We start from the raw sequence: 47,855 nt of genomic DNA, 5'->3' as shown, positions 1-47,855 counted from the left end.
TGAACTCCATCGAATCTCGCAAATCCGAAGGAATCATAACCTGTTGAAATCACCCACCTCTTTTTGAGGCAGCCTCTTAGGGTGCTCCTTGCGAAGAAGTGTCGCGAAATCGGAATCCGAACACGACTTATCGGGCGCACCGATGTGTTTCGACTGAAGGACGAAATGGCCGGAGAACGGGGAGGACTTGCTCGGAAACGAATTGGCCGTGCCATGAAATTTTCCGTCGCGGCCACCATCTTTTCCCTTGGCGAAGGGCGACACACCGTCTCCGAGCCAGCGCACGCAAATACGAACGACGAGTTTCTCGAACTCGTCTTCGTTCAGCTCGTGTAAGCGGTAGTCGCGTGGCAGCATGAGCTTAGCAATGCAAACAAAAGTTGAAAAATACGATAACGGTTCTGGACTAGCCGAGGACGGACAGCTTTGCAATGCGGCTTCCGACGCATATCCTGTGTAGCTGCAGACGATCCCTCTTGGCCTCTAGCCATCCTCCTCCCTCTCGGGCTCTTCAGCTGTATCCAGTTCCCTCGCTACCCCGTTCCGACTGAGCAGCCCTGCATCCTCCAGCGCCTCAATGTCGGGCAGATCGCGCAGCGTCTGCATGCCGAAGGCCGTCAAAAAATGCTTTGTCGTTTCATAGGTATAGGGCGCGCCGGGTGTCGGGCTGCGCGGGCCGGAGGCGAGGAAATTGGCATTGCGCAGGGCGGCGATCGTGTCGCGGCTAACCTCCTTGCCGAAAATCTTCGACAGGTCGCCCCGGGTGATCGGCTGGAAATACGCGATCGCCATCAGCACCATGGCCTCGAAGTCGGACAGCGCCGGCGCCGCACTCCGCGTCGATGCCTGCGACGCCCGGATCGAGCCGGCGAAACGCGAACGCGTTCGGTGCTGACAGCCGCCGGCGACGAAGACGATCTCATAGGGGCGGTCCCGGAGTTCTTCCTGCAGGTCGTCGATCAAGAGGTCGATGCTGCAGTCCTTGCCGACGACACGCGCCAGCGTCTCGCGGCCGACCGGCTCTGCCGCGGCAAAGATCACCGCCTCGACGCGCAGCATCCATTCGCGCCAGCGCAGCTCCGGCGGCAATTCCACCAGCTCCCGATCGAAGAGATGTTCATCTCCCGCGTTCGCTTGCCCAGTGCGCCATTTGCCACGCGGTGGTTTGACTCCCTCCGGCTCAGCCATCGTCACAGTCCAAAAATCCGGAACGCGCTGCGGCCTGACAGTTCGCGCACGGCGCCAACGCCCTCCAGCCTGTCGAATAGCCGGGTTGCCGCCCAGCGCGAGAGATTGCTGCCGGGCGCGGAGGCGGCCACCGCGTCCTCATCGAGCAAGGCCTGGATGACGGCCCCGGCGCCTTTCGTGCGCACCTTTGGCGCGGCGACACGCAGCGTCTCGGCGCGCCGCGCGATCTCGCCGGCGCTGCGCAGGGCCGCGCCCGTTGCCTCGGTGAGGGCCAAGCAGACGGCTCGGGCAAAGGCCGGCTCGCCCGGGCGCACGCGGCCCCTGCCCCCAAGCGTCTTGAAGGCCGGTCCATAGCGCTCGGCCATCAGCAGCGGCACGGCACAATCCCATTTCAGCTGCGCGGCGATCAGCAGATCGGCCAGCGCCCAGGCGAGCGGCTCGGCATCCGGGCGCGCAGCATAGATGGCGCTCACCAGGTCCGCCGCGGCAAGCGGCGCGGGACGGCCGGATTGTAACGCGTCGTCAGCAAGGTCGACGGCCGCGGCCAACCGATCGTCCCAAGCCAGGCCCAACAGATCGGCAAGCTCAGCCACCGCCTTCGACGAGAAGGCGGGTTTTCGTGCGGAAAACCTTTTGGTGGCCAAAAACACCCTTCCGGCCGGGCCGGGATCGTCACCAGCGGCCGTCAACAGGACGGCATCGCGCAACGCCGACTCGTCCTCGCTGCGCCCCATCAGCCGGACGGCGACAGCGGCACATTTGAGGGCCTGACGAGACCGCCAGCAGCCGGCCCAAACGGGCGCGGTGCAGACAAGATCGTCCAGCGATTTCAATGCGATCCCGGCGGCGAAGGCAGCAGCAAGATCGTCCGGAGCGCGGCCACACGGCAGGGTCCAGCCGGGCAAGGCGGCCGGGAATACCGGCGAGGCGACGAGAGGGGTGACGGGCGAATCCATGGCCGCCATCCTATAATCGGTGCGCGGTTTATTCTATAGATTGCGACATAAACCGCACGGCTTGTCTTTCCTATATAATGATGGATAAGATTGCCTTATCGGTCATTCTATCAAATTTAAGGCAGATACGGCAAAATCGGTGTTGAAGCTTCCCTCGCAGCTGCCGATGTTAAACATCGGCTCGCCCATATAACGTTAATCGGCCGACTGGAGAAAGAAGTATTTCTCAAGCCGAGAGCCGAGTGCGGCTCATGCAAAGATCGCCGTTGCGCCAAGGACGAAGGCTATTGCGGTGCCGAGCGCGCATCCGACGACCGTCTTGCTTCTCGCCAGGGCGGCCGTGCAAAGCAGCGTATAATAGGTCAGGTTCAGGCTGGCCCAGAGGGCGATATCCACCGGAGGCCACGGCGTCGTGAAGGCCAAGGTGGCGGGCGGGATCTGGGTTAGCAGGTTGCTCGCCAGGACGCAGAAGGCGACCTCCCGTCGGTGCGCCATGATATGGGCATCAAGCGTGTCCGTCTCCGTGGCCTTCGGGAAAACCTGCGTGGCAGCAAAGTAGTAAAGCAGTGCGACGAGAGTTACGGCGAACGCTACCGGATAGCTGATTTCGGGGAGCTGACGGTATGCCCAGGCATTCATCCAGAACGTAATCAGATCGACAAGAAGAAGGATCCCGAACAAGGGCGCAACGAAACCAAGCTTGCGGGTGTGGCGTTCGTCATAGGCCCGCGAGAAGCCTGATACCACTTCGGCGACCGCAAAGCCGAGCAACAGTCCGTAGAAACCGAACATGAAACCGAAAGCGTCGCTCATTCAATGTTCCCCGGTGGCCTGGAAAAGTCGTGTTGGCGCCCTCTAAGGGCATTCTGAAACAGTTTTGCCATGCTGCTAGGCCATATGCTTGTCTTGCTACCTGACAAAGAAGCCCCTCCTCCAGGTGATCCTTGCGAGAGCAAGGCAATTCCGTTGAACTGGCCTCCGCTCGGCCACTCTAGAAGCGGGCGCGAAGCCCCATCTGGAACGACATGGTTCTCAACGAGGCACCGGCGGCATTCCTGTAGAGGGTTGCGGTTCCGCTCGCTGTTTCCGTCGAATTCAAGTCCCCCTTCCTGCGAAAAAAGTTCTCGAAATTGCCAGCGATATAGAAGGACGCCGTATCCGTGAGCTGATAATCGACTGCGACATTGAGCATCAGGACCGGCGCCACCTTCATATCACCGAAGAATCGGGTCCCGGTCAGCCAGTGATCATCCTGATCGTTGATGCCTGTCGTCAGGCCACCCTTGATACTACCCGCAAGGGTCAGACGGTCGAAGCGTGTTGAACCGTCGATTCCGACAAAGACTGTCGGGATTTCTTGTTTGTAGGAAATGGCGTTTACGTCTGCGGGAAGGTCGCCAATGTCGTTGCGCAGACCACCGTCGCTGTAGATATACGAACCGCCAAAGGCTTCCCAGCGGACCTCGGTATACTTGAAACCGCCGCCAAGGCTGACATTGGTGCTTTCATCCGCGAAGATATCCCGGCCGAATTCGAGCGTACCGCTGAAATAGTAGTCGAGACGGGTATCAGGGTGAACGGAACGATCACTCCAACCGTCCATGCTCTGGTCAATGGCAAAGCCCGGGACCCAGTCGTAATCGACCATGTGGCCGTCACCGCCAAAACCAAGGTCTACCCTCCCCTTGACGTGCCAATTTCCCTCAAGTTCAGCCCCGGTAGCTGCCGTATAGACCACCACTCCGTCCGTATCCCAGTCCAGCTGGCTGGCCTTGTCGTTCCCGAGATAGACATATTCACGCGCTTCGATCGACATGAGGCCGACCCCCCCGGACAGCCAGAAGGTTCCGTCTGTAGCGCGGGCGATCAGATCGTTGGCTCGTGCACTGGATATGCCGAACACCAGGGCAATCAAGGCGTATTGAAGTGTTTGAATTTTCATCAACGATCCCTCCGGCATGTCCGGTCTACTACTGGCGACAGACGAATTCTTTCTCAACGACTTCGTCTCACGAACCTTAAGAAGACGAAGCAGCGTTGCAGATTTGCACAGGATTTTCGGCGCCACCCTCTCGAACAGAGGCGATACTTGTCATGCTCTCAGCCTTTCATCGGCGGTATTTGCCTTGAGCGCCGCCATGACCATTGGGCCAAGACCGAACTCGCCGCGTGCCGCCTTTTTCGTCAAGTCTCGAAGATAACCCCCGGCAGAGTTGATGTGCTCTGCTCGCTCAAGGATACAGGCCATGGCGATAGCTGCATTTTCCGCCCCCATCACCTGACATGCCGCTTGATAGGCAGATGGGCTGACGCCCAGCATGGAGCGAACGACGACTGCTGCCGCCATCAGATCCCGCCAATGGGCTATCCGGCCGGTCGGGGTGTAGTCGGCCAGTTGGGGGCAGGCCTTTAGCACCAATGCCAAAGGAAACGTCCTCAACGGCTCGGCAGACCGTTGCGGTTTGCGCGCTGTGATTTCGTCCAGCTCTTTTCCAAAGCGTGGTTCAAGTTCATGAGTAGAGTCAGGATCTGAATTCTGTATGTGGCATCCATTATGGATATCATTGGCGTCTATATTTCCTACATTTAGCTGTATTTCCAACCGGTTGACGATTTCCTCGCGAAGTTTTTCCATCTTGTCGAGAACGGCTTGGATCTGTTCATGGCGAGGCGAGCGTGGAAGGCTTGCTACGAGCCCGAGGAAGATGTTCTCCATTGTGGCCCAATCGCCATCGGCCCCCTCCTCCATGGCAGCCGATATGAGCTTGCGGATGTCGCGCCGGCAAAGCGTCAGCGCCTCCCTGGTGCGCTTGAACCGGAGACGTTCTGCGGCGACCCGTTGAGCATAGGCAGCGAGCTCGGCGGTGCGCGCGAGCAGGGGCGCAAGGCTGAAACCGAACGCGGCTTCGATCTCCCCTCCTCTGCCCCTGTGGGCGTAGCGTTTGCCATTTGGGCTGTCCCGGCGCTCGATCAAGCCGGCATCAACGAGCGCGGAAAGATGCCGGCGTAGCGTCGTCCCCGCGATTCCATGGGCACGGATGGATAGCTGGGCGTTTGACGGGAACACCACCAGTCCGCTTCCCTCATTGGAGAGGGCAGAACCCGGATAGAAGCTGAGCAATGCATGGAGCACGGCTAGCGACCGGTCCTGGAGGTCGAAGATATCCTTCGCCTCGCAGACGTCCCGGAAGATTTTCCACTTGTCAGCCGTCTTGTTCGGGCTGCATTCGGCTGTCGCAAGCTGGTTTTTCACCAGGGCAAGCGTCATCGACCGCCGCCCGAACGGCGTCGTCACATGTCCACTCTGCATTTCCTTCACCTTTCTACAGGCAAAAGGAAACCGCTCGCCAAAACGGCGCCAAAAACTCTTGACTGTGATTCGTGGAAATGCGATTCTCAGGATGCTACTACTGAGGAGGGCTTCCACGACGGCAACGTTTGGGGGCCTTTTCCTTTTGTGCTGGTCTCTCCTTTTCGACCGTTTTGGTCTGGTTGCTCCTTCCGCGCCCTCTTACGAAGGGTCGGAAAATTCTCCGTATTCATGCATCAGCGCCGGCATTCGTTTGGCCAACCAATGCGCAAATGCCTTCTCCTTTTTGGGGATCGTGAGCGTCATTCCCGACGCTGCATTCTTCATCCGGCCAAAAACCCGTGCGCCAAGGGTGAAATCGATCGTTTCGTCCGCTTCCACCACATCAGGCGTCACCGGCATGCTGCTTGCAGCACGCATCGCCTGGGCAATTCGCTCTAGGTTGTCCGCCTTGCGGAACTCGGGAGCCCGAACCACCTTCCGTACGGCTTCAAGCCGTCCCGGTTCCTTCAGAAGCTCCGCAAACGCCGTCCATTTTGGACGGCCAACACCCCTTGCCCTGCCGATTGCAAGGATGACATCGTCCGGTACAACGGCTGTAACCCGGAAGAGATGGGATACAGCCGCTTCGGAAAGACCCAAGATTGGGCATATCGCTCGATGCGAGAGACCGGCGCCTTTCAGCTGGACGGCCCACATCGCCTGCTCGATCCAGGTGAGGTTCTCGCGCACGCCATTTTCGAGGGACTGTTCCTCGATCAGCTGGCGATCGGTCAGATCACGCACATAGGCCTTTATCTTGATCGTCTCCGGTCGTTCGGCATCTCCCATGATCGCTTTGATTGCCGCCCATCGACGATATCCGTAGGCCAGCTGATACTGGCCGGGCTTTGTCGGATGTGGCCGGACAAGAACCGGTATCTTCTGACCTTCGCTGGCGATCGATATCTTGAGAGCCTCAAGCGCCTGATCGGCATCCTCGTCATTGTCGAAGCGATCCTTGAACGGGGACCGCTCAACCTTGTCGGGGTCGAGCGAGATGATGCTGTCCTCGGTCAATTGGGTGAGGACCCGGCCGACATTGGAAATGACGGGCGACGAATGTCGGCGGGATGGCAACATCTTCTCCTGCGCGTCCGACGCCGGTACCGCATCTCCGCGGTTTTCGGCATCGGTCATTCGTTGAAGAATGCTCTTCTTCATGCGCTACGCCCCCATACCTTTTGGACCAGACCGAGGATTTCGAAGTTCACGCGGTCAGCGCTCTCGATGGCGCGCTTGAGCGCCTCGCGACCCACCTCCCCCGCCTCGAGTTCGTACAGTGTTTTCTTGGCAACTGCCGCGCCGGCGATTGCGGTCGATTCCAATGCTTCGGCGACAAGCACATCGTCCCCGAACAGCCTGCGCATCACGCCGGACATGTATTTCTGTGGCCCGTCGTTGGGGTTCACACGGGTCAGCAGGAAGCGGAAGAAGTCATGCTCGAACCGTGCACCGAACTGCCCGAGAACTTCGGAGAGATCGGAGATCATGATGAGGAACTGGTTGCAGGACGCCACATCGAGCATGGCAGGATGAACGGTGATGATCAGTGAGGTGGCTGCATAGAGGGCCGCAAGCGTTGAATAGCCCAATGATGGCGGCGTATCGAGAATGACGATGTCGTAGCGATTTTCGACATGCGAGAGGGCATTGCTCATGCGCTCGAAAAAGAGGCCAAGATCATCACGGTTCCGCGAGGTTAGGTAGGACGGTGTGTCAAACTCAAAATCCATGAGCTCGAGGTTGCCCGGGACGAGATCGACACCCGGGAAATAGGTCGGGCGGATGACATCGGCCAGCGAACGGCGCTCGTTGTCATATCGAATGGCGGCGTAGGCCGTTTCGTTTTCACCCAGATCAAATTCGGGCTGGATACCGAAGAGTGCGGTCATCGATGCCTGGGGGTCCAGATCGATGCATAGGACCCGATAGCCCTGAAGACCCAGGAAGTGCGCCAAGTGGATCGACGTGGTGGTCTTCGAGCTGCCGCCCTTGAAATTCGCAGTGGCGATGACTTGCAGCTTTTCCCCGTTGCGCCGCTGGGGAAGAAGTTCCTCGGCCTCATCCGGACGAAGTGCGGCGAGAAACGTGCGGAGCTCCTTCACCTGTTCCACGGTGTAGGTCCGCCTGTTGTTTTCGGCTCTTTCCGGCTGGGGCCCCTTTCCTTCGATCGTCAGCTGTCGGAGAGTGCTCTCCGGAACTTTGAGAAGGCGAGCGAGGTCGGTGGTTGAGAATGTCCGCGCGAAGGTCTTTCTTGCCGTTGGAAAATAGGCGGTCTCGCGCATATCATGCAGTTCGGCCGAAAGCTTTGCTGTATAGCCCTCGATCTTCGATGCGGTATCTCTGACGTTGTGAGAAGCCGAGTGAAGCATTCAATCCTCTTGACGGTTGTGGGCGCTGTGCGGACCCATTTCCGTCACGATAGGCAGAGACTTGCCGATTCTACAAGGCGTTTTTCCTTAACGAGACGTTAGTGTTCCGGTTCGGAGCTCAAGCTTTACAGTTGTAAAGTCCGCCGTGCCGGGCAGAGGACTTTACAATTGTAAAGTTCCAATTTGCCTGATCGCCGCCGGCGTCGGGAATGTGAAGGCTGCGAGGGAGAAGTGATGCGTGGGGTATATCATCGACCGTGTCAGTGCGGGTGGTCGGTTGGTGGCGGTTTATTGGCCGTTCGAGTGCTGCTGTCGGTCGCTAGAGGAGTACCGCGCAGAGCGTGCGGGAAGGGATGCCCGCTCCGTCGCCTGACCCGGATTGATGGAGTGCGATCCGAGTGGGTGCGCTGGCTATAGGGGCCAGGCAACCGTAGTTCAACGCGTTCTGTCGCGCCTCCGCCAGGGGTGGTAGCCTAGGTGGAGCCCTGCGGGAGGTCGCGCCCCACGAATATGCGGGGCATTTCCTTCAGTCGATAGCGCGCCCGATGCGTGCGGCGACGCGCCATGGAATGGATCCGGCGCTTGGCGGCAGGAGATGTGGTCCTTGCACATTCAAACGCGCCGACCAGCCGCCTCGAGATCATTCCCCGAGGGCGGTCCGGTGGAGTTAGGCTATGGCGCATTTGAGAATGCCGGCGATCGTCGGCTCCAAGAGCCGGCTTGTGGCCCAGTTTTTCGCGGACTACTGCGCCGCCAGCGTCTCAAAGGCGACCTTCATTCGTTCGCCGGCCTTCGCGGGAAGCTTGACCGATTTTGCGGTGTCGAGATTGGCGGATCCGTCGCCCACGCGAATGAGGGCGACCATGCCCATGCTGTAGTGAGGCGAGCACTTGATGCCGTAGTAGCCGGGCTCGGCGACCGTCAGTACATACTCTTCGTTGACTTTGCTCCTGAAGGGTTTGACGCCTTCGGGAAGCATGCCTTTGATACCTTCGACATTGTGGCTCTTGTCGGAGGGGATGAAGCGAACCGTGTCGCCTGGCTCTGCAGCGATGGCGGCGGGCTCGAAAACCATGGCGCCACTCTCGCCCTTGTTCAGCATCTTGACTGCATGCTCTGCGGCTTGGGCTGCGCCGCCTGCAAGAACCATCAGGGCCGTCATGGCCAAAAGTCTCGTCATTACATCCTCCTCCAGATCGGATGGAGGGATGTCCCATGGTGTGGGTAGTGTCGCAATGCGACCTTGGTGCCGGATCAGCCGGCAAGCACGAAGGCTTCCAGCGCATCGGCAGCAATCGGCTTGTACATGATCTCGATGCCGGCAGCTTCTGCTGCCAGCCGCGTTTGCGGCTTGCGATCGGCCGTCAGGATGCGGGTAGGGCGCGCACCATGTTGGGCGTGCAAAGCCTCTACCGTCTCGATGCCGGTAAGCGCGCCATCGAGTTGCTGGTCGATGAGGTAGAGGTCGGGCACGATGCCGATTTCGTCGAGCAGCGAAAGCGCCTCCTCGCCACTGGCCGCCTCCAGCACGCTGACCCCGCGCCGTTCCAGGAGCAGGGCAATGGCCCTGCGCAAACCCACATCGTTTTCGACGAGAAGTGCGATCCGGTCGCTGTTGTCGCCGGGTTCTTCCGGTATGACAGGCGTTGCTTCGCGGTAGATGGGGTTAGCCCGGGATGCCATGCGGGCGAGGTCGACGGAAAAACAGGTGCCGCGACCGGGTGTGGAGCGCAGATCAAGGCGGTGGCCGAGAAGAGCGCAAGCCCTCTCCACGATGGCGAGGCCAAGCCCCATGCCTTCGGAGGCTGAGGCTGATCCCTGAACCCTGTGGAATTCACGAAAGATCGCCTGCTGCTGGTCCGCCGCGATGCCCGGTCCCGTATCGTGGACCTCGACACGCACATGACCGTTCACACGACGCGGGCCAACGAGGATGCGGCCGCTCGCGGTGTACCGTATCGCATTGCTGATCAGATTCTGCAGGATGCGGCGTAGATACGTCGGGTCGCTCGAAACCGTAAGACCACAAGGCAGGATATCGAGCCTCAGTCCCTTGCGGGCCGCGATCGGGGCGAATTCATCTGTAAGCTGCCGGAGGAGCAGGGAGAGGGGAACCGGCCCTATATCGACCGCCGTCCCGCCAGCCTCCAGCCGGGAGATATCGAGCAGGGCGCCCAGAATACCCTCTACGCTGACGAGGGCGTTGTGCGCTTTTTCGAGTGTCCCACGCATCGGGGTCGCTTCCGCGTCATCCCTTGCGGCGGCAACGAAAAGCTTCGCGGCGGAAAGCGGCTGCAGGAGGTCATGGCTTGCCGCGGCGACGAAGCGCACGCGGGCTGAGTTGGCACGCTCGGCTTCGGCAAGGGCGGCCGCAAGGTCGCCGGTGCGCGCTGCCACGCGCGCTTCCAACGAGTTGTTGGCGCGGATCATGGCGTGGATGGCGAGCCGCTCGCGCGTGACATCGGCAAAGGACATGACAAAGCCGCGCCCTGGCACTTCCTGCGCGAAGACATCGAGGATGATGCCGGAGGCATGAGTGATCTCAAAGGATAGAGGCCCGCGCGGTAGCCGGCCATCGATCCACTGACGCAAGGTGTCACCGGAAAAACCATCGCCAAGGGTGATGGCGTCGCCGATGTAGTCTGCCAGCAGCTCGAAGGGTATTCCTCGGCGTAGGAGGCGTGGCGGAATGTCGAACAGCTGCGCGACCCGGCTGTTCCATCCCACCAGTCGGCGGTTGGCGTCGAAAATGCCGACACCCTGATTTATGTGCTCCAGCGTGGCCCGGATCATACGGGCCTGGTCATCGAGCAGCTTGCCACGTTCGGAGCGCTCCATGCGGATCAGGTCAGTAATGTCGGTCTGGAGAATGACAGTGCCGCCATCGGCTGTTCGTTGCTCGCTGACCTGAAGCCAACGGTCACCACTAAGCCCGACATTGAAGACCTGCCGTGCCCGGTGCAGGCGCATGCGCTCGGCTACCCAGGATTTGGGCGTCACGCCGCGGGGGAGGGCGAGGTATGTGGAGCGGCTGGCGGTTTCCACATAGTCGGCAAAGGTAATGCCGGGGGCAAGTTTCTCGTGAATGTCCACGAGGTCTCGACAGAAGCGGGAATTGCAGAGCACGAGCACTTCAGCCGGATCGAAGAGCGCAAACCCTTCCTCGATGGCCTCGATCGCCTGGGACAGGTCACGGCGCGCGCGCTCCGTGGCGCTGTTGGCCTCGTTGAGCAGTTTCAGCGTCGCTTCGAGATCCCGCGTACGTTGACGAACCCTTTCTTCGAGCATGGCCGCACGCCGGAACTGCTCGAAGGCGGCGCCACGGTCGCCGGTATTCTGCTCGACATGACGCATCAGCGCGTCAGCGATGATGAGCATTTTCTCGAGGTTGCGGCTATCGCCATCGGCCGGATCAAACAGGCCGTCGGAAATCCGGGTGCTCATGGGCCGCCTTCCGAAACGACGGTACCGGGTGGGTAGAAGGCGAAGCCGGTCATCGTATGGTTGATGTGCATGGGGCCGATCTGCTCACCATAGGTGGAAAAGCCGATGACGCCGTGCTGGCGCAGAAGTTCGGAGACAGGACCTGTCATCTGCCGCTCCTGTGCCTCGATGCGCCGCAGAATGCAGTCGAAGGCGAGAACTGCGACGGGATCGGCCGGATCCTTCAACGCCTGCAGCTCTGTTGAAAGATGCCCTACCAGATCGTGCGGCTCGGCGATGGTAAGCACCATGCCCTCGTCGATCGCTGAGAAGAACAGCAGCTCGCCGGATGGCAGTACCCGCTGAATGGCGCGGACGTGGTGACGGTCTCCCATCCGCACGGTCAGCGGATGAATGGCAAAGGTGAGGGTGTTGACGCTCTCCGGCTCCATGCCGATCAGGCGGGCATATTCCCGTACCGCCGGCTCGCCATTGATACACCGCACGATGCGGGCTGCGGGATTTGCCTCGGTTACGACCATCCGTCGCTCCGTCGGCTTGATGTGATCCATCTTGAACGGGCGCAACGGACAGTCGCCACGGATCACCGAGATGACCGCAGCATTGGGGAGAAGCCGCTCGCCCTCAAAGACGAGCGTTTCCCGGAAATGGACGCCGTCTCCCGCCGAACCGCCGATCAAAGGCATCGCACCCGTAGCGGCGGCGAGTGCGGAGGCAAGTTCGTCTTCGCGCGCTGAAAGCCCGTCGACGAGGAGGAGGGCGAACTCTTGTGCCAAATGGCCGTGATCGCGGGCAAGGGTCTGGCGGATGTGTAGCAGAGTATCGGACAGCGTGTCGGCGGCAAGCGTGGAGAGGTTCTGGATCAAAAATGTTTCGGCAGCGAAATGATTTGCGCGAAACCCGACTGCGACAATGCTCTCCTCCTCATAGCCCGCCCCGGAAATTTCTCCGGCCGTGGTGCAGCCGGCGATCCTGGCACCCGGCCAAGCTCTGGCGCTCTCCGAAACGACGGCCGCGACATCCGCTTCGGGTGAAACAAAGAGCAGGACAAGCGCAAACGGGCCGGGGCCAAGACCCGCAGCCAGGCGCGCAACCGGACAGCTCTCATGCGCCGATACGAGCGCACGGGTAACGAAGTGTTCATCCACGGGCGATGGCCTCCTCCGCCGTTCCCCCGTCTCTATCTTAAGCATCCGCCGCGGGGCCGCGCCAGCGGGGAATGAAGCCGTTAGCCGATGGTCTTAGTATCCGCCAGAAAATCCCGACGAATTGGCCGATCGACACGTTCACGCACCGCCATGCCGGAAGTCCCGCACTGGCCTTCCAAAACCACCTTCAGGTGTCAGTAACCATGATTGCAAAGCTTGCTTCCTGCGCGAACAGCACCGCCTGCATGCGTGTCTGCACACCGAGCTTGCGCATGATGGCGGTGACATGCGCTTTCACCGTCGTCTCGGCGATGGAAAGCTCGTAGGCGATCTGCTTGTTCATGCGGCCAGCACAGACAAGCTGCAGGATGCGGGCCTGCTGGCGCGTCAGCAATGCAAGCCGCTTGACCGCCTCTTCCGAGGGGCTCGGTACGGATCCTTCCAGTGCCAGCCGGCTTGCGTGGATCTCCCCGCGTGCGATGACGGCGAAGGCTTCGCGGAATTCTTCGCGCGAAGCATGTTTTGGCACGAAGGCATTGATGCCGGCCTTCAGGGCCGCCCGCACGATACGAACCTCATCGAGCGACGAGACGACGACGATCGGCGTCTCCGGCGCTGCCTGGCGCAGGCGCACCACGCCATCGAGGCCGTTGACGTCGGGCAGGTTGAGATCGAGCACGACAACGTCTGGCGACGGCCCGCTGGCAAGCCGCGTCAGCGCCGCTTCCAGCGTGCCGACGGCTTCGACATCCGGAATGCCCACCGGTCCCGTCAGCGTCATCGACAATGCATCGCAGAACAACGGATGATCGTCGACAATCAGCGCCGACCGCAGCATGCGAAGAGGTTTTTCCGGCACTAGAACTGGTATCATGCGAAATTCCCGATAGGGCTGGCGGTAGCTTAGCATCAAATTCGTCCGTCTTCATCGGCCTTTCGGCCAGCGCCAAAGCAACAAAGCCGGGCGTTACCGCCCGGCTCTTCATCTCAGTCCAGCGAGGCCAGTTGTTTTGGCAGGCGGAAGGTCCAGACTGTGCCGCCCTGATTGAGGTAGTTGACCTTCTTCGCGACCTCTCCGCCCCACAGCGGAACGGCGCCGCCCCAACCCGAAATCACGGACACATACTGCTCGCCGTCCTGCTCCCAGGTCACTGGTTGGCCGACGATGCCCGAGCCCGTCTGGAATTTCCACAATTCCTCGCCGGTCTCGTTGTTGAGCGCGACGAAGTCGCCTTCCGGAGTACCGAAGAACACGAGGCCGCCGGCCGTTGCCATCGCGCCACCCCATAGCGGAGCACTGTTCTTGTATTCCCACTTGATTTCGCCGGTGCTCGGGTCGATTGCCTTGAGGCTGCCGATATGGTCCTCGAAGAGCGGTTTGATGGTAAAACCGGCACCGAGGTAAGCCGCGCCCTTCTTGTAGCTGATGGGCTCATTCCAGATGTCCATGCCCCATTCGTTGGAAGGCACGTAGAACAGGCCCGTCTTCGGACTATAGGCCATTGGCATCCAGTTCTTGCCGCCGAGGAACGAGGGCACGGCAAAGACCTGCTGGCCTTTCGCGCCGTCAGCGGCCGCGGCCGCATCGCCCGGACGGTTGTCCTCGTTGTAGATCGGCCTGCCGGTCTCATCGATACCCTTGGCCCAAGTGATGTTCTTCACGAAGGGATGGGCGGCGACGAATTTCCCGTCCTCGCGGTTCAGCACGTAGAAGAAGCCGTTACGGTCTGCAGTGGCGAAGCGCTTGTTCCCGTCCTTGTCGACGAAAGGAACGACCTCGTTCACGCCGTCGAAATCCCAGCCTTCGCGGGGTGTCGTCTGGAAGTGCCACTTGATCTCGCCGTTTTCGGGGTCGATACCGAGGCGCGAGGCGGCATAAAGGTTGTCGCCCTTGTTGCCTTCCACAGGCTTGCCAGCATTGCGCAGATGGCTGTTCCACGGAGCCGGATTGCCTGCGCCGAAGATCAATGTCTTGGTGTCCTCGTCATAGGAACCGCCAAGCCAGGTCGCTCCCCCGCCCGTCTTCCACAGGTCGCCCGGCCAGGTCGCGTTGAGCGTCCCGGTCATCGTGCTTTCCTTGCCCTTGAAGGTTCCCATATGCCCTTCGATGACGGGACGGGTCCAGACGAGCTCGCCGGTCTCGGCATTGCGTGCCTGCACCTCGCCGACGACGCCGAACTCGCCGCCCGAATTGCCCGTCACGACGAGGCCGTTCACGATCAGCGGGGCGGCGGTGTAGCTGTAGCCTTCCTTGTAGTCTGCAATCTTCTTGTTCCAGACCACGTCGCCTGTCTTGCGGTTCAGCGCGACGATGCGCGCGTCGAGCGTGCCGAAATAGATGTTGTCACCGAAGATCGCCGCGCCACGGTTGACCACGTCGCAGCAGGGGAGGATACCCTCGGGCAAGCGCGCGTCATACTGCCAGACTTCCTTGCCTGTCTTGATGTCGATGGCATAGAGTCGGCTGTAGGAGCCGGTAATGTACATCATGCCGTCATAGATGATCGGCTGGCTTTCCTGGCCGCGTTGCTTTTCACCGCCAAGCGAGAAGGCCCAGGCCGGCACGAGATTCTTGACGTTCTTGGTGTTCAGCGTCTCCATCGGCGAAAACCGTTGCAGGCCGCGGCCCATGCCGTTGGTCAAGACGTCGCCGACGGTTTCGGCGTCCTTGGCAAGATCGTCCTCGGTCACGCCGGCATAAGCGGCGCTCGAACAGGCGATGGCCGCAATCGCGGCCAATACGAGTTTCCTCATGGCATCCTCCCACTCCATGCCCGCAGCAGGACGCGGGCTCCACGAGGGGGATCATCGGTGCTGTTCGGGAAGGGTTGAATTGGACCTTGGTCGTAAAATGCCCGTTGCGGCGGGTTTCCGGCCTCTTCGCCCCCCGTCAATAGGTCGTATATCGAGCGATAGGGTGGGGGGGTAGCATCTCGGGATCAAGGGGAGGAGAGCCCATGACGATCCTGAAATCGGTTGCTGGCGCGGTTGCGGCCGCGCTCCTGTCATTTACGCCGGCACTCGCCGAGACGCCCGTCGTGCGCGCCGCGCTGCAGCTTTCGGGCACGGTGAACTGGGAAGCCGACACAATCCGTCACTACGGCTTCGACAAGACAAATGGCTTTGCCCTCGATGTGAGTGATGTTGCCGGTGCGCCGGCGGCGCAAATCGCGCTCGTTGCCGGCGAAGTGGACATGATCGTTTCCGACTGGCTCTGGGTGGCGCGCGAGCGCGCTGCCGGTCGCGATCTTGTCTTCATCCCCTATTCGCGCGCCGTCGGCGCCCTTATGGTCGCGGCCGACAGTCCGGCCAAAACGCTTGCGGATCTCAAAGGCCAGAAGATCGGTGTTGCGGGAAGCCCCATCGACAAGAGCTGGCTGATCCTGCGCGCCTATGCGCAGAAAGTGGAGGGCTTCGATATTTCCGGGACGACCGAGCAGATCTTTGGCGCTCCACCACTCGTCTACAAGGCAGCGCTCGACGGCGAAGTACAGGGTGCGCTGAATTTCTGGAATTTCGGCGCCCGCATGCAGGCGGCGGGCATGCGTCCGCTGATGACCGTCGATAAGGCAGCCGAGGCGCTCGGCCTCGACCCGCAAACACCGCTTGTGGGCTATGTGGTACGCGGTGAACTGTTGAAGGCCAATCCGGGTCTTGGTGGAGCGATCGCCGCGGCCTCACATGCCGCCAAGACAAAGCTGGCGTCCGATCCGGCTGCCTGGGCGCGTATCCGCCCGATGATGAAGGCGGCGAACGATGCCGAATTCGAGGCGCTGAAGGCGGGCTTCCTTGCTGGTTCGCCGAAGGCGGGTGCCGTTGACGAAAAGGCTGCCGCCCGCATGCTTGCCCTCATGACCGAGCTCGGCGGCGCCGACCTCGTGGGCGACCTGAAAGAACTGCCCGATGGCGTTTTCCATCATCCCGGCAGCTGAGCCGGTCCTGCGGCTCGATCTGGAGAAAGGCGGGCCGGGCCGTGTGCTTGGCCCGATGGCGCTTTCGCTCGTGCCGGGTGAAACCGTCGCGCTGACCGGCCCCTCAGGCGCCGGCAAGACGTCGCTGCTGCGCATCGTTGCCGGGCTCGACAGGCGTTTCGAAGGACGACTGGAAGCAACGGAACGCGTCGCGATGGTCTTCCAGGAGCCGGTTCTCCTGCCCTGGCGCACGGCTCTGCAGAACCTCACCATCGTCGCGCGTGTCAGCGAAATCGAGGCACGACACTGGATGGAGGAGGTTGGGCTAGCAGGGCTTGGCGGGCGCTTTCCGGGCATGCTTTCACTGGGCCAGCAGCGGCGCCTCTCGCTGGCACGCGCCTTCGCTTCCAGACCGGATCTCCTGCTGATGGATGAGCCGTTCGTCAGCCTCGACCCGGTGCTGGCCGATGAAATGATGAGCCTGTTCGAGCGACTGATTACCGCGCGGCCCTGTGCGACGCTGCTCGTCACCCATGTCCGGGCCGAGGCTCAGCGGCTTGCCGGCCGCATCCTTCGCCTGGAGGGCCGGCCGGCACGGCTTGTCGAGGAGGATCAGAAAGCCGGGGCGTATTTCCAGTTGTCGGCGTCGGGCGTCACGACGTCGAGGTCATAGCCGGCCCCCTTGAGGCGCCTTGCTGACGGAAGGCCGCTGTCGGCCGCCTCGTCGATGTAGCGGCGGCCGAGTGCCTTGTTTTCCACGACGCCGCGCCCGCGCATCAGGTCGAGTCCATAGTTGAATTTGCCGACAGGATCGCCGGCTTCGGCTGCACGGCGGTCCCATTCGGCAGCGGCATCGGGGTTTTCAGGACCGCCGAGGCCATTGTCATCGAGCTGCGACATCCAGGTCATTGCTCCAGTCCAGCCGGCCTCGGCACAGCGCTCGAAGAGTTCGCGCGCCATCTCATGCCGGCCGGACTTGGTGATGTAATAGCCGGTCGCGCAGATTGTCATGCTGGTGCGCCCCTCGGCGATATCCTTCATGACGCGGTTCAGCGTCAGCTCCTCCGGATTGAGCGTGCCGCCGGCGCCGGCATCCGCCTGCGACAGGGTTGTGTTGGCAGAAAGGAACAACAGGCTCGCGGTAACGATGACAAGACGCATGGTGGGTCTCCAGTTCAGGCCTTTCGCGCCGTCAGGCCACGGGCGGGGTCGTAACCCCAGATGGCGATGAGGCCGAACACGGCGAAGGCGGCGAGGGTGACGGCGAGCGCCGTAAGATTGCCCTTGGCGTAGAGGGAAAAGCGGATCAGCTCGACGGCATGGGTAAAGGGATTGAGCGCACACAGGTCCCGCAGGCGCGGCGAGGCTTCGGCCATCTTCCAGAGCGGATAGAGCGCCGAGGAGAGGAAGAACATCGGAAAGATCACGAAGTTCATCACACCTGCGAAATTCTCCAGCTGTCGGATGAAGGAGGAGAGCAGGAGACCGAGCGCGCCGAGCATCATCGCGGCGACCGCCATGGCTGGGGCGGCGGCAAGATAACCCAGCCAGGGAAAGCGAATCCCGTAAAGCGCGGCGATGGCGAGGAAGGTATAGGCCTGCAGCACGGCGATCAGGCTGCCGGCCAGCAACCGGCAGAACAGCAGCCACCAGCGTGGCAGCGGCGCGGTCAGGAGAAGCCGCATCGATCCCATCTCCCGATCATAGACGAGGCTGAGGGACGATTGCATCCCGCTGAACAGCAGGATCATGCCAACCAGCCCCGGTACGATGTATACTTCGTAGGTGATGTAGGTCTGGTAAGGCGGGGTGATGGAAAGGCCAAGCGCCGCGCGAAAGCCGGTGGCGAAGACGAAGAGCCAGACCAACGGTCGTACCAGCGCCGCGACAAGCCGCCCGCGCTGGCCGAGAAACCGCAACGCTTCCCGATAGAGGATTGCCCGAAGCGCGGTGAGGGGACGGGAACGCCGTACGCCGCCAGTTTGCGGTTCAGCTCCGTCCAGAGCCTCCGTCGTCATGCCCGTTCTCCCGTCAGTGCAAGGAAGCGGGCCGTGAGATCCGCACCGCCGATTTCTCCAGCCTCGCCGTCGGCAAGCACGCTGCCACGATGGAGGATGACAAGCCGATCGGTCTTGCGCACCTCGTCCACCAGGTGGGTCGCCCAAAGCACGGTCAGCCCGTCCGTCGAGAGGTCGTGCACGTGGGCGGTGATGGCAGCGCGTGCGGCCGCGTCGAGGCCGACCGTCGGCTCATCCAGCAGCAGCACCTGCGGCCTATGCAGGAGGGCGCGGGCGATTTCCATCCGCCTGCGGTGGCCGCCGTTGAGTTTTGCGACTTTCTCCCCTGCACGCTCTGCCATGCCGAGCCGCTCAAGTGCTGCAATCGTGCGCACCTCCGCCTCGCGCCCCGAAAGGCCATGCAGCGCGGCGAAGTAGAGGAGGTTGTGCCGGACGGTGAGATCCGGATCGAGCGTGGAGGCCTGGAAGACGGCGCCCATGCGGGCGAGGGCGGCGCGTGGCGCGCGCGCCATGTCAAAGCCCGCCATCACGATCCGGCCGGCACGTGGCGTGAAAAGCCGCGTGAGCATTCCGAACAGTGTCGACTTCCCGGCACCGTTCGGCCCGAGCAGGGCGCAAAAGCGGCCGGATTCGACGGAAAACGACACGTCATCGAGCGCGCGGCGCGCGCCCCAATCATGACTGATGCCCTCCACCGTCAAACCGCCCATGGTCGACTACTCTATGGTGATTGCGACCTGTTGGCTGTCGCCTGTGCTACCGGGAACCTTCAGGTGGTAGCTGCCCGGCTTGATCGCAACGAAGCTGATTTCCGCCTCGCCCGCCTCGTCGAATTCGATGGAATCGATGCCGAGGGGACGGATCTCGATACCCTCAATGACGATCTCGTTGATCCACACAGCCCTGAAGAACCCGGCTCCTTCCAGCGCCAGCTCCTGGCTGCCATCCGCTTCGATCTTCACTGTGTAGTACTTCCCCGACTTCAGCGTCAGCGGCACCTTGGAAACCGGCTGTCCAGCCGAGAGCGTGATGTTTGGCAGGCTCTGGCGGTTGGATTTCGACAAGAGGCCGGCGAGCCCCAGGCCCGCCTCGGGTTTGGCGTCGTCTTCATCATCCGCCTGCGCGGCGAAGGGTATGGCGGCGAGTATGATTGCGGCCAGAATTGCTTTCTTCATCTTATCCTCCCTCTCAAAAAGTCATGGACGGGTCGCCGCACCCCAGGGGAAACGGCCGACCTTGATGGATTTCACGGGTTCCAGCGTGGCGACATCGACCACGGTGACGTCCCCTGAAACACCGTTGGTGGTGAAGAGCTGCGTGTGGTCGGGCGAAAACGCGAGGTGCCAGACACGACGGCCGACAAGCACGTATTTCTGGACCACAAACGTATCGGCATCGATCACCGCCACGTGATTGGACGGTCCGAGCGCGACGAACGCCGTCTTGCCATCGGGCGTGAACTCGAAGCCGACGGGCTGGATGAGGTCGGCGTTGACACCCGTGATCTCGAAGCGGATCTTCGCCTTTTCCGCCTGGGTGGCGACATCGAAAACGGTAATCGTTCCGCCAATCTCCGAGGAGACCCACAGTTCTGCCCCTTCCCTGGCGAATTCGGCATGACGCGGGCGGGAATCCACCAGTGTGTTGGCGAAGATCGCCTTCTTCTCCGTGTCGATCCAATGGGCCATATTCGTCGTTTCCGAGGTGGTGATGACGATCTTGCCGGCCGGTGAGACAGCCATGCCCTCGGGCTCGATGCCGACATTGATCTGGCCCACGACCTTGCGCGTCTCGACATCGACGACGGTCGTCACCGCGTCGTCCTCATTGGCGATCCACAGATGCCTGTCGTCCGGCGCGAGAACGAATTGCTCGGGATCCTCCCCGGAGGGAAGGTCATGCAGGATCTCGCCGGTTGCCGGATCCATCACCTGGACCGTGTCGCTGTCGGACGCACAAATGTAGACGCGGCTGTGGTCGGAATTGAACGTGATGCCGCGGGGTCGCTCACCGGTCTTGATAGTACGCACGACCTCGAGGGTCGCCGTGTCGATTACGGAGATCGTATCGTCCTTCTCATTCGTCACCCAAATCTCGCCGGCCAGAGCCTGGAGCGGGGCAGCGACCAGAAGCGGGGCGATCAACAGGACCGGAAATCTCATTTCATCCTCCAAAGGCAGTGCAGGCGCTTTCGGGCCGGTCGAGGCCCAGCGTGTCCATTTCGTTGGTCTGGTGCAGATAGCCGTCGAGCGGTGTCAACTCGACCAAGGCGCGGGCATTGACGACCGCCATGGGTTGGCGGAGTTGCCCGTTCCAGGCGCGATAACTGAGGCTGCGGCCCTTGAAGCCGTCGAGGGCGAATTTGTCCGAGAGGATGAAGCCGCGGATCACCGCGGGATCCGCGGTGTTGGTGCGTGTCACCGCTTCGCCGATGCTGCGCAGTGCCGTCCAGGCCGCGTAGTCGCGGGAGCCCATCTCGCGCCCGGCAGCCTTCTCGAACCGGTTCTGCAACTGCACGGCCGCCCATTGCTCGAGCACCGGTGCCCAGCCTTCGCCGCGAAGTCCGTCCGAGCCTGCGACGGGACGGGGCAGCCAGGTGTTGTCAGCGACATAGCGGGCAAAATCATCTGCCTCGTCGGCGATCAAAAGCACGTCGTGATCGGGAAAATCCTGGGTGAAGAGCGGAATTTCCTGCCCGGCAGCGCGACGCAGGTCCGTATCGAAGGACCACTCCTTCGAGGCGAGGATTTCGACGCCGAATTTTTGCGCCGAGGCGCGCAGGGTCTCGGCGAAGGCGCGATCCTCCGGTTTCGGGCCGGCGATCATCACCGTCCGTGTCCACCGGCGGGCTTTCAGTACCTGCATAAGGGCGTCGCTACGCATGGCATCTTCGGTCATGGTATGCAGCAGATTGGGGCGGCACTCGACATCGCGCAGTCGCCGTTCGCCCGAGCCGACGTTGAAGAGAAGGGCGTTCCGGGCCTCCGGCAAGTCCGCGACTGCAAGAATGCCTTCCGGCGTGGCATCGAGGAACAGGATTTTGGAGGCCGAAAGTGCCTTGCGAGCCGCGTCGAGAAAATCGCCGCCGGGCTCCACAGAGATGACGGAGAGGCTGTAGTCGTGACCCATGAAGCTGCCGGTCGTCTTCGTATCGGTCAGAGCAACCTGCGCGCCCGCAATGCCACGATCCTCTGGGATGGGGTCGAGATTGGAGAGCACCGGCGGTGCCGCCACCTCCTGCCGAAGATAGGTCATCGGTATGGCGATCGTGGCTGCAGCCGACGAAGCGCAAAAGACGAACGCGGCCGCAAGGCAAAGCCCCTCGCGGCGCAGCATGAAGCGTACCGGCATGTCTCATCCTCCTGAAGGCGAGCATGGCGGCAGCGCATGAACCCCGAAATACGACCTTGGTGCCATGGGGCGGGGCGACCTAGGTCGCATATCGCCGCGGCCGGGGCTTACCGTAGAAAAATGGCAGTAGGAAATGCGAGGGAGGACCGCATGTCGGCCAATATCATTCGCGGCGGGATCGCTGCTTTCATCCTCTTGGCGACGACGAGCATCGTGATCGCCCATGGCGACGTGGCGCCGCAGCCGGTCAACACGGATGCCCTGCCTGACGTGGGCGAGGAGTGGCTGACCGAGAATCCCTATCGCGAGGCGGCGATCGGTCACGAGGCCTGGCTGAAGGCGGTGGAGATCGGCGCTTCGGGCTTCAACCAGAACTGCGCGCGCTGTCATGGCCTCGGCGCGGTTTCGGGCGGGCTTGCGCCGGACTTGCGCTTCCTTGAGGCCGAGGAAGCCGGCGACGAGTGGTTCATGGAACGCTTCCGCCACGGCTACACCCAGGACGGCACGACGAAGATGCCGGCTTTCGGCGACATTCTCGGTCAGAAGGCAGCCTGGGCGATCCGCACCTATGTGGAAACCCGGCCAGAAGATGGGGCGCTCGACAACCATGCCCAGCGCCTGCATGAGATCCGCGACGAACTGGGCAGCGGCAAGGTGGCTGATACGGCAGCGCTCAGGAAGGAACTGGAGACGATCGCGTCCGAAGTAAAGACCGCGTCCGGCGCTCCCGTGGCCGACAGCGTGACCTACGAGGCAGCACGCATTCTCTCCGAAACGCCGGAAAGCTGGAAGAAGGCGGCGGAAGTGCTGACGGTCGGCCTTTCGGCCACGCAGTAACGCGCATGCTCCGCCGTGCTCTTCTGGCCCTTGTCCTCGGCGTCGCCCTCCCGGGCGGCGCTTTTGCGCGTTGCGAGGACTACAAGCCTCAACCCAAACCGCAGAACACTTTCGCGCAGGATGTCGGTCGCGATTTCGACCGGATTCTTGAAGAAGGCTGGATAGAATTCGCCGTCTATGCGGACTATGCGCCTTGGTCCTATGAGGAAAAGGGCAAAGCAGTCGGTGTCGACGTCGAGATCGGGCGGCTGATCGCCAAGGGCCTTGGTGTCGAGGCGAAATTCCGCCTCGTTGCCGCCGGGGAAAACCTGGAGGCGGACCTCCTGAACTATGTCTGGAAGGGCGCGACCGTCGGCGGCCGCGTCAGCGACGTGATGCTGCATGTGCCCTATGACAGTGCCCTCGTCTGCCGTATCGAGCAGGTTACCTTCACCGGACAATATGCCACGGAAAGCATCGCGATCGCCTATCGTGCGGCTGACTATGCGGAGAAAGGGCCGACGCCGCCCTTCTTCCGCTTCGATCCGGTTGCCGTCGAGAACGATTCCATCGCCGATTTCTACCTCACTTCCCTGATTGGCCCCGTCGACAAGATCCATCGGTACCGGTCGGTGGCTGCGGCAATGGATGGGCTGGCGGAGGGCGTAACCAAGGCTGCGATGGGTCCGCGTGCGGAGCTGGAAGCCGGGCTCGTGCGCCATCCGGAAAGCGGGTTGACGGTGCACGCCCCACCGCTTGTCGGCTTTGCCCGGGGAAGCTGGACGGTCGGCATCGGCATCAACTTCCAGCACAAGGACCTCGCCTATGCCGTCGACGAAGCTATCGCGGCGGCGCTCGCCGACGGTGAGATCGCGCGTATCTTCGCGGCCCACGGCCTGACCTTCACCCCGCCCACGCGCTAAGGTTCAGAACGTCGAAACATCGCCGGCGAAATCCATTGCCGTTACCCGCGTCACCGCAGGGCAGCGGTGGAGCGCGGCGCGTATCGCCTCGCCGGGCGTCAGGCAAAAGGCCGTTGAGAAGCCATCGGCCAGTGCGGCGTTCTCTGCCTCCACCGAAACTGTCGACCAGCCCGGCGTTTCACCACGTGGGCCGAGGATATGAAAGCCGCCCCCGATCCGCATCGCCGTCGGGCTTGACGTGGCAACGGCATTGCCCGAAAGGCGGCGGGTGGCGATTTCGCCGAGGGCTGGATCTTCGATGGAAATGTGGAACGGCCCACCGAGTGCCGCGAACTCCCCCATATCGACGAGCGCATCGCGATAGCCTGCCTCCTGCAGCAGTCCACGCACCCGGTCGGCGGCATAGCCCTGCGCGATACCGTTGAAGGTCAATGCCTGTCCCTTGTCGAGCCGGATCGGCGGGCCGACCTGTACCCGTGCCAGGCCGATCGCGGCGTGCGCGGGCGCGGGGTCGCGCCCTTCCGCCAGAGCACGCCAAAGTGGCTGGATCGTCGGATCGAAACGTCCGTCCGTCATCGCATGCATTTCCCCGGAAAGGCGCATCAGGTCGAGAAGGACAGGGGGCGGATCGTCGAGCCGTCCTGCGGCATTCAAGCGGCTGAGGGCGGAATCGGAGTTGAAGAGGCTTGCTGCAGCCTCCACCTCCGCGATTGCCGCGCCGATCCGGGTGGCGACATCCTGCGCAAGATCACGCGGGCCCCGCAGATCGACGCGCACCGTGCCGCCGAGCATGTCTGCCTGCCAGCGCGTGAACCCGGCGCGGGCGGCGCCGGGAAAGGCGGCCACCGCGGCGGTTATCAGAAGAAAGCGGCGTCGGTTCATGCCCGTGCCACCCGCTGGCTTGGTGCACTCTTCCGGCGGGCCAGCACGAGCGGCACGCATTGCGCGCCGTCATCGTGGATCGAGACGCAGTCGAGGCATTGGAAACATTGCGAATAGGCGATCTCGCCTGTCTTGCGGATGGCGCCATAGGGGCAGCGTACTCGGCAAAGCTGGCAGGGCGAACCGCATTCTGCACGGCGGGGAATCCATCGGCGCAGCCGCAGCAGGCCACCGATGGCCATGAGCGCCCCCAGCGGACAGACATAACGGCAGAAGCCTTTGAAGGTGACCATGGCAAGCAGCAGCCAGAATCCGGCATAGGCGACATAGTACCATTCACGTTGGAACAAGGTGGTGATTGCCGTCTTGAAGGGCTCGATCTCGGCTGCCGTCTCAGCCTTTTCCGGCGCGAGCACCGCGACCGCGAGGAGGCCGGCAAGCGCAAGCCACGCGCCGGCCTTCAACCGGCTGTCCCAGACAGGGGAGGGGTTCCACTGCGGCAGCCGCAGCAGCCTGCCAACATGGTGGGCGAATTCCTGCATGGCACCGAAGGGGCAGAGCCAGCCGCAGAAAAGGCCGCGCCCCCACAGCACGAAACCAAGAATGGCAGCCCCCCAGATCAGCAGCGAGAAGGGATCGTAGAGCAACACGGTGAGACTGCCGCCATCGACCGCCGTCCGCAGCACGGCGAGCGGCGTGACGATCGAAAGCTGGCCTTGCCCCCACCAGCCGACGAACACGACGACAAGCGCCAGGAGGGCGAGCCGTGCCGGACGCAGCGTGGCGGGTTGAGCGAGACGATGCATGCCGGGGCCGACCGCCGCCAGCAGCCCTGTCAGAAGCACGCCGAGCGCGGCGAGATCCCATTTCCGATCGGCCAGTGCCGCCTGCCATGGCGCCAACGCAGCCGCAACCACCGGACGGCTGAAGAAGGCGGGGTCAGCCCTGAGGACGAGCGGGAAATGGACGGAGCCGACCTCCGGCTTCAGCATGCCATGCATGCGCACGGCCTGTGCGGAGAGCGTCCAGTCCCGCGTCGGGTCGAAGCCAAGGCGACGGTCGATACGCAGAAGCATCGTCGTGCCCAGCGGCACGCCCGTCCGTGTCTCTACCGCAAGGTCGGCATCGCGCAGCGCGACGGGCAGGCCGTCCTGCTCTGCCGCCAGGCGGTCCGGTGCCGTGTTGCGCACGAAATCCGGCGACACGAGGCCATGGCGCCCAGCTTCGATGAGGAGGATGGGCTCGTCATCGGGAGAGATGCGCGCAAGGCGCTGGAGGTCGGCAAAGCTTTCATCGTCCAGCACAGCGCGCGCGATGGCCGGCGGACCGATGTCGACCGCCCAGAGATCAAGGAAAAGCCCCTCTGGATCCGCTGCTGCCTCCGGGTCGTCATGCGCCCAGATCGTCTTGCCGAACGCCGCATCGAGCGCAGCGTTGGTAACCGTGAGGTTCCGGACGAGGCCGCGCTCGACCAGCATCGACCAATCAAGCACCTCATCGACTGCCGGATCGGGGTGTACCGGCGGGCCGCTCACCACGCCCTGCATCTTCTCGCGCACCACGTCGAGCGTTGCGGCGAGGATCGATTCATGGGCGATGCGCACCGACGCCGTCGCCTTGGTTACGCCGTCGAGATAGACGAGATCGGAGCCATTGCCGGCCTCGCCATAGGGTGTGCCGACGACCAGCGGCTCGCGGATCGAATGCCCGCGATACTGTTCGAGAAAGGCGCGCAAGGGCGCCTCTCCCAGGCCGGAAACGAAGATGGGCTCGTTGTGCGAAAGGAGCCTGATGTCAAGAAAGCGGCCATCCCGGTCGATTGTCACAAGCATGTTGATCGGCGCGCCTGAAAAGCCGGGCAGCGGTGCGAGCGGCCCCGTCTCGAAGACATAGCCGGCCTCCGCCCCACCGGAGTTGAGCAGCGTCCAGACGCCCTTGTCGTTGACCGGCTCTCCCAGCGCATAGGGTGGCACGATCATGCTGGCCAGCGCCTGGTGGTCGAGCACGGCCGCCGGCGCGTTCCGGCCACACAGAAGAAGGCCGAGGATAAAAATGCTCAGCAGCAGGCCGCATCGCGCCAAGCCTCTTTCCATCGCCGGATCCTCCCGTCCCGATTTCTATGCACCTGTCGGAAGGCCGCCATACGACCAAGGTCGCGGATCGGCGGCATGGTTCGGCGGCTATAGTCGGGGTGGGAGATTTCCGATGACGCAGATCCATGCCGAAGACCGCCCGTCGGTTGGCGTCTTCTTTCTATCCCTCGGCCTCTTTGGCCTGTTCTGGGCGGCGCTTGCCGGCCTGAAGGCCGACCCGACGGTCTTGCCGGGGCCTGTCGACGTGGCGCGGGTCTTCTGGTCGGAAACCATCGCAGGGCGCCTGCCGCGCGAACTTTTTGCAACGCTGCTGCGCGTTGTCGTTTCCTTTACGCTCGCCATGGCGGCCGGCAGCCTGCTCGGCTTCCTTCTTGGACGCTATCGGGCCCTCAACCGCTGGGCCGACCCCTGGGTCACGATCTTCATGAACCTGCCGGCACTCGTGCTGATCGTGCTTTGCTATCTCTGGATCGGGCTCAACGAACTGGCAGCCATCGTCGCGGTGACCCTCAACAAGACGGCCATGGTTATGATCACCGTGCGGCAGGGCGTGCGTGCCTTCGATCCGGCGCTGGAGGACCTTGCCGCCGTCGCCCGCCTGTCCGGTCACGAGCGCCTTCGCCATCTTGTGCTGCCGCAGCTTGCACCCTGGCTCGCGGTCGCCGCGCGTAACGGCATCGCCGTGATCTGGAAGATCGTTCTCGTCGTCGAATTCCTCGGCCGGTCGAATGGCATAGGCTTTCGCATCCACCTCTATTTCCAGCAGTTCGAGACCACCCATGTGCTGGTCTATTCCCTCGCATTCGTCGCCGTCATGCTGGTCGTCGAACACGGGATCATCCAGCGCTGGGAAGCCCGTGCAGCTCATTGGAAAAACCGATAGAAAGCGAGCGCCGGTCGCTCCATCGGGGGGAGGGGTAGACATATCGTGCGGCACGTAGGAGACGGGGTGTCCCATCCCGGCGGTTCAATGTAGCTTGCTGGGCGATTCTCCGCTTCGTCACCGCTCCGCAGGCCTATGGAAACCTCACTCTATCTGCCCGTCAAAGACTTCCTCGAAAAGGCCGGCTATGTCGTCAAGGGGGAAATCGGCGGCTGCGATCTCGTCGGGCTGAGCAACGACGATCCGCCCGTCGTCGTGATCTGCGAGCTGAAGCTGACGTTCAACCTGGAGCTCATCCTCCAGGCCGTAGACCGGGCTGCCGTCTCGGACGAGGTCTGGATCGCCGCAAGGGTCTCGGCGAGGGGCAGGGGGCGGGAATCCGACAAGCGCTACCGCGACCTCTGCCGCCGGCTCGGCATCGGCATGCTCGGCGTTTCCGATGCCGATGACGTCAGCGTCATCGTCGGTTCCATATCCCCCATGCCGCGAACCAATCCGAAGCGCCGGTCGCGGCTGATGCGGGAGCACCAGAAGCGGCGCGGCGATCCGGCCCGCGGCGGCAGCACCCGTGCACCGGTCATGACAGCCTACCGCCAGCAGGCGCTCGGCTGCGCCGCGGCGCTTGCCGGTGGGCCGCTGCCCGTACGCGCTGTGCGCGCCAATGTGCCGGACGCCGGTAAAATCCTGCTTTCCAATGTCTACGGCTGGTTCGAGCGCCTCGACAGGGGCGTCTATGGCCTGACGGACACCGGGCGAGACGCGCTGCAGCGGTGGCCGCAGCCGGAAACCTCGTCGCCTTAACGGCGACGGTGATCGCGTTTCAATGATCGCTACATAGAAAACGGAACGGCGGCTTCACACATCACGACCCTCATGAAATTGCGCGCTATGCTTGAAATGGCGTTCGTACCAAAAGCCATGATAGCCGAGGCACGGGTTCTGTTGCACGCTGAGGATGACGACAACCTGTCGTCCGCCTTTCGATCTTTAGCCCGGAGAGGCGATCATAGCCAGATCGCGTCATCTGCTATTGGAATGTTTGACACATGGTTTTGAGAAGGTGCTGAGCGAACCGCGTTAGCTGAGGCAGTGCGTCGCCAGTTGTCTGATGAGAACAGACGGGTGGGGAAAAACGGTCTTTCCATTCGGCACGCTCGCTACGAGCATCTTTATTCAGATAAACATGAATTGAAAGCACCACTTTTTTACTAAAATACGGCATCTTGCCAGCCGGCGTTGGTTGACCTACTCGTGGCGCATAAGAAGCTGGGCCGGCGAACATGCGGTTCGGTGGCGCTGCCTTTGAGCAGCCGTGTACCTCTAGACGTTGGGATTGCGATGAACCTGTACCTGGACTATCTGGCCGAGATCAAAAGCAGAGAAACGCAAGGGCTCGCTCCCAAGCCGATTGATGATGGCGCGCTAGTCGGCGAAATCATTGCATTGATTGAAGATGCCGGTAGCGAGCATCGCAAGGACGCCCTGAACTTCTTTATCTACAATACGCTGCCGGGCACGACGAGTGCTGCCGGGGTCAAGGCTGCTTTCCTCAAGAAGATCATCCTCGGCGAAACTGTCGTCCCGGAGATCACCCCCGAGTTCGCCCTCGAACTCCTGTCGCACATGAAGGGCGGGCCCTCGGTCGAAGTGCTGCTCGACATCGCGCTTGGCGAGGATGCTGCAATTTCCGGGCAAGCCGGTGAGGTGCTGAAGACGCAGGTCTTCCTCTACGACGCTGACATGTTCCGTCTGCGAGACGCCTTCAAGGCTGGCAATGCGGTCGCGAAGGGCATTCTCGAAAGCTATGCCAAGGCCGAGTTCTTCACCAAGCTTCCGGATGTCGAGGACGAAATCAAGGTCGTGACCTTCATCGCCGCCGAAGGCGATATCTCGACCGACCTTCTGTCGCCCGGCAACCAGGCGCATTCGCGTTCGGACCGTCAGCTGCACGGCCAATGCATGATTACGCCCGAAGCGCAGCAGGAAATCGTCGCGCTGCAGAAGCAGCACCCGGACAAGCGCGTGATGATGATTGCCGAGAAGGGCACGATGGGCGTCGGTTCGTCGCGCATGTCGGGCGTCAACAACGTGGCGCTCTGGACCGGCAAGCAGGCCAGCCCCTATGTGCCCTTCGTCAACTTCGCACCGGTCGTCGCGGGCACCAACGGCATTTCGCCGATCTTCGCGACCACGGTCGACGTGACCGGCGGTATCGGCATTAACCTGAAGAACTGGACCAAGAAGACCGGTGAAGACGGCAAGCCGATCCTCAACAACGACGGTAACCCGGTCCTTGAGCAGAAGTTCTCGGTCGAGACTGGCACGGTCCTGAAGATCGACGTGAAGAACAAGAAGCTCCGTGGCGAGGACGGCGCGGAACTGGTCGATGTCGCTGCTGCTTTCACACCGCAGAAGATGGAGTTCATGAAGGCCGGCAGCTCCTATGCTATCGTCTTCGGCAAGAAGCTCCAGACATTTGCTGCCCAGACCCTCGGTGTGGAGCAGACCCCGGTCTTTGCCCCGAACAAGGAAATCACCGTCGAGGGTCAGGGCCTGACCGCGGTCGAGAAGATCTTCAACCGCAATGCCGTCGGTGTGACGCCGGGCAAGGTCCTGCATGCAGGATCCGACGTTCGCGTGAAGGTGAACATTGTCGGGTCGCAGGACACCACCGGCCTGATGACCGCGCAGGAGCTCGAGGCGATGGCGGCGACCGTCATCTCGCCGCTCGTGGACGGCGCCTATCAGTCGGGCTGCCATACGGCGTCCGTCTGGGACAAGAAAGCACAGGCGAACATTCCGAAGCTCATGTCCTTCATGAACAATTTCGGCCTGATCACTGCGCGGGACCCGAAGGGTGTCTATCACGCGATGACGGACGTCATCCACAAGGTGCTGAACGACATCACCGTGGACGACTGGGCGATCATCATCGGCGGCGACAGCCACACCCGCATGTCCAAGGGCGTGGCCTTCGGCGCGGACTCCGGCACCGTGGCACTTGCCCTGGCCACCGGCGAGGCGACCATGCCGATCCCGCAATCGGTCAAGGTGACCTTCAAGGGTACGATGCAGCCGCACATGGACTTCCGTGACGTGGTGCATGCGACCCAGGCACAGATGCTCAAGCAATGTGGCGATAACGTCTTCCAGGGTCGTATCATCGAAGTCCATATCGGCACGCTGCTCGCCGACCAGGCCTTCACCTTCACCGACTGGACGGCCGAGATGAAGGCCAAGGCCTCGATCTGCATTTCGCAGGACGAGACGCTGATCGAGTCGCTGGAAATCGCCAAGTCGCGCATCCAGATCATGATCGACAAGGGCATGGAAAATACTGCAGGCACGCTGAAGGGCCTGATTGCCAAGGCGGATGCACGCATTGCCGAGATTCGCTCGGGCGAAAAGCCAGCGCTTGCGCCGGATGACAATGCGAAGTACTTCGCGGAAGTCGTCGTGGATCTGGACGTGATCGATGAGCCGATGATCGCCGACCCGGACGTGAACAACGCCGATGTTTCGAAGCGCTACACCCATGATACGATCCGTCCGGTTTCGTACTACGGCGGCAACAAGAAGGTCGATCTCGGCTTCGTGGGCTCCTGCATGGTACACAAGGGCGACGTGAAGATCGTGGCTCAGATGCTGAAGAACATCGAGAAGGCCGAAGGCAAGGTCGAGTTCAAGGCCCCGCTCGTGGTGGCCGCGCCGACCTACAACATCATCGACGAACTGAAGGCCGAAGGGGATTGGGAAATCCTGCAGAAGTATTCGGGTTTCGAGTTCGATGATCTGCAGCCGAAGACCAGCAACCGGACCGAATACGAAAACATCCTCTACCTCGAGCGCCCGGGCTGTAACCTCTGCATGGGCAACCAGGAGAAGGCCGAGAAGGGCGATACCGTTCTGGCAACCTCGACCCGTCTGTTCCAGGGCCGCGTGGTGGAAGACACTGCCGAAAAGAAGGGTGAGTCGCTTCTCGCCTCGACCCCGGTGGTCGTGCTCTCGGCGATCCTGGGCCGGACGCCAAGTGCGGAAGAGTACAAGGCTGCGGTCGAAGGGATCGATCTGACGAAGTTCGCGCCGCCGAAAGTGGCTCCGATCGATCCCCGTTCGGTCCAGTACTGAGGGTTTCCGCTAGAGGATGGCATCGCAAACCTGATGCCGATAACGTGAAGGCCGGCGGGTATGCCCGCCGGCAGAGCACGCGGTCGAGCGCAAGCTCATCCGCCGCCGCTACCAGATAGAGAATGTCGTCCTTCCATCTACAGCGTGAACTGGATGGAAGGTGGCACGCTGGCTCTATACGCGGCAGGTGTTTGAAACCATCGCGGTGCTATCCTTCTCCTGCCAGCCTGACGATATCGTCAGTAGACATCGCGCAGGTACCTTTTTTCCCGCTTCAGCCGGGCGACATAATCGGCGGCGCGGTCGTCCGGGAGACCGCCATGGGTGGCGATGATCTCGATCAGCGCCGTATCGACGTCGCGCGCCATGCGGCTGGCATCGCCGCAGACATAGAAGGCGGCGCCTTCCTCCAGCCAGGCGAAGAGCGCCTTGCCGTTTTCGCGCATGCGGGTCTGCACATAGATCTTTTCCTGCTGGTCGCGGGAAAAGGCGAGGTCGAGGCGCGTCAAGAGCCCGTCGCGGCTCATCTCGGACAGTTCGTCGGCGTAGATGAAATCGCTGTCGCGGTGCTGGTCGCCGAAGAACAGCCAGTTGCGGCCCTTCGCGCCCCGGGCGCGGCGCTCCTGAAGGAAGGCGCGGAACGGGGCGACGCCGGTGCCCGGGCCGACCATGATGAGGGGCGCGTCATTGTCGGCGGGCAGGCGGAAGGATTTGTTCTGCGAGACGAAGATGCCGGCGCTTGAGCCTTCGGCCACGCGGTCGGCGAGGAAGGTCGAGCACACGCCACCGCGGTCGCGGCCATCGGCGTGATAGCGCACGCTGGCGATGGTGAGGTGCACGCTGCCGGCGGCGGCATGCGGGCTGGAGGAAATGGAATAGGCGCGGTGCTGGAGTGGCTTCAGCAGGGCAACGATATCCGCAGCCGGGAAGGCTGATGGCGGAGCCAGCGCCAGAAGATCGCAGATATCCTTACCCCAGAGGAAGGCGTCCAGTGCTTCCTTGTCGCCGTTGCGCAGCACATGGGTCAGTTCCTCGTTGCCGGCGCGGCGCTCCACCTCGGCGATCAGGTCGCGCGAGGGCGTGGATATCTCGAATTTTTGCGCCAACGCGGTTTCAAGGCTCGTTTCGCCGGCCGGCGTTTGCGGATCGGCCCCGAGATGCGCGAGGAGAAGCGAGACGAGAGCGGGATCGTTGACCGGCATCACGCCGAGCGCATCGCCGGCTTCATACTCCAGCCCGCTATCGCCGAGATCGAATTCGTAGTGGCGGATTTCCTTGGCCGAGGCGCTGCCGGAAAGGCGGCGGTTAACGGCCAGGCGGGACGGGTAGGGGTTCTTGCGGCTCCAGCCGGCGGCCTTTGGCGCGGCTGCGGGAAGCGGCGCGCCGGAAACCGGGACGCCGCCGGCGTTTTCCGCGGCGAGCGGCAGGGCCTGCACGACCCAGGCGGCCGCCGGGTCCTCATAGTCGATATCGCAATCGCGCCGGGCGAGGATGCGCGTCGCGCCGAGCTGTTCGAGGCGCATGTCGATGAGTTTGCCGGCCTGGCAGAAGCCGTCATAGCCGGTATCGCCCAAGGCGAGGACGCCGAAGCGCAGGTTTTCCAGACGTGGCGCGGTGGAGGCGGAAATCGCCTCCCAGAAGAGCTGCGCATTGTCGGGCATCTCGCCTTCGCCATAGGTGGAGGTGACGACGATCAGCCGCTCCATGGCGGCGAGCTGCTCTATTGTGATGTCGTCAAGGCCAGCGACTTCAGGAGCAAGACCCAGCGTTCGGGCACTCGCCGCCGCTTCCATCGCGACGCGCTCGGCGTTGCCCGTCTGGGTGCCATAGAGGATGTGGAGGCTGGCGGCCTTGGTGGGCGTGGCCGCAGCAGCGACGGCGGGTGTTTCGATGGCGAGGCGGGAATGCAGGCCCGCGAGGAAGCCGGAGAGCCAGGCCCGCTGGTCGGTGTTGAAGGGAGCATCTTCGGGGATGTAGGGGATTTTCATCGTCTTTGCCTCACTGTCTTGCCGGCGCGAAGCCGGAAATCGCCTGGCGCGCGAACAGCTCCTCGAAGCTGGGGATGCGGCCGATGCGCTCGATGTTGCGGGCGGACTGGTGGAGGATCCAGCCGTAGGTGCCGGGGCTGTCGATGGCGCGCGTGTTGCGGCCCTTCAGTGCCTGCCGGTAGTCGTCGAGGCGTTTTGCGGCGACCATCACCGCCAGCGCCTCGTCGTCGTGGTCGGCGACGGCGTCGCGCGCGTAGCGGGCGAGTTTCTGCATCAGGGAGAAATCTTCCGTCAGCAAGAGGTTGCGCACGGCTTTCTCCACCGCGGGATTGGACGGTCCGCGCGCGCCAGGCACGCGGGCAAGGGCGATCGATTGCGCCATGCTGAGCACCGTGTAGTTGTTGAGGAGGACGAACATGCTTTCCGTATCGGTCTCGCCGTAGCCGGGCACATTGCCGTTGAGGACCGCCTTGCCGTCGCGGTAGGCGAGCTTGAACTTGCGCACCTGATGGCCGGCAAGTGCCGTCGAGAGTTCCTCGACAAGATCCTTGCGGCTCTTCGCCTTCAGGATGGCGTCGCTATCTTGGTAGAGCAGCAAAGCGCGCGGCAGGCCGTAGACGAAATTGTGCTTCTCGCTCTCCCAGTTTTCGAGAAGCCATTGCGCCTTTTTCGAGTCGGTCGCCGCGAGATGCCATTCGAGCAGCAGGCGCACGGTATCCGCATGGACGACCGCCATCGCGTCGTCCTCGTCGCCGATCGCGCCGAGCAGGATGGAATCGTGGCTCATCTTCTTCGGCAGGTCGCCATAGGGATCGTACTGGTAGACGAAGCCGCCACTCATGCCGTTGCCGAACCCTTTGCCGAAGGTGCCGAGGTTCAGCACCGCGCCGTTCGTCATGTATTCGCAGCAGAAATCGCCGACGCCTTCGACCACGGCCGTCGCGCCGGAATTGCGCACGGCAAAACGGTCGCCGGCCTGGCCTTCGACGAAGAGCCGCCCGCCTGTCGCGCCGAACAGCGCAAAATTGCCGACCAGCACATTGCCGCCCGCCTCGTCCGAGCCGCCGCCCGGCGAGCACACGGCGATGACACCGCCGTTGGCGCTTTTGCCGACGCCGTCGTTGCAGGTGCCGGTATGGGTCAGCGCCATGCCGTCGTTGCAGAAGGCGCCGAAAGACTGGCCGGCCGAACCGGAGGTGGATATGCGTACACTGCCGGCGTCGAGGAAGCGGCGGCCGCGGTCGTCCTGGCGGACGGCGGGGAGGGCGCGCACCTGGTCCTCCATCAGTTCATAGTTGAGAACGCGCTCGATATCGACGGCGAGCTGGCCGCCGACCGTCTTGTTGCAATTGTTGAGAGGACGGTTGCCGCCAAGCTCCACGTCCATGCGCCGGCCGTCGATGAGGGCGGAGCGCACAAGCTCGATGAAGCTGTCGTCGACGGCAAAATCCTTCTCCATGTAGACCGGGTCGACAATCGTCACCTCCGCTACGACAGCGAGCATGGCGCGAAGGTCAAGCTGGCCGACGCTTGCGGGATGATCGAGAAGGTGCAGCAGATCGCTGCGCCCACGCGCTTCCCTGAGCGAGGAGAGGCCGAGGGCGGCGAGGATTTCCCGCGTCTCGTGCGCGATGTTGAGGAGATATTGCGCCAGCGCCCGCGGATCGCCGTCGAAGACTTCCGGATTGGTGGTGAGGCCGGCGGGGCACTTGATGTTGCAGTTCTTCGCCATCACGCATTTCAGCATCATCAGCGCGGTCGTGCCGAACTCGAAACTGTCGCCGCCGAGCAGCGCCGACTTGACGACGTCGCTCGCCGTCTGATGGGCGCCGGAGCAACGTAGCAGCACCTTCAGGCGCAGGCCGTTGGCGCAGAGCGCCTGGTGCACTTCGGCGATGCCGATCTCGGCGGCGCGGCTGGTATATTTAAGGCTGGTGACAGCCGCTGCCCCGGTGCCCCCGGTATTGCCGGCAACGTTGATGACGTCGGCGCCTGCCTTGGCGACGCCGACGGCGATGGTGCCGATGCCCTCCGAGGAGACCAGCTTGACGATGACGCGCACGCGTGCCGCCTTGCAGTCGTGGATGAGTTGGGCGAGGTCCTCGATCGAATAGGTGTCGTGGTGCGGCGGGGGGGAGACGAGCTCGACGCCGGGCGTGCCGCCGCGGGCGGCGGCGATCTCGACCGTCACCTTCTGGGCGGGCAACTGGCCGCCTTCGCCGGGTTTTGCGCCCTGGCCGATCTTGATCTCCAGTTCCTCCAGCATGGGATCGGCGAGATAGCCGGCCCAGATGCCGAAGCGGCCGGAGGCGAACTGCTTGATGCGCGAGGCGCGGATGGTGTCGTAGCGCGAGATATGTTCGCCGCCCTCGCCGGAATTCGACATGCCGCCGACCATGTTGGTGCCGTGCGCGACCGCCTCATGGGCGTTCGCCACCAGCGCGCCGTGGCTCATCGCGCCGGAGGCGAGAAGCGGGGTGATCTCGCTCGCCTTCTGCACCGTTTCGAGCGGAATGCTCTCCGGCGCCGTGCGGATGAGCGAGAGGTAGTCCAGCGCCTCGCCGGCCGCCTGCACCATCAGCGCGCCGCCCTCCAGCCAGTGGCCCAGGATATCGCCGCCGAAGCGCATGACGAGCGACTGGCCGAGCGCGGCAAGCCGGGCCAGTTCGCCATCCGTGAGGGTGAGGCGGAACGTATCCTGACCGATGCTGTCACAGCCAAGGCCGCGCACCATGAAGCTGTTGTTGCCCTTGCGCGAGAAGCGGCCCATTTCCTTGCGGAAATCCTCCGCCGAGGAGAGGTAGGTGACATCGGCCGGGAGCGCGAGGACGTCGCGCAGCGCGGCGGGGCGGCGCGCGCGCTCGTCCGTCATCTGGCGGATGAAGGCGCGGTAGCCAGGGGTGATGGCGAAGCTGTCGATCGTTTCCGGCGCCAGCTTCTCGTAGCCATTGTTGCGATAGGCGGCGTCATCGAGGCCGAAGGCGTCGTCCAGACGGTTGAGTGTCAGCAGGCGCAGGAACGGATCGTCCTCCTCCGGCTTGTCAAAGCCGATCTTCTCCTCGGTCATGTCGACGAAGCCGCGCACGGCGGCGGTGCCGAAGGAGTGGCCGGCGCCCTCCGCACGCTCCTTGAAGAGGCCGAGCAGAGGAATGTCGTCCTCCCGCTGCACCGTCAGCGCCTTGGCGTGCCAGTCGGCGACAGCCGCGGCGATCACCTGGAAATTCACGCCGCCGACGGGCGTCTTGACGTTCGGGAAGTAGCGCTTCAGCACCCGGTCGTTGGTGTCGAGGAAGTTCGGCTCGAAGAACTCGCCGCCGATATAGCTTTCGGCGGTGCACAGGCCGACCTTGCCCATGGTCTTCATCAACGACTTTTCGGCCGCCTTGGCAAAACGCTTGAAGGCTTTGTCGGCCTCGCCGCCGAACTTTTCCTCGGCGCGGAACTGCACGCCGAGCGGATAGACCGCCGACGCGCCGAAGCCGAGCACGGCCGCGACATGGTGCGACGAGGCGATCTGCCCGCTCTCGACCACCAGAGACAGCCGCAGACGCAGGCCCTCCTCGATGAGCTTCTGGTTGACGGCGGAGACGACGAGGATCATCGGCAGGGCGGCGCGGGTGCGGGCGACATGCCGGTCGGTGACGACGGCAATGCCGCCGTCGGCGCGCGCGAAGGCGGCGATGGCGTCGCAGAGATCGTCGATCGCCTTTTCCAGCGCGATTTCGTTCGCGCCGGCGTCCGCAAGGTCGGGCGTATAGAGCATCTCGAAGCGCTTGACCGGCGTTTCCTGCTGTTCGCGGATGCGCAGCATGTCGAGGTGGGTGAGGATCGGCGAGGGCACGACGATCTGGCGGGCCGCCTTCGCGCCGATGTTCGGCTTGGCGCCGAGCGCCACGCGCAGGGTCATGCCATCAGCCTCACGGATGGAATCGAGCGGCGGGTTCGTGACCTGCGCGAAGCGCTGCGAGAAATACTTCGCGACGCCGCCTTCCTGGTCTGAGAGCGCGTTGATGGCGTTGCCGTAGCCCATGGCGGAGATCTTTTCCGCCCCGGTCGCCAGCATCGGGTCCATCAGGAACTTGAAGCTTTCCTGGTTGAAGGAGTAGGCAACATACCGTTGATTGCGTTCGAGATCGCCGTTGTAGCGCAGCGGCGAGCCCTGCGCCTCGGCCGGGATTTCCGGCAGGTCGGCGAGATTGACGCGCGCCTCGGCGAGAAGATCACGATAGGGGCGGCGCGCGGCCAGCATTTCCAGCGCCTCGTTGGTGCCGAAGGCGCGCTTTTCCGTGTGGTCGTAGCAGAGCATGCCGCCGGCCTCGATGCGCCCACGCCGCAGCACGCTTTCCGGCGGAAAGGCGATCTGGCCGGCTTCCGACATCACGCAGAGATAATCCGATGTCTCGACGGTGCGCAGCGGCCGCAGCCCCAGGCGATCGAGACGTGCGCCGATAATGTCGCCGTCACCGAAGATCAGCGCGGCGGGGCCGTCGTTCTTCTCCTCGTAGAGCGAGAAATATTCCAGCATCGCCACGACGTCGGATGAGAGCGTGTCGTCGTTCTCCCAGGCCGGCGGCATCATCGAGACGACGGCGGTGACGAGGTCGAGACCGTCCTCCAAGACCCGCGCCTGAAGCGTCTGGTCGAGCCGGCAACTGTCCGATTGGCCCTTCGGGCGGATGATCGAGGCGTTTTTCGCCAGCGCGATCGCGGCTTCCGACAGGCGGTTCTTGCGGTCGGTGTTGAGTTCGCCGTTGTGCGCCATCAGCCGGAAGGGCTGGGCCATGGAGGGGTGCGGGTCGGTGTTGGTGGAGAACCGCGTGTGGAAATACATGGTGTTGACGGTGTGGTCAGGATTCACGAGGTCGCGGAAATAGGGCATGACCTCGTTGGAGTTCAGCCGGCCCTTCAGCACCTGCGTCCGCGCGCTCAGCGAGAGCGGATAAAGACCCGCTAGCTGCGGCTCGGTATAGGCGCGCGCCTCGATCGCCAGCAGCGCCTTGTGAATGCGGACATCGAACTCCGCCTGGCGGGCCTTCTCGTCATGGCATGCAAAGACCCACTGGCGGATCGGGAGCTGGTGGCGGATCGCCGCCGGGCGGATCGCGCTGTCATCGACAGGCACGTCGCGCGTCAGAAGCAGGGAGAAACCCTGTTCGGCGAGCGCGCCCTCGATGATGCTTTCGGCCTCCAGCCGGAAGGCCGGATCGTTCGGCAGGAAGAAATTGCCGACGCCGAATCGGCGCGCCTCAAGATCGTCCCGGCCGGTCAGCTTGCGAAAGAAGCCAAGCGAGATATCGACCGAAACCCCGGCGCCGTCACCGACGCCCTCTGCCGACATGCCGCCGCGATGGGGCACGGCGCAGAGCGCTTCGTGGCCTTTTTTCAGGACGTCATATGTCTGTTTGCCGTCTTTTCGCGTGATGAAACCAACGCCGCAGCTGCTCTTCTCATGAGCGTGATCGTAAAGGCCGAAGGTTTCTTCGCGATGATCCAACGTGCGTCCTCCTGTCAAGATGCGTCAGTCATGCTGACCTATATTAACAGGAGTTATCGAGTCAAGTTTTTGTTCGAAAAATTCGCATGGTGTGATCAACGCGTAATTTTCTGATCAAATGAGAGCCGAGTTTGGCGCAAACTTGCGCCGCTCCCATTTCGAGTTCGGGCAGCGGTCTCAAGGTAGGATCCGATCCGCTGATAGCGGTGCCGACAAGCCAGCCTCCGATTTGCCACAGAGCAGCAACGGCGCGGCTGAACGCCCATGACCCGGCAACGGCGAGCGTCGAGCAACTGTGGGAGCAGCCGGGCGCCGGTTTTGAAGCAAGTCGCTACGACACGTTGATATCCTATGCCGAGGCCTCGGATGGCGTCCGTGTGCCGATTTCCCTCCTCAAGTTGCGCGCGACGCCTTGCAACGGGTCCGCGCCGCTGCTGCTCTACGGCTACGGCGCGTACGGCCATTGCTGCGAACCATCCTTTGATCCGGCAGTCCTGTCCCTTGTCGATCGCGGCTGGGTCTATGCCATCGCGCATGTGCGCGGCGGTGGGGAAAACGGGCGAGGCTGGCATGAGGCGGGCAGGGGGCGTTCGAAACCGAACAGCTTCTCCGATTTCGCTGCCTGTGCGAACGGCCTTGTTCAGGAAGGATACACCGCTGCAGGCCGCATTGTGGCCCAGGGCGCTTCTGCGGGCGGGCTCTTGGTTGGGGCGGCACTCGACTTGGCTCCGGGGTTGTTTGGCGGTGTCATAGCGGAAGTTCCCTTCGTCGATGTTCTCAACAGCCAGAGCGACTATACGTTGCCGCTCACCCAACCCGAGTGCGCCGAATGGGGTGACCCGAAAAACGTCCCAGCGGACCATGCCGTCATCGCTGCTTATGCGCCTTACGAGACCATTGGTGCAAAACCCTATCCGCCCGTTCTGGCGACGACCGGCATTTCGGACGGACGGGTTCCCTACTCGGAGGCGGCAAAATGGATCGCGCGCCTGCACACCCGTTCGACGGGCACCTCTCCTTTCCTCCTTGAGACACTGATGGAATGCGGCGGCCATGGCGGTGCCTCCCGGCGCCTTTCAGAGTTCCGGCATATGGCGCATGTCTACGCCTTCGCGGAATGGGCGCTTGGCTGATGCGGCTTCTGGCATTGATGCTTGCTGTCTTTCTGCAGCTCTTTGCCGGCGCTTCGGCGGCGGAGCGCATCACCGATATCCTGGGGCGTTCCATCGACCTTGCCGGCCCGCCGCAAAGAGTGGTGCTGGGGGACAGCCTCGATTTCATCTTTCTCTCGCTGCTGCTCGACGATCCGGTCGCGCCGATCGTCGGCTGGGCGGGGGGCCGACCGCATCGCCGCAAGCCTCCTTCCTCTGGACCGCCGGCGTTTTCCCGAGCTCGACCGCATAGCGAGCCTCGGCGATCCCAATGCCGGTGGCTTCTCCGTGGAGGCGGCGCTTGCTCTGGAACCGGACGTCGCGGTGCTTGGTCCAGGCTATACGCCGACGACAACGTCGTCCGCCAGCTCGAAAAAGCGGGTGTCGCGGTCGTGTTCATCGGCGCGGCCTCCGATACGGTCAGCCGCGGGCGACGAGAGATCACCGGCTCGATGCGCACCCTCGGCGAGATGTTCGGCAAAGCGGACCGCGCGGGCGCCTTCACCCGATTCTATGACGAGCGCATGGATCGCATCGAAGCGCTGGTCGCCGATCGCGCGTCCAGCCCTTCCGTCCTGGTGGAGGCACATACCAACAGCGCGGACTGCTGCTGGTCGTCGGGTTCCACGTCGAACTATGTGGCGTTCGCCGGAGGTCGGAACATTGCGGACGGCAACACAAGGCGCCTGGCACGGCCGCATTTCGGCCTGTTGGCCAAATGGAAAAGGTTCGCGGTGTTGGAGAGATGCCAGGGGCAGGCTCTGTGAGCGGCAAGCAGTCAGGCCACAAACCGCTTTTTTGAGGTAGGCCTTTGCCGTTGAATTCTAAGACTGAGGCAGCGCAACGCGCCTGTGCGAAGGGATCGACAGGCCTGGCGTCTCGGATTATCTATGATTCATGTCAACCACTGCAGACGAAACTCTTTCCGAACGCATTGCCCGTATTCTTGCCGGCCGGATCATCACGGGCGAGATTCCCCCGGGCGCGCGGCTGCGGCAGGACCATATCGCCGCCGAATTCGGGGCCAGTCATGTGCCGGTGCGCGAGGCTTTCCGGGCATTGCAAACGCAGGGGTTGGCGGAGAATGAGCCCTGGCGGGGGTTTCGTGTCACGGATTTCGACGTCGCCGAATTGCGCGAGGTTGCCGAGATGCGGGCGAGCCTGGAGATATTGGCGCTGCGCCACGCCGCACCCAACTTGACGCGCTTTATTATCGAGGAAGCAGAAGAGGTTAACCGGCTCGGGGATTGTGCAACGAATGTGCGGGACTGGGAGCTTGCAAACCGTCGGTTCCACCATCTTATCCTAGCGCCCTGCCGTATGCCGCGCTTGCTTCGAACGATCGATGACCTGCAGGCGGCCAGCGCGCGGTTTCTGTTTGCCGCCTGGCGTCGGGACTGGGAAGCTCGCACCGATCATGACCATCGTGCGATTTTGAATGCTCTGCGGGAAGGGCGGATTGATTTCGCTTGCTCGACATTGGCGCGCCATGTCGGCTGGATCGGCAAGCGGAAGCCGTCTGTAAAAAATGCTGATCCCAGAGAGACTTACGAGATTCCAGGATAATTATCTATAATCCTGATTGCTCACCCATCGCCCTTCCCCAAGATTATAGATAGATTCGAAACCTATCCTTGGAGGACGCCTCGATGGCATTGTTCAACCCCTCGTTAGAACGCTCGGTATCGCTTTGGCGCGAGGCGGCAATCGCCCTTTGCGGTGCGGCGATCATCACACTCGGCGCCAAGATACAGTTCCCATTTTGGCCTGTCCCGATGACGCTGCATACCCTTGCAGTGTTCTTCCTGGCCGCGGCCCTCGGCCCAAGGCTCGGCTTCCTGGCCATGGCCACCTATCTGGCCGCTGGGGCGACGGGCCTGCCCGTCTTTTCGGGCTCGCCGGAACGTGGGATCGGATTGGCCTATATGGCTGGTCCAACCGGTGGCTACCTGGTCGGCTATCTGGCTTCGACCGTGGTGATCGGGCGATTGGCACAGGGACGGGGCTGGATGGGACAGGCTCTGGCAATGCTCGCGGGCCTTTCCGTGGTCTATGTTGCCGGTCTTCTCTGGCTGGCGATCTTCGTGCCAGCATCCGGATTGATCGCGGCCGGTTTTGCGCCCTTCATCCTTGGAGACCTGATCAAGAGTGCGTTGGCAACAGCGTGCGTGACGGGCCTGAGCCGGCTGAAGGGGCGGATGTGATGAGCTGCTCCAAGGTCAGGTCCAACTGGACCGTGGAGGAGGCACGAACGATCCACGCGCTGCCGCTTCCGGATCTGCTGTACCGGGCACAGGGTCTCCACCGACTGTATTTCGATTCAACGGCGATCGAGACGGCCAGTCTGCTCAGCATCAAGACCGGTGGCTGCCCTGAGGATTGCGGCTACTGCTCGCAATCCGCCCACCACCAGACCGGCGTGAAGGCAACGAAGCTGATGGACGTGGATGCGGTCCTGGCGGCCGCCGGGCGCGCCAAGGCCGCCGGTGCACAACGCTTCTGCATGGGTGCGGCCTGGCGCAGCCCCAAGGACCGCGACATGGACAAGCTCTGCGACATGGTGCGTGGCGTCTCGAAACTGGGGCTGGAGACCTGCATGACGCTCGGGATGCTCAGTCCCGAGCAGGTTACACGCCTGAAGGTGGCGGGGCTGGATTTCTACAACCACAACATCGACACGTCGCCGGACTATTACCGGCAGATCGCCACGACACGGACGATGGAAGACCGTCTGGAGACCGTCGAGCATGTCCGGAAGGGCGGGATCAAGGTCTGTTGTGGCGGGATCCTCGGCATGGGCGAGACGGAAGAAGATCGCATCGCCATGCTGGTTACACTGGCCACCCTGCCGGCCCACCCCGATAGCGTGCCGATCAACCTGTGGAATGAGATCGAGGGCGTGCCGGTGCAGCGCACGGCAAGGCCGGTCGACCCGTTTGCACTTGTCCGCCTCGTGGCCTTGGCGCGCGTGCTTATGCCAGCTTCGGTGGTCCGCCTGTCGGCCGGCCGCACAGGAATGAGCGACGAATTGCAGGCATTGTGCTTCCTCGCGGGGGCGAACTCCATTTTCGTCGGCGATCAGCTGCTGACAACCGGTAATCCGGCGGCCTGGAAGGATCGGGATCTGCTGGCGCGGCTGGGCATGCATGTGGCCCCGGCCGTGAGGCCCGCTTCTCTGCTCGCGGGAGAATAAACTTGCCTAACCAGCTTCGGGGCAAGGTGCACGCCGTTCCGGCGAGCGCCTTGCCCATGAAAAGGGCTTGCCCGCGACTGGTTGCGTGAGCGTTTCAGAAACCTGTCCGCGTCTGGGTTATGAGGTTTTACGTCCTGCCGATCAGCACGAGCCGACCCGGTTCGATGACGCGGATGGCGTGCTCGACGCCGGCTTCCACGACAAGGTGGTCACCGGGATTGCAGGCGCGCGTCATGCCTTCCATGACCAGTTCGAAAAGGCCGGAAACGACGATGGCGAATTCTTCGGTCTCGCCGGCATGGGACCCTTTGGCCTGCATCCATCCATTTGCCGTTCGCGTGCTGATCTTCGATCTGGCCGGGCCGGGGGTGCGGACTGGTATGTCAATCGGATCGAAATGGACACTGCCCTGCAATCCGGTTCACGATAGGAAGGGGTTTCAAGGCACGGGGAGCCTTGAAGGGTCCGGGAGTGAAGCGGCAGATGGATGAGTTCGATTATGTGATCGTCGGTGCGGGCTCGGCGGGCTGCGTGCTGGCGAACCGCCTTTCCGACGGTGGGCGCTATCGCGTGGCACTGCTGGAGGCTGGCGGCAGCGATCTGAATTTCTGGGTGCGCATGCCGATCGGCTACGGCAAGGCCTTCTATCACAAGACGCTGAACTGGAAGTATCTGACGGAGCCGGTGCCCGGTTTCGACGGCCGCCAGTCCTACTGGCCGCGGGGCAAGGTCATCGGCGGGTCCAGCTCGATCAACGCGATGGTGTTCATCCGCGGGCAGGCCGAAGATTTCGACGGCTGGCGCGCGCTTGGCAATCCGGGATGGGGCTATGCGGATGTCCTGCCACTCTTCCGGCGCATGGAGGACAATCTTGCGGGTGCCGACACGTGGCGCGGCAAGGACGGGCCGCTGACCGTTACCAACATAGAGGGGGTCGTGCATCCGCTCTGCCGGAACTATCTTGCCGGCGGCGTCGAGGCCGGCCTGTCGCGCAATTTGGATTTCAACGGCGCGACCCAGGAGGGCGTCGGCATCTACCAGATCACGACGCGTGACGGTTTTCGCTGCTCGACGGCGACGGCTTATCTCGCTCCCGCCCGCAGGCGGTCGAACCTGCGGGTGATCAAGGCTGCGCATGCGACCCGTGTGCTTTTTGAGGGAAAGCGGGCGGTCGGTGTGGAATACCGGCAGGGTGGGGTGGTTCGGCAGGTTCGCGCGCGGCGCGAGGTCATCCTGTCGGCCGGTGCGGTCAACACGCCTCAGCTGCTCCAGCTTTCCGGCGTCGGCGAGCCGGCCCTCTTGAAGCGTCACGGCATCGATGTCGTTCACGCGGCGCCCGCCGTGGGGCGGAACCTGCAAGACCATATCGGCTTCGACCATCTCTACAGGAGCCGGCAGCCGACGCTCAACGATGTGCTGCGGCCGTGGTGGGGACGGCTGCGGGTGGGGCTGCGCTACGTGCTGACGCGCAGCGGCCCGCTCTCGCTCAGCGTGAACCAGGGCGGCGGGTTCTTTCGCACAAGCCCGGAGCGCGCGCGCCCCAACATGCAGCTCTATTTCTCGCCCGTCAGCTATACCCGTGCCATTCCCGGTCGGCGCGCATTGATGAGCCCCGATCCTTTCCCCGGCTTCCTCGTCGGCGTGTCGAACTGCCACCCGACAAGTCGTGGCCAACTCGCCATCCGTTCCGCTGACCCCTTCGCCGCGCCGGAAATCCAGCCGAACTATCTTTCGACGGAAGAGGATGTGCAGGAGCTGCTGGAGGCCGCGCATTTCCTGCGGCGCCTTTCACGGACCGGCCCGATGCGGGAGATCATCGAACAGGAGATCCGCCCGGGTGCCGGGATCCTGGATGATGGGGGCCTGATTGCCGACATCCGCGCGCGCTCCGGTTCGGTGTTCCATCCTTGCGGCACCTGCGCCATGGGGCCGGATGCGCCGACGTCCGTTGTCGATCCGCGCCTGCGCGTCCATGGCCTGGAGGCGCTGCGTATCGTCGACGCCTCGGTGTTCCCGCGCATCACCTCGGGAAACCTCAATGCACCGACCATCATGGTGGGCGAAAAAGGGTCTGACCTTATCCTCGCCGACGCGTGCTGAGCCGCCAGGCGCGTCTCACGCACTGATACGGTTCGGGCCATCTGCCTTGCGCATGTCCTTCAAGACCGCGCCGAGCGTTTCCGCCGCGCTTGCGATCATGCGCGGCGGGGCGGAGCTGAAGCCGAGGATGAGGCCGCGCTGGCGGACGGGCGTGATGGCGAAGCGGCCGATCGGCGAGACGAGGATGTTGCGCTCGGCCGCCCGGCGCGCGACGGCGCGTTCATCGAAATCCTCGGCAAGACGCCCGACGGTGTGAAAGCCGGTTTCGGTGGGCGCGACTTCCAGAACACCCTGCATATGCGTCGCCGCACCGTCGAGCAGAGCCTGGAGCCGTTCGGCATAAACCCGCCGCATGCGCCTGATATGGCTGGCGAAATGGCCACACTCGATAAAGCTTGCGACGACGGATTGCAGGCTGGCGGCCGAGCCTTGCAATGTCGCTCCGGCGATGCGGCAAAAGACATCGACCAGACCGGGCGGCGCGACGACGTAGCCGAGGCGGAGGGCTGCGAACAGCGTTTTCGAAAAGCTGCCGACATAGATGACGCGGCCCGACGTATCGACGCTCTTCAGCGTCGGCGGCGGATGGCCGGCATAGTGGAACTCGCCGACATAGTCGTCCTCGATGATCCAGGCACCTGCCCTTTCGGCCGCGCGCAACAATTCGAAGCGGCGTTGCAGGCTCATCGTCACGCCGAGCGGGTGCTGGTGGGCGGGCGTCACGAAGGCGAGGCGGAAATCCGGCGCGACCTCCAGCCCCTCGGCGACATTGATGCCCTCCTCGTCGATGCTGAGCGGCACCAGCCGCGCACCCGAGGAAATCAGGCTGTTGCGCGCGCCGATCGCGCCGGGATTCTCGATCCAGACCGTATCGCCGGGATCGAGCAGGGTATTACCGATGCGGTTGAAGGCGTCCTGCGCGCCGTTGAAGATGAAAACCTGTTCGGGTTCGCAGGTGATGCCGCGGTTGGCGCGCAGATGCATCGCGACGGCCCGGCGCAATTCCATCAGCCCTTCGGCCGGTGGGTAGCCGAGCAGGAGGTTGCGCGGCTGGCGCCAGTAACGTGCCACCATGCTCGCCCAGAGCGCCATCGGGAACTCGTCGAAGGCCGGAATGCCGGTGATGAAGGGCCGTGGGTTTTCAGGGTGCGCGAGGCGGGGAAAGTAGTGTTCGGAGGCGTCCGCGCTGAGCTGCGCGAGGCGCGGCGGGCTGCGGATCTCGTCTCCGGCCGGGCTTGCCGCGGTGGCGGCGGGCCGGCCGTCGCGCAACGTTTCGGCGACATAGGCCCCGGCACCGATGCTCGACCGGATCAGCCCTTCCGCAGCAAGCTGTTCGTAGACGCTGATCGCCGTGGTGCGGGAAACGCCGTGATCTTTCGCCAGCGTGCGGCTGGAGGGCAGGCGTTCGCCGGGCTGGAGTTCGCCCGAGAGAATCATCTCGCGTAGTGCCGTGCAGAGCTGGGCACTGATCGGCGTTCGGGAGGTGCGGTCGAATTGCAGCGTGGGCAGCAGCGCGCCGCCCGGATATTTTACCATCTCGCCCTCCCGGTCTGTCGTGTCACCGCAATAATGGTCCGCTACGAAAAGCAAAGTGGACCTTCTCGCCCGAAGTTTTTCCGATGATTGTCGGACCAGTTCGCGGCGTCAAGAGCCCATCGCTTGCAAGACGCTTTCGCCCAACAGCAGACCGGACCGCCATGAAGATCAAACGCATCGAGACCTTCTCAAACCGCTATGTCGGCTTTGTCCGCATCACCGACGAGACCGGCGCGACCGGCTGGGGCCAGGTCTCGACCTACAATGCCGACATCACGTCAGAGGTGCTGCACCGCCAGGTCGCGCCCTATTCGCTCGGCACCGAGATCGTCGATCTCGACGATCATCTCGACCGCATTTTCGAGCGTGAGCACAAGTTTCCGGGTTCCTATCTCTGCCGCGCCATGTGCGGTCTCGACACGGCGATCTGGGACCTGCGCGGCAAAAAGGCTGGCAAGCCGGTCGCGGCACTGCTCGGCGGGTCGGCCGGCCCGCTGCGCGCCTACGCTTCCTCGATGAAGCGCGACATCACGCCGGCCGACGAGGCCGAACGCTTCAAGCGCCTGCGCGGCGAATACGGTTTTGACGCCTTCAAGTTCCGCGTCGGCGCAGAGTGCGGCCGCAACGAAGACGAATGGCCGGGCCGGACGGAGGAGATCATCCCGACGATCGCCAAGGCCGTCGGCGAAGGAGCCGATCTGCTCGCCGACGCCAATTCCTGCTATTCGCCCGCCCGTGCCATCGAGGTCGGCAGGATCATGCAGGACAACGGCCTCGTGCATTACGAGGAGCCCTGCCCCTATTGGGAGCTCGAACAGACCAGGCAGGTCAGCGAGGCGCTCGACATCGACGTCACCGGCGGCGAGCAGGATTGCGACCTGCCGACCTGGCGCCGCATGATCGAGATGCGCGCCGTCGACATCGTGCA

General features: G+C 63.0%; 39 protein-coding genes (1 of these 39 running past the window's edge). 14 read left to right on the top strand and 25 right to left on the bottom strand.

The annotated features are described in order from the left end of the window. Positions 1-33 precede the first annotated feature (33 nt). From AKG11_RS34695 to AKG11_RS25415, 13 genes are all read right to left on the bottom strand, one after another. The gene (locus AKG11_RS34695; protein ID WP_156334136.1) at positions 34-357 is read right to left on the bottom strand and encodes a hypothetical protein; all 324 of its coding nucleotides are present in this window, start codon (positions 355-357) and stop codon (positions 34-36) included. Between the two features lie 126 nt (positions 358-483). Beyond that, complete coding sequence (locus tag AKG11_RS25470; RefSeq protein WP_050745947.1) at positions 484-1,188, bottom strand: SMC-Scp complex subunit ScpB; 705 nt, start codon at positions 1,186-1,188, stop codon at positions 484-486. A 2-nt stretch (positions 1,189-1,190) separates the two neighbouring features. Next, on the bottom strand, positions 1,191-2,144 hold the full coding sequence (locus AKG11_RS25465; RefSeq protein ID WP_050745946.1) for a DUF1403 family protein: 954 nt from the start codon (positions 2,142-2,144) through the stop codon (positions 1,191-1,193). Positions 2,145-2,393: 249 nt separating this feature from the next. Then, positions 2,394-2,957, bottom strand: coding sequence for a hypothetical protein (locus AKG11_RS25460; protein WP_024270710.1), 564 nt, complete (start codon positions 2,955-2,957; stop codon positions 2,394-2,396). A gap of 178 nt (positions 2,958-3,135) precedes the next feature. Beyond that, positions 3,136-4,086, bottom strand: coding sequence for an omptin family outer membrane protease (locus AKG11_RS25455; RefSeq protein WP_157255830.1), 951 nt, complete (start codon positions 4,084-4,086; stop codon positions 3,136-3,138). A gap of 150 nt (positions 4,087-4,236) precedes the next feature. Then, a complete protein-coding gene (gene repC, locus AKG11_RS25450; RefSeq protein WP_050745944.1) occupies positions 4,237-5,454 on the bottom strand; it encodes a plasmid replication protein RepC in 1,218 nt (405 codons plus the stop codon). A 201-nt stretch (positions 5,455-5,655) separates the two neighbouring features. Next, positions 5,656-6,657 (bottom strand): plasmid partitioning protein RepB, encoded by a 1,002-nt coding sequence (repB, locus tag AKG11_RS25445; RefSeq protein ID WP_050745943.1) that lies wholly within the window; start codon positions 6,655-6,657, stop codon positions 5,656-5,658. Beyond that, on the bottom strand, positions 6,654-7,868 hold the full coding sequence (repA, locus tag AKG11_RS25440) for a plasmid partitioning protein RepA (protein ID WP_050745942.1): 1,215 nt from the start codon (positions 7,866-7,868) through the stop codon (positions 6,654-6,656). Before repA ends, repB begins: the two co-directional genes overlap by 4 nt. A gap of 742 nt (positions 7,869-8,610) precedes the next feature. Next, entirely contained in the window at positions 8,611-9,048 is a 438-nt protein-coding gene (locus AKG11_RS25435; RefSeq protein ID WP_024270714.1) for a pseudoazurin, read from the bottom strand. Positions 9,049-9,122: 74 nt separating this feature from the next. Continuing rightward, a complete protein-coding gene (locus AKG11_RS25430) occupies positions 9,123-11,312 on the bottom strand; it encodes a hybrid sensor histidine kinase/response regulator (protein WP_088016512.1) in 2,190 nt (729 codons plus the stop codon). Continuing rightward, positions 11,309-12,460, bottom strand: a complete 1,152-nt coding sequence (locus tag AKG11_RS25425; protein ID WP_197284019.1) for an FIST N-terminal domain-containing protein — start codon at positions 12,458-12,460, stop codon at positions 11,309-11,311. The genes AKG11_RS25430 and AKG11_RS25425 overlap by 4 nt, the downstream gene beginning before the upstream one ends. Positions 12,461-12,647: 187 nt before the next feature. Then, positions 12,648-13,334, bottom strand: coding sequence for a response regulator (locus AKG11_RS25420; protein WP_037407719.1), 687 nt, complete (start codon positions 13,332-13,334; stop codon positions 12,648-12,650). Between the two features lie 113 nt (positions 13,335-13,447). Then, the gene (locus AKG11_RS25415) at positions 13,448-15,214 is read right to left on the bottom strand and encodes a PQQ-dependent methanol/ethanol family dehydrogenase (RefSeq protein WP_024270716.1); all 1,767 of its coding nucleotides are present in this window, start codon (positions 15,212-15,214) and stop codon (positions 13,448-13,450) included. Positions 15,215-15,417: 203 nt separating this feature from the next. Here AKG11_RS25415 and AKG11_RS25410 point away from each other — a divergent pair, with 203 nt between their 5' ends. Together AKG11_RS25410 and AKG11_RS25405 are read left to right on the top strand one after the other, a co-directional pair. After that, on the top strand, positions 15,418-16,392 hold the full coding sequence (locus AKG11_RS25410; RefSeq protein WP_050745940.1) for an ABC transporter substrate-binding protein: 975 nt from the start codon (positions 15,418-15,420) through the stop codon (positions 16,390-16,392). Further along, positions 16,364-17,044 carry an ABC transporter ATP-binding protein gene (locus AKG11_RS25405; protein ID WP_050745939.1) on the top strand — a complete coding sequence of 227 codons (681 nt, stop codon included), beginning with the start codon at positions 16,364-16,366 and terminating at the stop codon, positions 17,042-17,044. The genes AKG11_RS25410 and AKG11_RS25405 overlap by 29 nt, the downstream gene beginning before the upstream one ends. On the opposite strand, the gene AKG11_RS25400 is transcribed toward AKG11_RS25405, so the two are convergent. Genes AKG11_RS25400 through AKG11_RS25375 form a run of 6 tightly spaced genes read right to left on the bottom strand, consistent with a single transcriptional unit; the run spans position 16,984 to position 21,740 of the window. Next, positions 16,984-17,532 (bottom strand): tetratricopeptide repeat protein, encoded by a 549-nt coding sequence (locus tag AKG11_RS25400; RefSeq protein WP_050745938.1) that lies wholly within the window; start codon positions 17,530-17,532, stop codon positions 16,984-16,986. The genes AKG11_RS25405 and AKG11_RS25400 overlap by 61 nt on opposite strands. Positions 17,533-17,546: 14 nt before the next feature. After that, positions 17,547-18,389: an ABC transporter permease gene (locus AKG11_RS25395; protein WP_082342647.1), complete on the bottom strand. Its 843-nt coding sequence runs from the start codon at positions 18,387-18,389 to the stop codon at positions 17,547-17,549. Next, a complete protein-coding gene (locus AKG11_RS25390; RefSeq protein WP_050745937.1) occupies positions 18,386-19,099 on the bottom strand; it encodes an ABC transporter ATP-binding protein in 714 nt (237 codons plus the stop codon). Before AKG11_RS25390 ends, AKG11_RS25395 begins: the two co-directional genes overlap by 4 nt. Positions 19,100-19,105: 6 nt before the next feature. Further along, positions 19,106-19,564, bottom strand: a complete 459-nt coding sequence (locus AKG11_RS25385) for a cupredoxin domain-containing protein (RefSeq protein ID WP_050745936.1) — start codon at positions 19,562-19,564, stop codon at positions 19,106-19,108. A gap of 21 nt (positions 19,565-19,585) precedes the next feature. Continuing rightward, a complete protein-coding gene (locus AKG11_RS25380; RefSeq protein WP_050745935.1) occupies positions 19,586-20,551 on the bottom strand; it encodes a YVTN family beta-propeller repeat protein in 966 nt (321 codons plus the stop codon). A 1-nt stretch (position 20,552) separates the two neighbouring features. After that, the gene (locus AKG11_RS25375; RefSeq protein WP_050745934.1) at positions 20,553-21,740 is read right to left on the bottom strand and encodes an ABC transporter substrate-binding protein; all 1,188 of its coding nucleotides are present in this window, start codon (positions 21,738-21,740) and stop codon (positions 20,553-20,555) included. Positions 21,741-21,890: 150 nt separating this feature from the next. Between AKG11_RS25375 and pedF the strand changes: the two genes are divergently transcribed. Together pedF and AKG11_RS25365 are read left to right on the top strand one after the other, a co-directional pair. Next, positions 21,891-22,577 (top strand): cytochrome c-550 PedF, encoded by a 687-nt coding sequence (pedF, locus tag AKG11_RS25370; protein WP_023513585.1) that lies wholly within the window; start codon positions 21,891-21,893, stop codon positions 22,575-22,577. 5 nt (positions 22,578-22,582) lie between these two features. Next, positions 22,583-23,479, top strand: coding sequence for a substrate-binding periplasmic protein (locus AKG11_RS25365; RefSeq protein WP_023513584.1), 897 nt, complete (start codon positions 22,583-22,585; stop codon positions 23,477-23,479). Between the two features lie 3 nt (positions 23,480-23,482). On the opposite strand, the gene AKG11_RS25360 is transcribed toward AKG11_RS25365, so the two are convergent. Both AKG11_RS25360 and AKG11_RS25355 read right to left on the bottom strand, forming a co-directional pair. After that, positions 23,483-24,361 (bottom strand): FAD:protein FMN transferase, encoded by an 879-nt coding sequence (locus AKG11_RS25360; protein ID WP_050745933.1) that lies wholly within the window; start codon positions 24,359-24,361, stop codon positions 23,483-23,485. Next, positions 24,358-26,454 (bottom strand): 4Fe-4S binding protein, encoded by a 2,097-nt coding sequence (locus tag AKG11_RS25355; RefSeq protein WP_050745932.1) that lies wholly within the window; start codon positions 26,452-26,454, stop codon positions 24,358-24,360. Before AKG11_RS25355 ends, AKG11_RS25360 begins: the two co-directional genes overlap by 4 nt. A 112-nt stretch (positions 26,455-26,566) precedes the next feature. Between AKG11_RS25355 and AKG11_RS25350 the strand changes: the two genes are divergently transcribed. The 3 genes from AKG11_RS25350 (at position 26,567) to AKG11_RS25340 (ending at position 31,465) form a co-directional block, all read left to right on the top strand. Then, positions 26,567-27,337, top strand: coding sequence for an ABC transporter permease (locus AKG11_RS25350; protein WP_023513581.1), 771 nt, complete (start codon positions 26,567-26,569; stop codon positions 27,335-27,337). 135 nt (positions 27,338-27,472) lie between these two features. Then, positions 27,473-28,138 (top strand): DUF2161 domain-containing phosphodiesterase, encoded by a 666-nt coding sequence (locus AKG11_RS25345; RefSeq protein ID WP_050745931.1) that lies wholly within the window; start codon positions 27,473-27,475, stop codon positions 28,136-28,138. Between the two features lie 537 nt (positions 28,139-28,675). Beyond that, complete coding sequence (locus AKG11_RS25340) at positions 28,676-31,465, top strand: bifunctional aconitate hydratase 2/2-methylisocitrate dehydratase (RefSeq protein WP_050745930.1); 2,790 nt, start codon at positions 28,676-28,678, stop codon at positions 31,463-31,465. A 239-nt stretch (positions 31,466-31,704) separates the two neighbouring features. Here the strand turns inward: AKG11_RS25340 and AKG11_RS25335 are convergent, their stop codons facing one another. Continuing rightward, positions 31,705-33,453 (bottom strand): sulfite reductase subunit alpha, encoded by a 1,749-nt coding sequence (locus tag AKG11_RS25335; RefSeq protein WP_050745929.1) that lies wholly within the window; start codon positions 33,451-33,453, stop codon positions 31,705-31,707. A 10-nt stretch (positions 33,454-33,463) separates the two neighbouring features. Beyond that, positions 33,464-38,947 carry a glutamate synthase-related protein gene (locus AKG11_RS25330; RefSeq protein ID WP_050745928.1) on the bottom strand — a complete coding sequence of 1,828 codons (5,484 nt, stop codon included), beginning with the start codon at positions 38,945-38,947 and terminating at the stop codon, positions 33,464-33,466. A gap of 206 nt (positions 38,948-39,153) precedes the next feature. On the opposite strand from AKG11_RS25330, the gene AKG11_RS25325 reads away from it, so the two are divergent. The 5 genes from AKG11_RS25325 to bioB all read left to right on the top strand — a co-directional run bounded on the left by AKG11_RS25325 (position 39,154) and on the right by bioB (position 43,291). Then, positions 39,154-40,080: a prolyl oligopeptidase family serine peptidase gene (locus AKG11_RS25325; RefSeq protein WP_157255831.1), complete on the top strand. Its 927-nt coding sequence runs from the start codon at positions 39,154-39,156 to the stop codon at positions 40,078-40,080. After that, on the top strand, positions 40,080-40,865 hold the full coding sequence (locus AKG11_RS25320) for a TroA family protein (protein ID WP_050745926.1): 786 nt from the start codon (positions 40,080-40,082) through the stop codon (positions 40,863-40,865). The genes AKG11_RS25325 and AKG11_RS25320 overlap by 1 nt, the downstream gene beginning before the upstream one ends. Positions 40,866-40,995: 130 nt before the next feature. Next, complete coding sequence (locus AKG11_RS25315) at positions 40,996-41,664, top strand: GntR family transcriptional regulator (RefSeq protein ID WP_050745925.1); 669 nt, start codon at positions 40,996-40,998, stop codon at positions 41,662-41,664. Between the two features lie 83 nt (positions 41,665-41,747). Next, positions 41,748-42,302 (top strand): biotin transporter BioY, encoded by a 555-nt coding sequence (locus AKG11_RS25310; RefSeq protein ID WP_050745924.1) that lies wholly within the window; start codon positions 41,748-41,750, stop codon positions 42,300-42,302. Beyond that, on the top strand, positions 42,302-43,291 hold the full coding sequence (gene bioB, locus AKG11_RS25305) for a biotin synthase BioB (protein WP_050745923.1): 990 nt from the start codon (positions 42,302-42,304) through the stop codon (positions 43,289-43,291). Before AKG11_RS25310 ends, bioB begins: the two co-directional genes overlap by 1 nt. A gap of 127 nt (positions 43,292-43,418) precedes the next feature. Here bioB and AKG11_RS25300 read toward each other — a convergent pair whose 3' ends face one another. Then, positions 43,419-43,610 carry a cupin domain-containing protein gene (locus AKG11_RS25300; RefSeq protein WP_050745922.1) on the bottom strand — a complete coding sequence of 64 codons (192 nt, stop codon included), beginning with the start codon at positions 43,608-43,610 and terminating at the stop codon, positions 43,419-43,421. 164 nt (positions 43,611-43,774) lie between these two features. Here AKG11_RS25300 and AKG11_RS25295 point away from each other — a divergent pair, with 164 nt between their 5' ends. Beyond that, the gene (locus AKG11_RS25295) at positions 43,775-45,391 is read left to right on the top strand and encodes a GMC family oxidoreductase (RefSeq protein ID WP_050745921.1); all 1,617 of its coding nucleotides are present in this window, start codon (positions 43,775-43,777) and stop codon (positions 45,389-45,391) included. A 15-nt stretch (positions 45,392-45,406) separates the two neighbouring features. Here AKG11_RS25295 and AKG11_RS25290 read toward each other — a convergent pair whose 3' ends face one another. Then, on the bottom strand, positions 45,407-46,927 hold the full coding sequence (locus tag AKG11_RS25290) for a MocR-like pyridoxine biosynthesis transcription factor PdxR (RefSeq protein ID WP_024270720.1): 1,521 nt from the start codon (positions 46,925-46,927) through the stop codon (positions 45,407-45,409). A 161-nt stretch (positions 46,928-47,088) separates the two neighbouring features. On the opposite strand from AKG11_RS25290, the gene AKG11_RS25285 reads away from it, so the two are divergent. After that, positions 47,089-47,855 carry the 5' portion of a mandelate racemase/muconate lactonizing enzyme family protein gene (locus AKG11_RS25285; protein ID WP_050745920.1) on the top strand. It continues 337 nt past the right edge of the window, so the window shows 767 of its 1,104 coding nt (coding positions 1-767); the start codon lies at positions 47,089-47,091; its stop codon lies off the right edge, out of view.

Origin of the sequence: Shinella sp. SUS2 (assembly GCF_001262505.1) — a bacterium.
Lineage (GTDB): Bacteria > Pseudomonadota > Alphaproteobacteria > Rhizobiales > Rhizobiaceae > Shinella.
The sequence above is the reverse complement of the archived record's forward strand: the minus strand, read 5'-3'. Positions and strand labels throughout refer to the sequence as shown.

Coding starts and splice junctions, on each gene's coding strand:
- AKG11_RS34695 (WP_156334136.1), bottom strand. CDS start 357: ATGCTGCCACGCGACTACCGCTTACACGAGCTGAACGAAGACGAGTTC.
- AKG11_RS25470 (WP_050745947.1), bottom strand. CDS start 1,188: ATGGCTGAGCCGGAGGGAGTCAAACCACCGCGTGGCAAATGGCGCACT.
- AKG11_RS25465 (WP_050745946.1), bottom strand. CDS start 2,144: ATGGATTCGCCCGTCACCCCTCTCGTCGCCTCGCCGGTATTCCCGGCC.
- AKG11_RS25460 (WP_024270710.1), bottom strand. CDS start 2,957: ATGAGCGACGCTTTCGGTTTCATGTTCGGTTTCTACGGACTGTTGCTC.
- AKG11_RS25455 (WP_157255830.1), bottom strand. CDS start 4,086: ATGAAAATTCAAACACTTCAATACGCCTTGATTGCCCTGGTGTTCGGC.
- repC (WP_050745944.1), bottom strand. CDS start 5,454: ATGCAGAGTGGACATGTGACGACGCCGTTCGGGCGGCGGTCGATGACG.
- repB (WP_050745943.1), bottom strand. CDS start 6,657: ATGAAGAAGAGCATTCTTCAACGAATGACCGATGCCGAAAACCGCGGA.
- repA (WP_050745942.1), bottom strand. CDS start 7,868: ATGCTTCACTCGGCTTCTCACAACGTCAGAGATACCGCATCGAAGATC.
- AKG11_RS25435 (WP_024270714.1), bottom strand. CDS start 9,048: ATGACGAGACTTTTGGCCATGACGGCCCTGATGGTTCTTGCAGGCGGC.
- AKG11_RS25430 (WP_088016512.1), bottom strand. CDS start 11,312: ATGAGCACCCGGATTTCCGACGGCCTGTTTGATCCGGCCGATGGCGAT.
- AKG11_RS25420 (WP_037407719.1), bottom strand. CDS start 13,334: ATGATACCAGTTCTAGTGCCGGAAAAACCTCTTCGCATGCTGCGGTCG.
- AKG11_RS25415 (WP_024270716.1), bottom strand. CDS start 15,214: ATGAGGAAACTCGTATTGGCCGCGATTGCGGCCATCGCCTGTTCGAGC.
- AKG11_RS25410 (WP_050745940.1), top strand. CDS start 15,418: ATGACGATCCTGAAATCGGTTGCTGGCGCGGTTGCGGCCGCGCTCCTG.
- AKG11_RS25405 (WP_050745939.1), top strand. CDS start 16,364: ATGGCGTTTTCCATCATCCCGGCAGCTGAGCCGGTCCTGCGGCTCGAT.
- AKG11_RS25400 (WP_050745938.1), bottom strand. CDS start 17,532: ATGCGTCTTGTCATCGTTACCGCGAGCCTGTTGTTCCTTTCTGCCAAC.
- AKG11_RS25395 (WP_082342647.1), bottom strand. CDS start 18,389: ATGACGACGGAGGCTCTGGACGGAGCTGAACCGCAAACTGGCGGCGTA.
- AKG11_RS25390 (WP_050745937.1), bottom strand. CDS start 19,099: ATGGGCGGTTTGACGGTGGAGGGCATCAGTCATGATTGGGGCGCGCGC.
- AKG11_RS25385 (WP_050745936.1), bottom strand. CDS start 19,564: ATGAAGAAAGCAATTCTGGCCGCAATCATACTCGCCGCCATACCCTTC.
- AKG11_RS25380 (WP_050745935.1), bottom strand. CDS start 20,551: ATGAGATTTCCGGTCCTGTTGATCGCCCCGCTTCTGGTCGCTGCCCCG.
- AKG11_RS25375 (WP_050745934.1), bottom strand. CDS start 21,740: ATGCCGGTACGCTTCATGCTGCGCCGCGAGGGGCTTTGCCTTGCGGCC.
- pedF (WP_023513585.1), top strand. CDS start 21,891: ATGTCGGCCAATATCATTCGCGGCGGGATCGCTGCTTTCATCCTCTTG.
- AKG11_RS25365 (WP_023513584.1), top strand. CDS start 22,583: ATGCTCCGCCGTGCTCTTCTGGCCCTTGTCCTCGGCGTCGCCCTCCCG.
- AKG11_RS25360 (WP_050745933.1), bottom strand. CDS start 24,361: ATGAACCGACGCCGCTTTCTTCTGATAACCGCCGCGGTGGCCGCCTTT.
- AKG11_RS25355 (WP_050745932.1), bottom strand. CDS start 26,454: ATGGAAAGAGGCTTGGCGCGATGCGGCCTGCTGCTGAGCATTTTTATC.
- AKG11_RS25350 (WP_023513581.1), top strand. CDS start 26,567: ATGACGCAGATCCATGCCGAAGACCGCCCGTCGGTTGGCGTCTTCTTT.
- AKG11_RS25345 (WP_050745931.1), top strand. CDS start 27,473: ATGGAAACCTCACTCTATCTGCCCGTCAAAGACTTCCTCGAAAAGGCC.
- AKG11_RS25340 (WP_050745930.1), top strand. CDS start 28,676: ATGAACCTGTACCTGGACTATCTGGCCGAGATCAAAAGCAGAGAAACG.
- AKG11_RS25335 (WP_050745929.1), bottom strand. CDS start 33,453: ATGAAAATCCCCTACATCCCCGAAGATGCTCCCTTCAACACCGACCAG.
- AKG11_RS25320 (WP_050745926.1), top strand. CDS start 40,080: ATGCGGCTTCTGGCATTGATGCTTGCTGTCTTTCTGCAGCTCTTTGCC.
- AKG11_RS25315 (WP_050745925.1), top strand. CDS start 40,996: ATGTCAACCACTGCAGACGAAACTCTTTCCGAACGCATTGCCCGTATT.
- AKG11_RS25310 (WP_050745924.1), top strand. CDS start 41,748: ATGGCATTGTTCAACCCCTCGTTAGAACGCTCGGTATCGCTTTGGCGC.
- bioB (WP_050745923.1), top strand. CDS start 42,302: ATGAGCTGCTCCAAGGTCAGGTCCAACTGGACCGTGGAGGAGGCACGA.
- AKG11_RS25300 (WP_050745922.1), bottom strand. CDS start 43,610: ATGCAGGCCAAAGGGTCCCATGCCGGCGAGACCGAAGAATTCGCCATC.
- AKG11_RS25295 (WP_050745921.1), top strand. CDS start 43,775: ATGGATGAGTTCGATTATGTGATCGTCGGTGCGGGCTCGGCGGGCTGC.
- AKG11_RS25290 (WP_024270720.1), bottom strand. CDS start 46,927: ATGGTAAAATATCCGGGCGGCGCGCTGCTGCCCACGCTGCAATTCGAC.